Source organism: Pseudomonas sp. RL_5y_Pfl2_69 (genome assembly GCF_963970465.1).
Taxonomy (GTDB): Bacteria; Pseudomonadota; Gammaproteobacteria; order Pseudomonadales; family Pseudomonadaceae; genus Aquipseudomonas.
The window spans coordinates 57,672-113,787 of record NZ_CAXAOU010000001.1; the positions used below are offsets into that span (position 1 = coordinate 57,672).

A 56,116-nucleotide genomic window follows, 5' to 3' on the forward strand; every position below is an offset into this window, starting at 1 on the left:
CCAGCCACTTCGTCATCGGCTGGCGGAAAGTAGGCTCTGGCCCTGAGCATCAGCCAATATCGACCCAGGGTTTGCAGTGCCTGGCCACGCACAAGCACCAGCAGCAGGCCGCATGCCCCCCCTGCAATCAGGCTGAAAAAAGCAGCCCAAAGGGCGTCATGCGGGGTGAGAAAGGCGCCGGCCATCGCCATCAGCTTTACATCCCCGGCGGCCATCCCCCCGACCATATACATGGGCAAAAAAATTGCGAAACCGACCAGCAGCCCCAGCAGTGCATGGCCCAGACCGATCAAGCCAAAGGCATAGGTCTGGCCGATAACCCCCAGCACCAACCCCAGCAAAACAAGAAGGTTGGGAATGCGGTGATTGCGCAGATCGCTAACCACCGCAATTCCCAGCAGCCCTGACAGCAACGCAACAGCAACACTCTGTAACTCGCTCATGGCTGCACCCTCACAGGGATCATCGTGCTAGCAGGTTTTGCCCTGTACGGCGCATCCCAGGCTGGTAATGGCGGTTTTCACATTGGTGCCCAAGGTGATAAACGCCGCGACAGCGCCCAGGGTTATCAGACCACCGGCCACTGCATATTCGACAATGGTCAGGCCATCTTCATCGTTGATGAACTTCAGCACTGAAGTCTTAACTGATTGCAGTTTCATTTTGCCCACCTCACTCAATGTTTAATATTCACCAGCAGGGCTATATGCACTGCTTAATTAAAACCTTAGTCAGCGCACATACTGATGGGTTAGGAGTTTTTTGCTGACTGCTAGGACTTTATTGCCAAGACGCCAAACATATTAATTACAAAGCCCCTGACCAAAACAAATCGACCGCGTGCAATAGTTCATATGCTGACCGTACTACTACCACACCAGTTGCAACCGGAATTGTTCCGCCACTGGCAGCACTCAATACAATAAAAAAACCGGCTCAGAACAGTTGGCTAGAGGGGACGTATAGCGCAACTGACTAAGCCGGATGATTCATATCAGGATTTAATCTTCACGCCGCCAAGCCACCCACAACACGGGTATACAGGTCGCCCTGACAGGCACCGCACAATGCTGAATCAACAGGTTTTACCCTGTACCGCGCACCCCAGACTGGTAATGGCCGTGCTGACGTTACCTCCCAAGGTTATAAAAGCTGCAACCGCCCCCAGGGTAATCAACCCACCGGCCACGGCATACTCGACAATCGTCAGGCCGTCTTCATCCTTGATAAAGGCATGTATATAAATCCTGATTGACTGCACGTTCATTTTATTCACCTCACTTGAGTGGTTTACCCAAAGCGATTACTTAATAAACCGCCTGATTGAAGGCTAGTCAGTGGCCATCAGGGCCGTTAGGAGTTTATTGTCGAAGGACAGGATTTTTTTGCATTTTTTTTCACAAAACAACCACACTTACAGGCGCACCCTAAAGAACACTGAAGCGCAGCAGGCACTGATAAAGACTCGAAAAAGCAGACAGCACAAGGCACAAGACAGGATTAATCAAATGACATCCGACGCTGTCATAAAGCCTCATCTCTTATGGTTCGATCTGACGTGCAATCAATCGACTGAAGAACTGCTCCTGCTCTTTCGCCCGGCCTGCACCTGCCAGCTGGAACAACCCCGGGCATGGCTGCAAAGACGTTGCGAACCGGTGCCGGACATGATTTGCATGCACTTTGACTGCCCCGACCTGCCCGGGCTGAGTTTGTTGCAGGAGATCAAACTCAAGTCTCCCTCCACGCCCGTCACCATGTTTACTGTCCAGCACAGTGAAGAACTGGCCGTCTGGGCCATGCGCTCACGGGTCTGGGAATATGTGGTGTTGCCCTTGTGCGCCAGCGAGGTCAGCCGCTACCTGCACGCCCTTGAACAGCTCTGTGAGCTGCGCCACAACAGAATCGGCGCCAGCAAGGCACAGGCAATCGAACATGGCCCCACCCTGCCGGACAGCATTCGGCTGACGACCGACCATCAAAAGCACAAGGCACTGCACAATGCGTTGCAGTACATCGATCAGCATTACCACGAAAGCATCGACCAAAAGGCCCTGGCCAAGCGTTGCGGCATGACCGCCTTTCGCTTCAGCCGCCTGTTCAAGGAAGTCTACGGACTGGGTTTTATGGACTACGTATTGGGCAAACGTATGGACAACGCCAAAGACCTGCTCGACAACAGCCAGATGCCCATCACCAGCATCGGCTATGAAGTGGGATTCAAGGACCCCTCCTACTTCGCCCGTGCATTCAAGCATTACGCCGGCTGCACACCCAGCGAGTATCGCCAGGCACGACGCAATAAAGTGCCGGTGCCCAATGACGTACTCACGCAAGTAATCGAGAGCCTGGCCCACAGTGCCGAGGGTTGAAGGAAGGACTATTGGTCGGCCAAGCGTGCAAGTTGCTCACGGGCATCTTTGAGTGCTGCTGCCACTGCCGCCTCGCCAAACACAAGGCCCTGCAAATAGACAAAGTGAATGTCAAACAGCCCAAGCGTGTTCAGGGCATAACGCAGGTAGTCCGTCAGAAAATCCGGTTGCCGCGCCCTTTCCCCCTGATGAAAACCACCCGAGCCCACCAGCACGTACACCGGACGATCGGCAAGTAACCCGGTTTTGCCCTCGGGGCCTGCGCTGAACGTGCGATGTATGCGCAACACGTAATCGATCCACAGCTTGAGAGCTGCCGGGACGGTGAAGTTGTGCATGGGCGTGGCGATCACCAGCATGTCGCTGGTTTCCAGCTCACGAATCAGCGCCTCGGACACATCGAACACCGGGGCCTCGAACGGTGTGGGTGTCGCCAGCGCGGCACCGTAATCGATGCCCAGCGGCGGCAACGGTTGCTCACTGAAGTCGCGCCCCACCCATGCAAGATCAGGATAGCGTTGGCGCAGGGATGCCAAAAATTCGCGAGCCAGTCGACTGGCATGGGAAAAGTGCCCGTGGGGGCTGGCGTTGATCAGCAATGCATTGTTCATGGTTGCTCCCCGGTGAGGGTCTGGGTGAAGTGCATGCCATGCGCCAGCAGGCCCTGGCGGAAATAGAAACGCTGAGCCAGCGCCATGTGCAGCCCCGTGTCCAGCACCAGATGATCGCACTGGCGCCGCACCGCTTCTTCGCGAACGCGGCTCAACAGGCGACTCCCCACACCTGAACGCTGTAAATCGGGGCTCACCACCAGATCATCGACATAAATAAAGCGCGAATAGATCAGGTTTTCCATCTCGCGGTACCCCGCCAGCCCGACCAGAGTGTGCCCCTGCCAGGCAGCGAGCAGACGGTAGCCCTGAGCCACCTGTCGCAGCAGTTGCGTTGAATAGGCTGCGGGATCTCGCAGATGTGGGCGCAAGACGCGCATCAGGTCAAAACTGACACGCAGTGCCGGCTCGCCCTCAAGATGTTGCAGTGTGAGATTCATGATGGTCAGCCATTAGGAAAGTGGCTCCACTTTAGAGCGGCAACGGCATACCACCTAGAGCCACAAAATGACTAAATGACCAGGCCATGATTATCACTGAGCGCCCTGCCCCAACGCGGATATGCCCCCCTGAAACGCTTTTCTCAATACAACTAGTACTGTTCGTCGGACTCGGAAATTTCCGCCAATATGCGTAGGAATTTTCCCGTTTCTGCGTAGTACTGACGAATTTAGACTTCAAGTACCCCCATCAAACAGAAGGTTACTTGTGTCCAGATTCATCTCTTTGTTCTTGTTTTTTACATTCGCCGGCTCCAGCATTGCGTCCGCCACCGATCTTTACAAAACGTATTCCTGGGCCATTCAACAATCGGTTAAAAAAGAAACTTCTTCACCACTGCACGTCAAAAAGGTCATCGACAGCGCCCACTCCTTGCTGGGCATCCCCTACCTGTGGGGCGGCATGTCGCGGGAAAAGGGCTTCGATTGCAGCGGCATGCTGGTCTACCTGTTCAAAAACGAAGCCAATATCCATCTACCAAGAACCACTTCGGCCATGCTGAATGCTGACTTGCAAAAGGTCGCCCGACATCAACTCAAACCTGGCGATGCCGTTTTTTTCCGTACCCAAGGGGGGACGCGAAGCAATCACGTCGGCCTGTACATCGGCGATAACCGTTTTATCCATGCACCGCGCACGGGCAAGACGATTCGTATCGACTCGATGGACAATTCGTACTGGAAGAAAAACTACACCACCGCTCGCCGCTTCTAAGGCCGCACACAAGGATTCAACCGCTCACAGAAGCGGACGTATTGATGGCTCTACCGAGTAGTAAGTTGTCTGCGAGGGGTTTAGGGGTAAGCCCCTCGCTTTGTGATCTCAGCCAAAATTCTTCAAGCCCAGATGACCGCGCAACGTCGGGTGTTCATACGCCGTGCGCAGATAACCGCGACGTTGCAGGATCGGCACCACCGACTCGGTGAATTCCGTGAAGGTGCCTGGCAGGTAGGCAGGCGATACCACATAGCCGTCGCAAGCACCCTGCTCCAACCAGTCAATCAGTTGCTGCGCCACGCTTTCGGCGGTGCCCGCCAATTGCGGTACGCGAATACTGGCGGCCATGATGGCACCGTACTCGCCAAGGGTGATGTCGCGCTCCAGACGCAGTTTTTGCGCAATCACGTCCGGTGTCGCCGAGTGCCTGGCGATGTCCAGCAGGCGGGTGTCCAGCGGGAACCGGGTGAAGTCGAAATTGGACTGGGTCGACAGGGTGATCACCCCCAGTTCAGGGTTGGCCAGTGCATTGTGTTCATCGCGCTTTTTGATCGCTTCGGCTTCAGTGCCGCCAATGAATGGCATGACCGCCGTGAGGATTTTGCAGTCATCGGGGTTGCGGCCAATGGCGCGCATTTGCTGGTGGATGTCCTGACGGAATTCGAGCATGCGCTCTACCCGGCTGTTGATGCTGAAAATGACCTCTGCCCAGCGCGAACCAAACTGCCGACCACGGCCCGACGCCCCGGCCTGAATCAATACGGGCTGGCCCTGGGGTACACGCGGGATATTCAGCGGCCCCTCACACTCAAAGAAAGTACCGCGGTGCTTGAAGGCATCGATTTTGTCCGGGTCCGCGAGAATGCCGCGAACCTTGTCCAGCACCAGCGCATCAGGCTGCCAGCTGTTCCACAACTTGAGCACCACTTCGACAAACTCATCGGCACGGGCGTAACGCTGGTCATGGGCCAGATGCTGCGCATGACCAAACAGACGCGCTTCGCTGTCGTTCATGGACGTGACGATGTTCCACGCACTTCGCCCTTTGGAAATGTGATCGAGGGAGGCAATCGCCCGCGCTACATGGGGTGGTTGGTAATAGGTGGTGGAACGCGTCAGCCCCAGGCCGATATGCCTGGTGTGACCGGCCAGCAGGCTAAGAATCGGCAACGGGTCCAGCCGCGCAGCATCCTGGGCACCCAGCTCAAAAGAGCGCGCACGTGATTGCCCGGCCTGGTCGCCAACCGCCAGGCGATCGGCAAAAAACAACAGGTCAAAGCAGCCGTCTTCGAGGGTTTTGGCAATTTCGATGTAGTAGTCGGGGTCGAGAAAGTGGCTATGGGTCTGCGGGTGACGCCACACCGCGTGACTATGTACCACGGGGCCCGAAAGCATGAACCCCGCCAATGCCATTTGCTTGGCCATAAGGTTTTCCTCGGTGATCAGAGTGCGCGGTCAAACATGGGAGTGACGTCGTAGGGCTTTTTCAGCAGCTTGGCGTCGTAGAGAAAATCAGAGGTGGCCTGGGCTTCGCTGACGATGGTGGGCGAGATGGGCAATACGGTAATGGCATCACGCTTGAACCAGGCCTTGGCGATTTCCGGGGAAGACTGGTTGGCCTTGGACCAGGCAGCCGCGTATTCGTCGACATGGCTCTGGCTCCATACCCGGGCTCGGGTCAGACGCTCAACAAAATCCTTGATGATCTCGCCCTTTTGCGCCAGCACCGGCTCATACGCAACTACATAGGTCGGTGCGCTCATCAGCCCCTTGGCATTGCGGATCAGTGTGCTGCCCTCTTTCTCCTGCAAAGAAACATAGGGTTCCCAGGTACCAAAGGCGTCAATGTCACCCTGGCTCAAGGCCATGCTCGCTTCAGCGGGCAACAGGAACTTGTAATTCACGCTGTCACGCGGGACTCCGGCTTCATCCAGCGCCTTGAACATCATCTGCTGGCTCCACGAGCCGTTCCAGATCGCGACGGTTTTGCCTTTGAGGTCCGCCACCGACTTAATACCCGGGCGGGCCACGATGCCTACGCCGTTGAGGCTGGTCTGGGTACTGGCCACCACTTTGACCGGGGCTCCGTTGGCCGCCAGGCTGATCACCGGGGTGTCGCCCACCACGCCAATATCCAGCGCGCCGCTGGCGACTGCCGAAGCCACGGGAGAGCCGGTATTGAAGCGTTTGAAGTCGATGGTGTAAGGCAAGTCTTTGAGCTCACCCGAGAGCTCCAGAACAATGCGATTGGAGAAGAACTGATCCCCCACGACCAGGGTCTGCGGTGCAGCGGCATAAGTGGGTGCGCCCTGCAGCGCCAGCGAGGCCAGACCCAACAGGGTTAGCAGTTTTCGACGTGTTGTCATTAAAGATTCCTACAGAGTTAACGGATAACTCAACCATCTGTAGGCATGCAGTCTGGCATTGAGAAAAGAGGCTTTATGGATCGCCAAGCGTGGCGTTTTTAGAAGCTAGCGCAATAAAGACATAAGCATCTAATACTTTTAAGGCATATACATAGAACCCTGTCCGGGTATTTGGTTAGCTGTTTTTGGTATTAAGCATTTAACCCATCCAGGATTAAGGTGACCTCACCAGACCACTGGGCCTAATCGCATTTACTTCACTCATTCCAGCGCCAGCGCGCCTTTGAGCGCAGGCCCGGCAAGGTCAGATTGCATGCCTAATCCTGAATTGAACCTATGGGGCACCGCCCCGACCGATCGTTACGAACAATTGGCAGCCCCCTTTCGCCCGCTGTTTGAACACATCAGTGCGCAAGCCGCAGAGGCTGACGGGTCACGCAGCAGCCTTGCCACTGTGATCCAGCAATTGAATGCACTGGGCTTGCCGCGCTGGCGCTTGCCCGCCACTTATGGCGGGCAGGACGCCACGCTGGTTGAGCTGCTCACCCTGTTGACCGAACTGTCTGCAGCAGACTCGAACATCACCCAGGCCCTGCGCGGGCATTTTGGTTTTTGCGAGGAAGTGCTGGTTTCAAAGAGTCCCGAGTGGCAGGCAAAGTGGCTCGACACACTCAGCCAAGGCGCGCTGCTCTCGCCAGGCAGTACCGAAGTGGGCACACAGACCCGTGGCGAGTTTGAAACACGCATCCATCGCTCTGACGACGGCTCGCTGCGTATCAGCGGGAAAAAGTTCTACACCACCGGGGCGCTTTACAGCGACCTGATCAACACGATCGGCACCGGAGACGACGGGACGCTGTACAGCGTAGTGGTCAACCTTAAAGCGCCCGGAGTACAGGTCATTGACGACTGGAACGGTTTTGGCCAACGCCTGACGGCCAGCGGCACCTGCATCTTTGATAACGTGCGACTGGATGATGAACCGCGCCCCACTGACCAGCGTTTTGCCTATGGGCAATCGTTCTTTCAGATTTATCACCTGAGCACACTCGCGGGCATCGCCCGCCGCGCAACCTTGAGTGGCGCCGACGAGCTGAGCAAACGATCCCGAACCTTTTCCACCGGCAATGCCGATGTCGCCGCGCAAGATGTGCAACTGCTGCAAGTGATCGGCGAAGTGGCAAGCCAGGCCTACGCGGCACATGCCATTACACGGCAGGCTGCGCAGCGTCTGGAACAAACCGCGCAGTACACGATAGCCAGTGACCAGCCGCTGGCCCACGACGACCCGCAGGTCGCACTGGCCGAGCTTGAAGTGTGCCTGGCAGTCAATCCCGTGGTGGATGCCACGCTCGCAGCCACCACAGCGCTGTTCGATGCCCTGGGTGCCAGCGCTACCGCCAGCAACAAGGCGCTGGATCGCCTCTGGCGCAACGCACGCACCCTGGCCAACCACAACCCCCGCGTGTACAAGTCGCGCATTGTGGGTAACTATCTGGTCAACGGCCTGGTGCCGCCCTCGCAGTGGCGGGTGGGTGTAGCCAAGGGCTGATTACCCGGCTACCCGCTCAGCCTGCCCTACAGACAGGCTGAGCGGGTAGCCGGTGAAGGTTCAACTGGAAAGATCAAGCATTGGCAATGCTTGCCAGCGCCGCCTTGAGCTCCCTTCCTCCTTTCGCCACAACGATCTGATCATTGCCGGCTACCTGGAACTCCTTGGGGGTCGAGTACACGCAGGTCACAGTGATCGCTGCACTACGCCCATTGGTGAAAACCACTTGCACATCTTCGTAGTTGGCGATGGCACTCTGAACCGAAAATGTCTCCGTGATGATGCTCGGCAGCGTCATGAGCAGGGACGAAACATCACGGGCCATTTCGTTCAGGAATTTGGCTTCCTGGTGCTCCTGATGTCGTTTCGCCTCTGGGGTTACCCCCCTCGAACCACAGGTACAACTGTAAGAAGCAAACATGCCGCTGGTATGGTCACAATACATTTTGTCACACCAGCAATTCGTAACCGTGCCGAACGCACTGGCCTCATTCCCGCAGTCCGGGCAAGTAATCGTACTCATCTGTGCTCCCTGGTTTCTGGTTGGGCCGCGACAAAGTTGCCGGACCTTCACCTTTAGTTACATCGCAACAACACCTGAAGCTCTTTCGAACTCGGTGAATTCAAGGAACATAGTGTGCAAGCCATAAATGCGCGCTGTATTGACAGTTAATTCCCACATTAACGTAGGACGTTGCCCTATCGAATTTTCCCTGCGATGAAGGATGAGTTCCGACGGGTAAGATGGAGCTGCGTGGCAAGTTGTTTAGAGCACTCTTAGCGTACGACTTTTCTCCAATTCTGCTGGCTCGCGACCAGTACAGCGACCAGCGTAACTAGTGGCAAACGGCCCCTACTGGTGCCAGTAAAAAACAAGAGTCACACTCCCCTCCCCACGCCCCAGGCGCACTATCTTCGACAGGGAAACGTCACTTCTTATGATCTCCATCTACCAGCTCAAACCGCGCTTCCAGGATCTGCTACGGCCTTTGGTCCAACGTCTTTATGACAACGGCACCACCGCTAACCAGATCACAGTGTTAGCCGGCGTTATCTCCCTGTTGGTGGGTCTGTTGATTGCCGGTTTTGCCCACCACCTGTGGATGTTTGCGCTGATCCCGTTGTGGATGATCGTACGCATGGCCCTCAACGCTATCGACGGTATGTTGGCCCGCGAATTCGGTCAGCAATCCAGGCTCGGCGCCTATCTCAATGAACTGTGCGATGTAATCGCTGACAGTGCCCTGATCCTGCCCTTCGCGCTCATCCCCGACGCAAGCCTGGTCCCGGTGCTGCTGGTGACGCTATTGGCGGTATTCAGCGAATATGCTGGCGTGCTCGGGCCAATGGTCGGGGCCTCACGCCGTTACGACGGCCCCATGGGCAAAAGTGATCGAGCCTTCGCCCTGGGCGTGCTGGCCACCGGGGTTGCCTTGGACTGGCTCAGTGCAGCGTGGGTCGATGGGGTGATGTGGCTGCTCGTTGCATTGTTGGCCTGCACCTTGGTCAACCGGGTGCGTCAGGGCCTTAAAGAACAACAAAATATTTCACCTTCTGCATAAGGATATGGCCATGCGTGACCCGCGAGAGCAGACCTTCAGTACTCACGACGACGTCGAGTTGTTCTACCGTCACTGGCCTGCCGCCACAGCCGTGACCGGCGAGCGCAAAGCCATTCTGTTGTTCCATCGAGGCCACGAACACTCGGGACGTATTGCCCATCTGGTCGATGAGCTGGATCTGCCTGATTTCGAGTTTTTTGCTTGGGACGCTCGCGGCCATGGCCAATCCCCCGGCGAGCGTGGTGACAGCCCCAGCTTCGCCACCAGCGTCCGGGATGTACAGACCTTCTGCGACCACATCGCCATAGCACACGGCATCCAGACACAGAACATCGCCGTCATCGCACAAAGTGTCGGCGCAGTGATTGCCGCCACCTGGGTTCACGATTACGCGCCGCGCATCCGCGCTTTGGTACTCGCTTCACCGGCGTTCAAGGTCAAGCTCTACGTACCTTTCGCCCGTACGGGTCTGGCACTGATGCGCACGTTTCGCGGCAACTTTTTCGTCAACAGTTACGTCAAGGCAAAATTCCTCAGCCACGACCCCGAGCGCGTGGCCTCCTACGACACCGACCCGCTGATCACCAAGGCTATTTCGGTGAATGTGTTGCTCGGTTTGTACGAGGCCGCAGACCGGGTAGTGGCCGACGCCAATGCGATCCAGGTACCGACGCAACTTCTGATTTCCGGCTCCGATTTTGTGGTCCATCGCAAACCCCAAGAGCAATTCTTCGAGCGCTTGGGCAGCCTGAAAAAAGAGAAACACATCCTCCCGGGTTTCTTCCACGACACCCTTGGCGAGGGTGATCGTGCCGCGGCAGTGACCAGCGCAAAACGCTTCATCCTGCAAAACTTTGAATACCCGCTGGACCGCGCCAACCTGCTGGATGCCGACAAGATCGGCATGACCTGTGCCGAGTCCGAAGCTCTCGCCGCCCCTCTGCCACGTAACTCGCTGCGTGACCTGTACTGGCGTATGACTCGCGCCAGCATGCGCCTGGGCAGCCAACTGTCAGCAGGGGTGAAGTTGGGCTTCGACACCGGTTTCGACTCCGGTAGTACCCTCGATTACGTGTATCGCAATAAGCCCACAGGTAAAGGCAAGCTGGGTCGGATGATTGATGAGAACTACCTGAACTCCATCGGCTGGCGCGGTATTCGCCAACGCAAACTCAACGTCGAAGAACTGCTGCGCCTGGCCATGACCAAGCTGCGCGACGAAAGCCGCGAGGTGCGCATCGTCGACATCGCCGCTGGCCATGGCCGCTACATCCTGGAAGCTTTGCAAGGCGTCAGCCCTTTGCCGGAATCGATCCTGCTGCGCGACTACAGCGATATCAACGTGCGCGACGGTGGCAACCTGATCCGCGAAAAAGGTTTGGCAGACATCGCCCAATTCGTCAAAGGCGACGCCTTCGACCGCGCCGACCTTGCGGCGCTGACGCCCAAACCGACGTTGGCGGTCGTGTCCGGGCTGTATGAATTGTTTGCCGACAACAGCATGGTCGGCGACTCCCTCGCAGGTCTGGCCGACGCGGTCGAGCCGGGTGGTTACTTGGTCTACACCGGCCAGCCATGGCACCCGCAACTGGAATTAATTGCCCGTGCCCTTACCAGCCACCGCCAGGGTCAGGCATGGGTGATGCGTCGACGCAGCCAGGCAGAAATGGATCAACTGGTAGAAGCGGCGGGTTTCCGCAAGATCACCCAGAGGGTGGACGAATGGGGGATTTTTACCGTGTCCCTCGCGCAGCGTATTCAGTAATGCACGGCACGGCACGCGAGCCGGGCTTACTCAAGTCCGCCATACTCTGGCTTCTAGTGCTGGCGCCGCTATTTTTCGCCAGCTATGGCTTTGCCACCTGGGTCACAACCCAGCGCAGTGATGTCGGCACCTTTGTGTTCGACTGGGAAACCGCAATGCCCTTTTGGGCGTGGACCATCGTGCCCTACTGGTCGATTGACCTGCTTTACGGTTTCTCCCTGCTGTTGCCCAACAGTCGCCATGAACTCAAACGCCATGGCTTGCGCCTGCTCAGTGCGCAGTTGATTGCGGTCAGTTGCTTCCTGCTGTGGCCCCTGCGCTTTACCTTCGACCGGCCTGAGCTGGACGGGGTGTTCGGCTGGTTGTTTGCAGTGCTGGCGGGGTTCGACAAGCCGTTCAACCAGGCGCCGTCGCTGCACATCGCCCTGCTGGTAATTCTGTGGGTGATGTACCAGCGTCACACCCAAGGCCTATGGCGCTGGCTGGTCCACGGCTGGTTCGCGCTGATCGGGATTTCGGTGCTGACCACTTATCAACATCACTTTATCGACTTGCCCACAGGCGCCCTAGCCGGTTGGCTGTGCGTGTGGTTGTGGCCGCTGGACCGGCCCAGCCCGCTAAGCCACCCGCGCCTGGCCACAGATCGCAAACGCTGGCGGCTGGCCCTGCGTTATGGCGCAGGGGCATTGGCCTTGGCTCTCGTGGCCTTCAACCTGGGCGGCGCGTGGCTGTGGCTGATCTGGCCAACGGTGTCGTTGCTACTCGTGGCACTCAATTACGCGGTGCTGGGTGCCGACGGCTTTCAGAAGCGCACAGACGGGCGCCTCAGCCCCGCCGCCCGCTGGCTGTTTGCGCCCTATACGGCGGCGGCGTGGATGAATTCGCGGCTGTGGACAAAAAACCACCCCCAGCCCGATCAGGTTGTAGATAACGTTTGGCTCGGGCGCTTGCCCAGTGGCGAGCAATTGACACCGTTCAAAGCAGTGGTGGATCTGTGTGCCGAGTTGCCCCTTGACCCACAAGGTCGCGCCTACCAAAGCCTACCAGTGCTCGACCTCATCGCTCCGACTGCCGAACAATGCCGTATCGCCGCCCAAGCCATCGAACACTTGCGCCAGCAAGGGCCGTTGCTGGTCTGCTGCGCCTTGGGCTATTCGCGTAGCGCCACCGCCGTTGCCGCATGGCTGCTACAGACGGGGCGCGCTGCCCATGTCGACGAGGCCGTGGCGCTGATTCAAACCGCCCGCCCACACGTGGTGCTGCACCCCGCCCATCGTCATGCACTGGAGAGCGCCTATGCCGGTTGATATGGAGCTGCATGTAACCGCCAGCCTGTTGCGTCAGGGTCGCTCCCTGGATCAGCTATCCACAGGGTTGACCTTATTGGGCGTGTTGTTTGGCCTGGCGCAGCTGCTGATGACCAGCATCATCCCGCTGTGCCTGATTCTCAGCACTGGGCTGATCATCCTGGGCTTACTGCAAAAATACTGGGCATTGCGGGTGGCCTTCGACGCCGATCTGTTTGCCTTGGTCGCCCGTAACGCCGAGCCCCTGCCCGAACGCACCCGGTCGCTTGACCTTGCCCTGCAAAACCTCGGACTGCAATCGGCCACGCGTGCGGGCCGACCGTGGGCCGAGCGTCAGCGCGGGGCACTGAAATTGCTGCGCAAACAAGCCATCCTGCTGGCCGCGCAGGTGCTGCTGACGCTGGCGGCGCTTCTCGCCAGCCCCTGGCTACCTTTCGCTGGATAAGGAATCCTGTATGTTCGAACCCGTAGTAGCCACCCTCATCACCTCCATGGCCCGTACTGTCACAGGCGCCCGCAGCCTGTGGATGGGCTGCGCGCCGGTGCCGGTGCAGCGCATTTATTTCGCTAACCACAGCAGCCATGGCGACTTCGTGCTGCTGTGGGCATCCCTGCCGCCCAACCTGCGTAAGCTCACACGCCCGGTGGCAGGCAGTGATTACTGGAACACAAGCTCGGTGCGCCGGTACATCATCAACCGGGTGTTTAACGGCGTGTTGATCGACCGCGAGCGCAAAGACCCTGCAGATAACCCCTTGCAGCCCATGCTAGATGCCTTGGGCCAAGGTGACTCCCTGATCCTGTTCCCGGAAGGCACACGCAATCTTGAAGACGGCTTGCTGCCATTCAAAAGCGGCCTGTATCACTTGGCAAAAAGCTACCCGCAGGTCGAGGTGATTCCTGTGTGGATCGCCAACCTCAACCGCGTCATGCCCAAAGGCCGAGTGTTGCCGCTACCGTTGCTGTGTACCACCAGTTTCGGTGCGCCGTTGCAGGTAGCCGAAGACGAAAGCAAAGAGCAGTTCCTTTCTCGCAGCCGCGACGCGTTGCTGTCCCTCGCCCCGGAGCATTCCTGAGATGGATAAACAAACCCTGATGCTGTTCGGCGGCATTGGCATGATTCTGGTGCTGGCATCGCTGATTGGCCTGATTCTCAAGCTGCGCACCCGAGGCACTCCCAATGCGGTAATCGACAACCTCAATGCCCGAATCAACGCCTGGTGGGTGATGGTGGTAGTGATCGGTATTGCCTTCTGGCTCGGTACCGGCGCGGTGATCCTGCTGTTTTATGCAGTGTCTTTCTATGCGTTGCGGGAGTTCTTGACCCTCACTCCGACCCGACGCAGTGACTACCCGGCACTGGTGGCTGCGTTTTACCTGGCATTGCCACTGCAATATTTGCTGATCTATTTCGATTGGTACGGGCTATTTTCGATTTTCATCCCGGTGTACGTGTTCCTGCTGCTGCCTATCCTTGCGTCCCTGGGTGGTGACAGCAACCACTTCCTCGAACGGGCGTCGAAGGTCCAGTGGGGGTTGATGATCGCGGTGTTCTGCGTATCGTTCGTGCCAGCACTGCTTACCCTGGACATCGTCGGCTATGAAGGCCGTAACCTGCTGCTCATCGCCTACCTGGTGATCGTGGTGCAACTGTCGGACGTATTGCAGTACGTGTGCGGCAAGTTGTTTGGCAAACATAAAATCGCCCCCAACCTGTCACCCTCGAAAACCGTCGAAGGCTTTGTGGGCGGAGTTCTGTTGTCGTCGCTGATCGGTGCAGCGCTGTGGTGGACCACACCGTTCAACCCCTGGCAGTCATTTTTGATCGCGCTGCTGATCAACCTGCTGGGTTTTGCCGGCGGGATTGTGATGTCGGCAATCAAGCGCGACCGGGGCGTGAAGGATTGGGGCCACATGATCGAAGGCCACGGCGGAATGCTCGACCGGCTGGATTCAGTCTGTTTTGCGGCGCCGATTTTCTTTCATCTCGTGCGTTATTGGTGGACCTGAGCCCAAACGGGAGAGAGTTTGCTCGCGAAAAACCCGAAGATGGTCGTATGGGATTCGAACCTGCGACCAATTGGCTAACACGAAACCCGCCACAACTGATCCAGCCTCGTCGTAAAGCTTTGACTCATCATCTCCCGACGCATGCTCCAATCCGGCTTGCTCGGCACACTGGCGGCACGTAACGTCCCCCTGCCCCAACGCCCGTTGATCTGATCCAGAACCGCCATCACCCTGGATGCTTCTGCGGGCTGATTCATCGCAAACAGATCATCGGAAAACTCCCCGGGCTGGCGAAGATCCAGCAGCAGCACCTCGGCCTTGCTGTACTTGAAGCCGGGCTGAAAAACATGCTCCAACGCATCAACGGCCGCCTTGGTCAGCAACCGCACATCATCCGTCGGATATGGCAGGGTCACGACGACGCCTTTCGCGTATTTCGCTTCGTCCGGGTTAAACATGCCTGTGCGGATGCTGACCCGGACTTTCTTGCAGTAGGATTTTTGCGCTCGCAGTTTTTCCGAGGCACGCATCATGTACGTGGCAACGGCCTCTTTGATCGGTGCCAGTTCGGTCAGCCGTTTGCCAAACATTCGACTGCAACAGATCTCCTGCTTCGGAGGATCAGGCTCGTCCAACTCCAGGCATGACGTACCCGACAGCTCACGTGCCGTTTTCTCGATCACAACGCTGAACTTTTTACGAAGTGACCAGGGGTCAGCCTTGGCCAGGTCCATCGCAGTCTTGATACCCATGCTTTCAAGGTGAGCGGTCATACGGCGTCCTACCCCCCACACTTCAGACACGACCGTATTACGCAGCACCCAGTCGCGTTCAAGATCACCGCACAGATTCACCACACCACCGGTGCGTGTCTGGAGGCGCTTGGCCGTATGGTTGGCGAGCTTGGCCAGGGTTTTGGTGTGGCCAATACCAACACCCACGGGTATGCCGGTGCACTTGAGGATTCTGGCTCGCAACTGCCTGCCCAGGGCGCTGACGTCTGCGATACCGGTCAGGTCAGCAAACGACTCATCAATGCTGTAGACCTCCACTGCCGGCACTATGGATTCGATCAGGCTCATGACCCGCTCGCTCATGTCCCCGTACAGCGCATAGTTCGATGAGAACGCAACGATCCCCTCCTGCTGGAGGCGCTGCTTGATCTGGAAATATGGCTCACCCATTTTCACAAAGGGCTTGGCGTCGTAACTGCGAGCGATGACGCAGCCATCATTGTTGCTCAGCACCACAATGGGAACTTTCGCCAGGTCCGGTCGGAATACCCGCTCGCAACTGGCATAAAAGCTGTTGCAGTCAATCAGTGCAAAAACCGGCCTGGGCTTAGTGACCATGGCGGCGCACGCGGTGAGTAACCACCCCCCCGTTCGAGCAAGCGTCAGTAGCCGGTAACGGGAAAACTGCAGACATCTTGAGCGCGTGAAGGGGTAAACGGACGCCGCCTTCAGCCTGAAGACCCAAGAGTGCAAAGCTCATGACGCACGCCTTTAATTAACTGTATGAATATACAGTTAACGCTGTAGGACGTGTCTGGTCAATATTTCTGTCAGGGTTTTCTGACGGGAGGAGCCCGGGGTTTGTCGCAGGTGAGCACTCTCAATCTTCGTCACAGATAAGTGCCGAGGATATCCAGGCCCGAGTTGACGCTCATGTCACCGGCCGGGTGACAGCGTCTACAGGGGCCAGTAAATCAAGCAACGGCTCACCGCAATCGATGGTGGCCGATTAATCTTCTGCGCCACGAAACGTGACAGCGCGGTTGGTAAAAATCGTCTGCAAACTGGCTGGCTCATTACCTAAATCTGTCTTTCGCCTTATCTCTTCAAGCCCTAACTCAATACGGTAATCACAGAGGTGATCGAACAGCTTGTCTTGTGAGACCGTGATGGCCTCGCCTCCACTCTTGGAGCACAAGATATGCAGTACGGCGGCGAACGGGAGAGACAGCGCCTCCTCGACATCGCGCTCAAAATACGCCTCCAACTGCGCAGCCAACAGCCCCAGCCACTTGTCATTCAGATTGCAGGGCAAAGTGGACTCAAATCCTTTGCGAAGCACCTCGTCACGAAACGAAACCATCAAATCCTTAGCCATGACATAACCCTCAGTAGTGAGGCTGCTATTAAACTACTGTCAAAAGACCATGGCTCTGGCTGCGATCGCGGGAAATTTCCTAATTTCAGGTGAATCAATTCCTACTTCGCTTTCCCTACCTAGTTTGCATTGATGTGCCGTCGAGAGAGGATGAAATGCCACGATTGGGGATGATATTTGCGAGCTTGGCTGGCTAACACCCGCTCACCGAATGTCAAAAGTACGAGACGGCCTGGGCAACCTATTGAGCAAGAAAAGCCAGGACTAACGCCTCGCCAAATCGCAGGCACAAAAAAGCCGGTTAATCCTGAGGATTAGACCGGCTGTTTTGGTGTTGCATATGGTGGGTCGTGTGGGATTCGAACCTACGACCAATTGGTTAAAAGCCAACTGCTCTACCAACTGAGCTAACGACCCGCTTCGTTGTGGGACGTATAATACTGATTTCTAACGAGAATTCAACACCTTGTTCGAAATAAATTCGAAATAATTCAAAAATAGCGGGTTGGGTCAATAATTCCGGCTGCTGCGAAGCCTTCCGCACGCAGGCGGCAGCTATCACACTTGCCACAAGCTTGGCCTTGGGCGTCCGCCTGGTAGCAAGAAACTGTCAACGCGTAGTCCACACCCAGCTTTGTACCCGCTTGTACGATTTGAGCCTTGCTCATGTTTTGCAAAGGCGCCTGGATTCGAAAACCCTGCCCCTCTACACCGGCCTTTGTTGCCAGGTTTGCCATGACTTCAAATGCTTCAACAAACTCCGGGCGGCAATCCGGGTAGCCGGAGTAATCCACAGCATTGACGCCGATAAAGATATCTCGCGCCTGAAGCACTTCAGCCCAACCCAACGCCAAAGAAAGGAACACTGTGTTGCGTGCGGGTACGTAGGTAACCGGAATGCCTTCACTTGGAGCTTCTGGCACGTCAATCGAAGTGTCGGTCAGTGCCGAGCCGCCAATGCCGTCCAGGTTCAGGCCAATGACTTTATGCTCAACCGCCCCCAGATCCCGCGCAACACGCGCTGCGGCATCGAGTTCGGCACGGTGACGCTGGCCGTAATCAAAGCTCATGGTGTAGCAGCTATAGCCTTCAGCACGAGCCATGGCCACGACCGTTGCTGAGTCGAGGCCGCCAGACAGCAAGATCACGGCTCTTTTTTCGGTGACAACAGTTTGTTCGGTCATTTCAGCGCCCCGGCTCGTCATTCCACAGATATTTGTGCAGCTGCATTTGCAAACGTACAGGCAGGTTATCCGCCACGATCCAGTCAGCCAGATCACGGGCCGGCAAGTCATGGTGACTCGGCGAAAACAGCACTTCGCCCGCCCGTCGATCCAGACCATACTCAATCAGCTTGGATACCGCCCAGTCGTAGTCTTCCCGCGAACAGATCACGAACTTGACCTGATCATTAGGCGTCAACAAAGCGATGTTTTCGTAGAGGTTGCGATGGGACTCTTTGGAGCCCGGCGTTTTCAAGTCAAGAACGCGGCTAACGCGCGGGTCGACTGCCGAGATGTCCAGCGCACCGCTGGTCTCGATCGAGACTTCGTAGCCAGCATCACAGAGTTGCTTGAGCAGAGGAATGGCATTGGGCTGAGCCAGCGGCTCGCCACCTGTCACACATACGTAACGCGGACGAAAGTCGGCAACTTGCTGGAGGATGTCGTCCAGAGGGCGCACAGTCCCGCCACTGAAGGCGTAAGCGCTGTCACAGTAACCGCAGCGCAAAGGGCAACCGGTCAGGCGTACAAAAACGGTGGGCAGGCCAGCCGTTCGCGTTTCACCCTGCAACGAGTAAAAAACTTCGGTAATTCTCAATGTGTCTTGCATATTCGCCACGGGCGTAACAGCTAAACAGGCTGTCCGCCTCCGTCAGGCACTCCAAAGAATCTGCTCACGCAGGATTAAGAGGAGCGTATTTCATAAAAGGGCGTGGATTCTAACGAAAAAACCCGCGATAGGCGCGGGTTTCTCGATTTAAGCCGGTTAATGCTTACATGCGCTGCAAATCGCGCTGAGCCAGCTGAGCAGCCGAAGTACCCGGATACTGGGCCACTACCTGCTGCAAGATGCCTTTAACCTTGTCTGTGTGACCCAGGCGGCGCTCTACATCAGCAAGCTTATAGAGTGAATCCGGTACTTTCGCATGCTTGGGATACAGCTGACTGACTTTGGCAAATGCCTGGCCAGCGGCCTGCAAATCGCCTTTGGCCAAGTTCACTTCACCCAGCCAGTATTGGGCATTGCCCGCATATTGGCTGTTTGGGTATTTGCGCAGAAAGGCCGTAAATGCCTGGCTGGCCTTGTCGAAATCCTTGGCTTTGATCAAGTCGAAAGCAGCATCGTAATAGAGCTTTTCTTTCGCAGGATCACCTGGTTCCGAACTGGCAGCAGCCTGAGTAGCAGGCGCTGCTGTATTACCGGCGGCGTTAGCACCACCGGCAGAAGAATTATCAGGAGTGGCAGCAGGAGCAATGCCAGCACCAATGCGCCGATCAAGTTCCTGGTATCGCTCCAGGCTTTCTTGTTTCATGCGCGAAACATCATTTTGCAGAACTTCAATCACACCTTGTTGGCGTGCAATCTGCTCCTGCATTTGTTGCAACTGGTTGAACAGCTCGCCCTGTGCCGAGACAGGGGCCGAAACCCCTCCCCCGGCATAGGCGCCGCTCGCACCATAACCCGGTGATGGATAACTCCCCCCGCTATTGTTATAGCCAGAGTTGTCATCGACCACAGGAACCGCAGCCCATGCCGCTAGCGGCATGAGGCTGAGAGTCAGAATAGTTACAGCACGGCGGCACGTTCGCATGACGAATTACTTACGCAGTTCGACGCGACGGTTTTGAGCCCACGACTGTTCGTCGTTGCCAGTAGCGATTGGACGCTCTTTACCGTAGGACACCAGCTCCAGCTGTGCTGGAGAAACGCCTTGCAGTACCAGGTAGCGTTGAACGGCTTTCGCACGACGCTCGCCCAGTGCCATGTTGTACTCACGAGTACCACGGGCGTCAGTGTTACCTTCCAGAACAACGCGAGCGCCGTTAGCTTTCAGGTCTTTAGCATGAACGTCCAGAGCGCGCATTGCTTCTGGTTTCAGGTCCGAAGAATCGTATTCGAAGTAGAAAACAGTGATAGCGCGCAGAGCAGCTTCTTCGCTCAGGGAACCATCAACAGCGCCAGTGTTTGCGCCGTAACCAGCGTTTGGATCAACAGCAGCGCCTTCACCGGCATTGTCGCCGCCTTTGGACGAGCAACCTACAGCTACAGCCATGGCCAGTGCCAGCGCAGCAAATTTACCAAACTTCAGCATTTCCATCGTAAAACTCCTAATGAACCCCAAGTGTTATGTGAAACGTACAGCACCACGTCAGTTCAGGTAAGGGGACCAGGAAGGTTCTCTGACTTCGCCTTGAGCGGTAGGAAGAGGGAGCCTTACGCGTCCATTGATAGACACGAGCATCAAGACTCCCCGGCCCTGCTGGCGGGTGGCGTAGATTACCATGGTGCCGTTGGGTGCAACAGTAGCAGACTCATCAAGGTTGGTATCTGTGAGGATTTTCACGCTTCCACGCTGCAAATCTTGCGCCGCAACACGGAAATTGGTGAAACCGTCCTGACGATGGATCATTACCAGGGTCTTTTCGTCAGCCGAAAGCTTGGGACTGGCGTTGTAGTTCCCGATAAACGTCACGCGCTCTGCGTTACCGCTGCCTACATTGGTTTTGTAAATCTGCGGTTTGCCGCCACGGTCAGAGGTGAAGTAGATGGTAGAACCATCTTTACCCCAGAACGGTTCAGTATCGATTGCCGGGTTGTTGGTGACGCGAGTCAACCCACGGGAAGCCAGATCCATCACGTAGATCTCGGCATTGCCGTCTTTGGACAATACGAACGCCAGCTTGGAGCCATCCGGCGACCATGCAGGCGCACCGTTCAAACCTTCAAAGTTGGTGATTTGCTCGCGGCGACCGGTATCAATGTTCTGCACAAAGATACGAGGACGTTTCTGCTCGAACGATACATAAGCGATGCGCTTGCCATCCGGTGCAAAACGCGGCGACAGGATCGGCTCGCGCGACTGCAGCAAAGTAACGGCACGGGCGCCATCGTAGTCCGAGCGCTGCAAGGTATAACGGGTGTTGGTTGCACTTGCACGTTCTGCTGTTACATAAAGCAGGCGAGTTGAGAATGCACCTTTGATGCCCGTCAGCTTTTCAAACGACTGATCAGAGATGTAATGCGCCATGTCACGCAATTGCTCAGCCGTTCCCGACACACTGCCAGTCAATACTGGCTGCTCGGTGGCAACGTTGAACAAAGCATATTGCACCTGCAGGCGACCGCCCGCTGGCACGATATTACCGACCATTACGTATTGGGCACCCAGGGCTTTCCAGTCGCGAAAAATGACTTCGCTGGCCTGAGTCGGCAAGCCGATCATGTTCTGCTTTGGAATCGGCGCGTAATAACCCGAGTTACGCAGGTCATTGCCGATGATTTCAGCCATGTCATCCGGCAATACGGTGCCGCCCTGCCAGCCAAAAGGCACTACGGCAATAGGCGTCGCCCGGTCGCTACCGCTGGTGACCAGAATGTTCTTTTCATCTGCTACAGCCATCCCTGCCAAGCAGCAGACGACGACCAGCAGTCCTCGAAAAAGTTTAATCACAAGGCTAGATCCTCAGGTGTGAATGTCATCTTGAATGATCGATAAGGATTAAAATCGCTGGGTTTCATACCCTGCATTTCCGTTAAACGGCCAATGTTCTTGACCGCTGCCACAGCCGAGCTATCGAACGGCCCGTCACCACTGGATTTGGCAACCGTCACAGACGTCACCGTGCCATCTGGCAACATGCCAATTTGCAGCACCACTGTCATGTTCTTGCGCGCCGACGGCGGACGAGCCCACCCTTCTGCTGCACGAGCACGAATCAGGTCATCGAAACTGCCGGCGACCTCATCACCTTGCTCATCTGCCAGAGCTTGCTGGCGTTGCGGCGTGTCGGAAAGCAAATCAGCCAAGGCTTGCGCCTTTTTCTCTTCGGTCGATTTACGTGCTGCTTCTACGGCCTTTTTCTTGGCTGCATCGGCAGCGGCCTTTTTCTTCGCATCTTCGGCGGTTTTCTTCTTCGCCTCGTCTGCTACGGCCTTTTTCTTGGCGTCTTCAGCTGCTTTTTTCTTCGCATCTTCAGCCGCTTTTTTCTTGGCGTCTTCAGCGGCCTTTTTCTTGGCCTCTTCTTCCGCGGCCTTCTTGGCCTCTTCCTCGGATTTTTTCTTGGCTATGTCAGCCAGTTTTTTCTCTTCGGCTTTCTTAGCTTCCGTAGCCTTTTTAGCATCGTCGGCTTTCTTGGCTTCATCAGCCTTCTTGGCCTCGTCTGCCTTTTTAGCTTCGCTCGCCTTGGCTTCGTCAGCTTTCTTGGCTTCTGCAGCTTTTTCGGCAGCCTCTTCTTTCTTTTGTTCCGCGGCTTTTACAGCTTCCTGCTCAACCTTCTTCTGTTCCATCTGCTCGACTTCGGTCTGACGCGCGGCGGATTTCTTCGCCTCACCCGCAATCTTTTGATTGGTCTGAGTGGTCGCCTGACTTTTTGACTTCAGTTGATACAAGGTTGCCTGAACAATCGGTTTTGAAGGCGGCAGATCCGGGGTCATGGCAAAACTGACAAACAGCATGCCAAAAATCAGAACGTGCAGCCCTATCGCCCAGACTGTAGGCCAAAAATAATTTTCAGAGGCGGACGGCTCCCGCTGTTCGCGCATCAGGGAGCCTCGGTTATCAAGCCAACGTTACCGACCCCGGCCTTCTGAAGGCCACCCATAGCACCCATTACCGCGCCGTAATCAACGGTTTTGTCACCGCGAATGAAGACCTGGGTGTGTTTGCCACCTTCATTGCCTGCGCGAATGATCTTAGTCACAGCGTCAGTCATCTGAGGCAAGGTCATTGCCTTGTCCATCTGCTTATCGGTATCAACTTCACTGCCAAGATTCCAGAAATAGGTCTTGTCAGCCTTGATCGAAATAGTCAGAACCTGAGTGTTGTTGTCTTGCGGCAAAGCCTCGCTGGAGACCTTGGGCAAATCAACCTTCACACCCTGATTGAGCATCGGAGCGGTCACCATGAAGATAACCAGCAGTACCAGCATCACGTCGATGTAAGGCACCACGTTCATCTCGGCAACCGGCTTGCGCTTCTTGCGAGCTCGAGCGATTAAAGCCATTGGAAATTACCTGCTTATTCTTCGCTGGTGTGCACTTTGCGGTGCAGGATCGCCTGGAATTCGTCGGCGAAGGTGTAGTAGCGGCTGATCAGGGTTTCACTGCGAGCTGCAAAACGGTTGTAAGCGATAACCGCCGGGATAGCAGCGAACAAGCCGATGGCCGTTGCAATCAGTGCTTCAGCAATACCTGGCGCTACGGTCGCCAGTGTTGCTTGCTGGGCAGTTGCCAGGCCACGGAAGGAGTTCATGATGCCCCATACGGTACCGAACAGACCGATATACGGGCTCACGGAACCTACAGTGGCCAGGAACGGCAAGCTCTGCTCAAGCTTTTCTTCTTCGCGGGAGATGGCGACTCGCATGGCACGTGCAACACCTTCCATCACCGCTTCAGGATCAACGCCCGGCTGCTGACGCAGACGCGAGAACTCTTTGAAACCGGCACGGAAGATTTGTTCAACGCCAGAGTCCGGATCAGGATTGCTGCCTGCCTGACGATACAGCTTCGACAGGTCGATACCCGACCAGAAACGCTCTTCAAAGCTTTCCAGGGCACGTCGACCGGCGCGCAGCATGGTGCTGCGCTGAAAAATCATGACCCACGAGGTAACCGATGCGGCCAGCAGGGTCAACATTACCAACTGCACAACAATGCTGGCATTGCTAACCAAGCTCCACATGGAGGAATGGTCGACGACGTTAGCTTCCACGCTTTATCTCCTGCTCTAAATGTTTACCCGCGCCGCTCACGTCGGCAAAGGCCGTACGTAAAGCTTCGGGAATGGCCCGGGGTTTGAAACTATCGGCGCGCACACAGGCCACCAAAAATTGCCCTTCACAGAGCAACGTTGCATCTGCAGCCCGCCAGACCTGTTGCTTGAAACGCAGACTGGCACGGTTGAGCTCTGTTACTTGCGCACTTACCAACAGTTCGTCGTCCAGTCGCGCCGGTGCGTGGTAACGCGCCTCGCTGGAATGCACGACAAATAACAGGTTCTCACCCACAAGCTCGGACTGGGCAAAGCCCATCTCCCGTAGCCTTTCGGTTCGAGCCCGCTCCATAAATTTTAGATAATTTACGTAATACACGACGCCACCCGCATCGGTGTCCTCGTAATAAACGCGACAGCGATGTGCGAATGGCTCTAGCCTGTTTTGCGCGCGCATACTCTAGTGCTTACTCCTCAGGTTGCCAATCCGCCAGACGACTGTTTTTTACGCTTCTTGAGCTTTATGACCCAAGATTTTCAACGCCAGCCCTTGAGACAGCAAAAACCTTAAAAAAATCGGCCGCCAAGGGCTTATTAATCGTCCAGGGCATTCAAAAATTCGTCTACCACAGGCATGTCACCCAGACGGGACGGAATATTCAAACCGAAGTGCAGATACGCATGACGGGTCACAACGCGCCCACGCGGCGTGCGCATGATGTAGCCCTGCTGGATCAGATACGGCTCCAGCACATCTTCAATTGTATGACGCTCTTCGCTGATCGCAGCGGCCAGACTGTCTACACCTACCGGCCCACCATCGAACTTCTCGATCATGGTCAGCAGCAAACGCCGGTCTTGATGATCAAAACCATGCTCATCAACGTCCAACAGGTTCAACGCCAGGTCTGCCACCGGCTTGGTGATATGCCCCTTGGCCCGTACCTCGGCAAAATCTCGCACACGACGCAACAAACGGTTGGCAATCCGCGGTGTACCGCGAGCCCGACGGGCAATTTCGTAAGCCCCCTCAGGATCGAGTGGCAGACCAAAAATCCCCGCGGAGCGACTGACAATCGTCGCCAGGTCGTCAGTACTATAGAACTCCAGTCGCTGAACAATCCCGAAACGATCGCGCAAAGGGTTAGTCAGCATCCCTGCGCGGGTCGTCGCACCCACCAGGGTAAAAGGCGGCAGGTCTAGCTTGATGGAGCGCGCAGCTGGCCCTTCGCCAATCATGATATCGAGCTGAAAGTCTTCCATTGCCGGGTAGAGTACTTCCTCGACGATGGGTGACAGACGATGGATTTCATCGATAAACAGCACGTCATGGGGCTCAAGATTGGTCAGCAAGGCCGCCAAATCGCCCGGGCGCTCCAACACAGGACCTGACGTGCTTTTAATGGACACCCCCATTTCCTGGGCAATGATATTGGCCAGCGTGGTCTTGCCCAGTCCCGGTGGCCCGAAAATCAGCGTGTGGTCCAACGACTCCGAACGCCCGCGTGCAGCCTGGATAAACAGCTCCATTTGCTCACGTACGGTTGGCTGACCAATATAGTCGGCCAGGCTCAAAGGACGAATTGCCCGGTCCTGAACCTCTTCCCGGTCTCGTCCGCCTGAGGCCGTTATCAAACGATCAGCTTCAATCACTTAAATCATCCCCTTAAGGGCGCGACGAATCATATCTTCACTGCTCAACGTTTTATCCTTGATTGCCGAAACAGCCTTGCTCGCTTCCTGGGGCTTGTAACCCAGGGAAATCAAGGCACTGACCGCATCACTTTCAGCACTGGCCACCTGTATCGGGGCATCAGGCTGGTTGGGCACCAGGGCGAACATGCTTGGCACCTGCTCCCATGCCTTGAAGCGATCCTTCAATTCGACCAGCAATCGCTCGGCTGTCTTTTTCCCTACCCCCGGAACCTTGGTCAAGGCGGACGTATCCTGAGCCTGCACACAACGAACAAGCTCATCGACTTCAAGGCTGGACATTAAAGCCAGGGCCAGCTTTGGACCGACACCGTTGAGCCGGATCAGCTCACGAAAGAAATCGCGCTCGCGCTTGCCTATGAAACCATAGAGCAACTGGGCGTCTTCGCGAACTACCAGATGGGTATGCAGGGTCAGAGGCTCGCCGATGGACGGCAATCGATAGAGCGTGGTCATGGGCACTTCCAGCTCGTAACCCAGGCCATTTACATCAAGAATCAGGTGCGGCGGCTGTTTTTCAGCCAGAGTGCCGCGCAAGCGTCCAATCACGTTTCAGATCCTTTTCTCTGGCCAGATCAATGGCTGACAAGTAGAACGACAGGGCCGCATCATTACAGATGACACCCTGCCAGCAAGCAAAATCAGGTTACAAATCACGTCTCAGAGCCGCAAACGTCCACCACGGCTTCGCGCCGCACCCAAACCGTGGGGCAACAGACTCGAGCGAGTGTGGGCATGACACAAGGCAATTGCCAGCGCATCGGATGCATCCACTTGCGGCTTGGTGGTCAGCTTGAGCAGGTGCATGACCATCATCATCACTTGCTCCTTATTGGCACCACCAGTGCCAGCCACAGCCTGCTTGACCTGAGTTGCCGAATATTCGGCGATCTCCAGGCTTTCCTCGGCCCCGGCAACAATCGCCGCACCCCTGGCCTGACCCAGCTTGAGTGCCGAGTCGGCATTGCGCGCCATGAACACCTTTTCGATGCCCATAGTAACGGGGCCATACGTCTGAATAACTTCACGCACCCCACGATAGACAATCAGCAACCGCTCATGCAGCTCGCCGCTACCCGTACGAATGCACCCTGAAGCCACGTACACACAGCCGCGCCCAGTGTCTCGCACTACGCCATAACCGGTGATTCGCGAACCAGGATCGATACCAAGAATAAGAGTCATAACGCCTACAGCTTATGAAGTGACGCCTACCGGCCTATACCCGGACAGCTTAAAGGCAGAAGCCGGAGGTGCCCAGCGCCGCTATCGTCGCGACGGAGCACCTCCGGCCTCTTGATTGACGCAGCCAGTGTGTCAGGCAAGCTGTTCCAGGACAGCGTCAGGGATCTCGGCATTGGAATACACGTTCTGCACATCATCCAGATCTTCAAGCATGTCGATCAGCTTGAGCACCTTTTCAGCACCCTCCAGGTCCAGTTCGGCACTGGTGGTGGGTAGCATCACGATTTCTGCGTCAGTCGGAGCAAAGCCTGCGGCTTCCAGAGCGTTGCGAACCGCGTAAAAGCTTGAGAACGAAGTGAACACGTCAATGGAGCCATCTTCGTTGGTGACCACGTCGTCGGCATCAGCCTCCATCGCCGCTTCCATCAGCGCATCTTCATCAACGCCAGCCACATAGGAAATCTGCCCCTTGCGCTCAAACAGGTACGCAACCGAACCGTCAGTGCCCAGGTTTCCGCCGCATTTGCTGAACGCATGCCTTACAGCTGCAGCGGTGCGATTGCGGTTGTCGGTCATGCACTCGACCATCACTGCAACGCCGCCAGGCCCGTAGCCTTCGTAGCTCAGCTCGACCATATCGTCGGTATCAGCTGCGCCAGCACCACGGGCAACCGCACGATCAATGATGTCGCGGCTCATGTTCGCACCAAGTGCCTTGTCCAGCGCCAGACGCAGGCGCGGGTTGGAGCCCGGATCACCGCCACCCTGACGGGCAGCAACGGTCAGCTCACGTATCCACTTGGTGAAAATCTTGCCTTTTTTGGCATCCTGACGCTCTTTGCGGTGCTTGATATTCGCCCACTTAGAATGACCTGCCATAACGCACTCCGAATCCTTTATGAAACATTGCCCGGTCTTGGCCCGGCAATAAAAATTCTCGACCCAAATGACAAAGGCGCATCCGGAGATGCGCCTTTGAGGGCCAGCTTTACTCAGCCTTTGGCTGTTCGCGCAAACGAATATGCAGCTCGCTCAACGCCTTGTTATCAACGACGCCAGGAGCCTGAGTCATGACACAGGCGGCACTCTGGGTTTTCGGGAAGGCAATCACTTCACGAATCGACTGAGCACCGGTCATCAGCATCACCAGACGGTCCAGGCCGAAGGCCAAACCACCGTGGGGCGGCGCGCCGTATTTCAGAGCATCGAGCAGGAAGCCAAATTTCTCTTCCTGTTCTGCTTCATTGATACCCAACAGGCGGAAGACCGCTTGTTGCATTTCCTTGCGGTGGATACGGATCGAACCACCACCCAACTCAGTACCGTTCAACACCATGTCATAGGCACGGGACAACGCGGTAGCCGGGTTGGCCTCGAGCTCTTCAGGCGAGCACTTAGGCGCCGTGAACGGGTGATGCAAGGCGCTGAAGCTGCCGTCCGTGTTCTCTTCGAACATAGGGAAGTCAACAACCCACATCGGTGCCCACTCGCACGTCAGCAGGTTCAGATCGTTACCGACCTTGATACGCAGCGCACCCAGGGCTTCGCTAACGATCTTGGCCTTGTCGGCACCGAAGAACACGATGTCGCCATCAACGGCGCCAACGCGATCCAGGATCACATTGAGGTTGGCTTCAGGGATGTTCTTGACGATCGGCGACTGCAGACCCTCAACACCCTTGGCACGCTCGTTGACCTTGATGTAAGCCAGGCCACGGGCACCGTAGATGCCAACAAACTTGGTGTATTCGTCGATCTTGCTACGCGGCATGCTCGCGCCGCCTGGAACGCGCAAGGCAGCAACGCGACTTTTCGGGTCATTGGCCGGGCCGCTGAACACCTTGAATTCCACTTCCTTGAGCTGATCGGCAACATCAACCAGTTCCAGCGGGTTACGCAGGTCAGGTTTGTCGGAGCCGTAACGGCGCATGGCCTCTTCCCAGGTCATGTGCGGGAACTCACCGAATTCCAGACCCAGCACTTCCTTGAACAGGTTGCGGATCATTTCTTCGGTCAGGCCCATGATCTCGGCTTCGTTCATGAAGCTGGTCTCGATGTCGATCTGAGTGAACTCAGGCTGACGGTCGGCACGCAGGTCTTCGTCACGGAAGCACTTGGCGATCTGGTAGTAACGGTCAAAACCGGCAACCATCAACAACTGCTTGAACAGCTGTGGCGATTGCGGCAAGGCAAAGAAGGAACCTGCGTGAGTACGGCTTGGCACCAGATAGTCACGTGCGCCTTCTGGCGTGGCACGGGTCAGAATTGGCGTTTCGACGTCCAGGAAGCCGTTCTCGTCCAGGAAGCGACGGATGCTGGTGGTCATGCGCGAACGCAGACGCAGCTTCTCGAGCATTTCAGGGCGACGCAGGTCGATGAAGCGATAGCGCAGACGAGTTTCTTCGCCAACATCGGAGAATTCGTTGAGCGGGAACGGCGGGGTTTCGGCTTCGTTCAGAACTTCCAGCTCGTATCCCAATACTTCGATCATGCCCGACGCCATGTTGGCGTTGCCGGCACCGGCAGGACGCAGGCGCACCTTGCCAGTGACCTTGACCACATACTCGCTGCGCACACGATCGGCGGCAGCAAAGGTCTCGGCGCGGTCCGGGTCAAACACCACCTGGGCCAGACCATCACGATCACGGATATCGAGGAAAATCACCCCACCGTGGTCACGGCGACGATGGACCCATCCGCAAAGGGTAATTTCCTGGCCTTCCAGGCTTTCGTTCAGTTGGCCGCAATAATGGCTGCGCATCATGGTAGTGGTTTCACTTCTCGTAATTCGAAATTCGGTGGAGGTCTTGCGCACCGTCGGTGCTGGTAACCATGCAAGAGCCCGCTTGTGTTCTGACTGCTTTCGCTCAGCCTCAGTCGGATTTATCGCCGCCTGCCAGATTCTTTTTCGAGCCTGTCTTGAAGTCTGTTTCATACCAGCCTGTACCGCTAAGGCGAAAACCTGGCATGGACAGCATTTTTTTCAATTCAGGGGCCTGACAGGCTGGACAATCAACCAGCGGCGAGGCGCTGATCTTTTGAATGGCTTCCAGCTGATGACCACAGGAAGCGCACTGGTAATCGTACATGGGCATTGGCGTGTCTCGACAATCCGTTAGCGGCAACCCTTAAAGAGGGCCACACAGCAAAGGGCGAGATTATATCTGGTAAATCGAGCCATTGCAGCCGCATGAGCAGCCAGAAGCCCCTAAATGCATCATAAATATCGAGCGATTACAAGACGCCGAACGCCCTCCTCCAGCCAACCACCCCGCCTCACCCCATGACCACCTGGTTTTGCACTCCCTCACGGGAGTCGCGCCCCCTCTTCAATAAATGCATCACACAGACAACTCGAATGAGCCCGCTGAAATTTCTTACCCCCCCGTAACGCAAATGCACTTCGCGGTCGATATACGACAACAACGTATTGACCGAGCAGTCATTAAGTCGCGAAATATCAGATAGCACCTCCCAATATACTTCCTCAAGTCGCAAACAGGTGGCAAAACCATTTAACCTGACCGACCGTGAAAGTGGCTGAGCCAACGTCATGCCAAAATCAAGTATCACGGGATCAACCCCAACTCTCTGCAGTAGTTTTCCCCTGACGCTTTCTTGCCGAATCAATCGCCTCATATCCAGAGCACTCCATTGCGAAACACTAGAATTAATGAAAGATTTTGTGCAAAACACACTCCATCAAACGATATGTAAAAATCCTTATCCAGCGGACCAGACCCTCAAGCCTGTAGGAGCGCTCTCGGTCCGAGCGGCGAATACGAGCAGCCTCAAGCCTTGAGCCCACGACGCGGGTGTCGTGATTACACAGAGATGTACACTTGAAACCAAAAAGCAGAACCCGGACAGAGCACACAACTTCCAAACCCACTAATATTCTTGGCTACTCCCCTCTGTGCATACTCGCCAACAGACATGGGAATATGCCTAAAGCCTGATCAGGTATCACACCAACTTGCACTTCCATTAGTGTGTCAACCACGGAGATTTCCACTTCCACCTCGACTTACAAATACACCTGCATATAACCGTACACATCCAGTCCACCTAAACCGCACGTAAACAGAAACACCCGCACCATGAACATCAGCGACTGCAAAAAGCACAAAAAAATTAACGACCAACGGTCACCAACACAACGCCCCGGACAATAGCGGTCTCAACAACCTTCAGAGAGCACCACTGCGGCCACACGCAGAAAGAGGACTACATGCGTCTAGGACAAGGTTTTCGCTAAAAGCAGATTTTGCCTAGGCATCCTCCAGCAACCTCGCTCACAGATAGCTCCATACGCTTAATTTGAGTAGGCCCAAGCTTTACTGTTAAATTGGCAGCGTGTCGCCCTCTTCTAGCCTCTATCGAGGGCGCATAGGCTGATGTGTACACGTGTCCGGCGCCTCCACTTTTTTTGAAGCGAACCGTGTGCAATCAGCTCTTCCTTGCGATCCATCTTAATGTGAGTCATTGAAATGTTGAAAATCGTCCACCTGCTAACGGGTGCAGCGGCTTTGCTGCTGTCCTTTATTCCCAGCCTGCAATCCGAAGCACTACCTTACCTCCAACACCCTGATGCCCTTTACCTGGCTTTTCTTGGCCTGCTTAACCTGACACTGGCTCCAGTCATTCCATTCTGGAACAAAGGCCCGCGTCACCAACTGCAGAATCTGGTCAGCGCCCTGCTGGTGCTGTCCGTTGTCCTGCAAACACTGACTCTGTTCGGCCTTCTGCTGCCGATCGGTGATCAACCTGCAGTATTGCTTGGCCTGACGCCTGCAGTCATTGCCGTGCTGCTTCATCTGACCGTCAGCTTCTATAAATCATCACCGTCATCCTCCTCACAAAGCTACGACATGACCAACCGTGATACAGGGACGGTCAAGTGGTTCAATACCTCGAAAGGTTTTGGCTTTATCTCCCGAGATTCCGGGGATGATATTTTTGTGCACTTTCGCGCCATCCGCGGCGAAGGCCACCGTGTTCTGGTGGAAGGGCAGCGCGTTGAGTTCTCTGTCATGAACCGCGACAAGGGCCTGCAAGCTGAAGATGTGATCGCAGCACTGCCGCGACGTTGATTCAAGCGTAAAAAAACCGCGATCAGCCAAGCTGTATCGCGGTTTTTTTTGCCTGCACAAAATGACTTAATAGTGCGGCGGCGGGGCTTCCTCTTCGAACGACTCGAACTGCCCGCCCATTTCTTCCTGGCGCTTGAGCAAGGCAGCCATTTGCATTTGCAAACGATCTACCGCGTTTTGCTGCATTACCAGTACATCATTCAATGCCTGAATGGTGTCATCCTGAAAAGCCAAACGACTCTCAAGGTCCATCACTCGCGCTTCAAGCGTCATAATCAACCCTCCGAAAAAATAAAGCCTGCATCAAGAACCGACGCCAGCCTGCCCCGGACAGCATTTACATCAGCCTGTGTATAGGGCTTGGCAGGATGCTTGCCCCACACCGGCCCCGGCCATGCCACGTCAGTCTGATAACGAACAATCACGTGCATGTGCAATTGACTCACCACGTTACCCAGCGTGGCGACATTCATTTTGTCCGCACCAAACAACCCTTTCAGTACTCGCGCCAGAGCGGTCGTCTCAGCCCACATCATCTGCTGCTCAGAGTCATCCAGTTGAAACAATTCGGTTATACCCTCGCGCCGTGGCACCAGAATAAACCAGGGGTAATTCGAATCGTTGGACAGCAGCAAGCGGCACAAGGGGAAATCCCCTATGAGCCAGGTATCCTCTTGAAGGCGTGTATCCAAAGCGAACACTGGGAGCTCTCCTCTTTACCGTTCTTTTAAACTCAGCGTGCGATGAGACTCAGCGCCAGCCAGGTGACAGGCGCGAAGGATACCCTTGATCGACTCCTGCATCACGCCGACATCCGCGGATGCGCACACGAAAAGAGAGCAATGGACGCTCAATCAACAGCACACGGACACTTGTGCACCAAAACTGCACAAAACGAATGCTTTTAGTGCGCCAAAACGTCACTTACCACCCCATTAGGTGTTAACCGGTAACGTTTTAAGCGCGTTTTTTTAGCAGGAAAGTCTTCTTGCGACGAAAAAGAACACGCCAAGGGCGCTCTTATCGCCGTTCGACCCAAGCAAGATCAGGCCTCATAGCTCGAAAACGGACAAAATTATTTATTTTTCATCACCACTGCTTTTTGAGCATGCTTGTTGCATAGAGCATTTACATAGTCGATAGGCTTCAGCCGGAATGCAGTAGCCTGACGATAAATAACAATAGCTGGTCCGTAGGAAATTGGAGTTTTCATTGTAGGCAGCTTGGACTCACCCATATGCCAAACGCTGAAAACAACACTGATTTAGATGCTGAAACACGGCATAACGCTGCGCGCTTGCGACATGTAGGGTGCTATTTGCGACAAGCCTGTAAAGAAGCTGAAAGCTTATGAGAGCAAGTATCGCCAACATTGTCGGCGTGATATAAGTTTGCGCCGACACAAAAAGAAAGAGCCGCCCAGATAATAATTTCAGGTGGGACGGCAGTACTCTTCCTAAAAACCAAAGGAGCAAATCACGATGCGCGTGATGAAGTGGAGCATAATCGCCCTGGCTGTTTCAGCCGGTACTACTCAGTTCGCAATGGCCTCCTCCCAGGACGACGCCAAAGGTTTCATCGAAGACAGCACTCTGACTTCTAAAACCCGCATGCTGTACATGAACCGTGATTTCCGTAACGGCGCTGGCAACATCGCCAAGCCAACCGGCGGCTTCAAAAGCGGCTACCGCGAAGATTGGGGCCTGAGCGAACTGCTTAACTACCAGTCCGGCTTCACCCAAGGCACCATCGGTGTCGGTGTTGACGCTTTCGCCATGGGCACAGCACGCCTGGACGGCGGCGCTGGCCGTCAAGGCAACGGCCTGTTCGCCACCAAGAGCGACGGTTCTCCGGAAGATACCCAGTCGAAAATCGGCGGGGCTGTCAAATTCCGTGTTTCCGATACTGAACTGAAATACGGCAACCAATTCGTAGCCAGCCCGGTTTTCTCCACCGACGATAGCCGTCTGCTGCCAGAGGTTGCTACCGGCACCCTGATCACCAGCAAGGAAATCAAAGGCCTGGAGCTGAGCGCAGGTCGCTTCACCGCACTGAGCTCGCAGACTGGCATGGCACGCGACAGCATCAATGGCAAAGGCCAGCCAGGCCTGACCGCTGCCAACATTGCCGGTGCAACCTACCAATTCACTGACAACTTTGTTGGTGGCGTGGCAGCATCCGACGTTGAAGACTACTTCAAGAAGCAGTACATCAACCTGAACTACACCCTGCCTATCGCAGAGTCTCAGGCCCTGAACTTCGACTTCAACGGCTATAAAACAACCAGCGATGGCAAGGAACTGCTGGGCAACGTGGACAACAAGATCTGGAGCTTGGCGGCTGCTTACAGCCTCGGCGCTCACAAGTTCACCATTGCTCACCAGCGCTCCACCGGTGACAGCGCTTACAACTACGGCATCGACGGCGGCGGCAGTATCTTCCTCGCCAACTCCGTACAGTACTCCGACTTCAACCAGCGCGACGAACGCTCCTGGCAGGGTCGCTACGACCTGAACATGACCAGCTACGGCGTTCCAGGCCTGAGCTTCATGGCTCGCTACGTTAAAGGCGATAACATCTCCACGACTGACGGCGAAGGCAAAGAGCACGAATTTGACTTCGAAACCAAGTACGTATTGCAAGAAGGCCCGGCCAAAGACTTGTCTTTCCGTCTGCGTAGCGCGATCTATCGCACTACCAGCAACAACGGCAACGACGTCAACGACTTCCGCCTGATTGCTGAGTACCCGCTGAACATCTTGTAATCATGGCCTTCGGGCGATAGTTACATATACCGTGTTTAGTGAAAGCCACGCTCCTGTCTCAGGGCGTGGCTTTTTATTTGCCTGAATAAAAGATCAGTTATATAGCAAGCTAACTAATAAATATAAATGCAATTAATTATCAATCGCCAAGTTGACCGCCGAACATCTGCAACTACCTTCACAAGGTACAAAAACAATTAAAGGGGCATTTAGCCCCTTTAATGTTTACTCACACCCAACTCAATTGTCAGGTGCCATCTTTGACCTTACTGCGCAGCGACTTCCTGAACCACACGAACCACTCGCTGCGGAAAAGGAATATCCACGCCCTGCGCCTTCAAGCGATCGCGGGAATGTTCGTTGAGCATAAACAGGACATCCCAATAATCCGGGGTATTGACCCATACACGCAACGACATGGTGATCGCACTATCACCCAAGGCCGTGACCACTACAACTGGAGCCGGTTCTTTCAGGACGCGAGGGTCATCGGCCAGCGCCAGCAACACTTCACGGACCTTTTGAAGATCCGCCTCGTAGTCCACACCCACATCAAATACCACCTTGCGCGTCGGTTGACGGTTGTAGTTGGTGATGATGCCGTTGGACAGGTTGCCGTTTGGCACGATGACCGTTTTGTTGTCACCGGTGCGCAACACGGTGTGGAAGATCTGAATACTGTCCACAGTACCGCTTACGCCTTGCGCTTCGATCCAGTCACCGATCTTGAACGGACGGAACAGCAGAATCAGTACCCCACCCGCAAAGTTCGCCAGACTGCCCTGCAACGCCAGACCAATGGCCAGACCTGCCGCACCAATGGCCGCGACAAACGACGTGGTCTGGATACCGATCATTGACGCGACACTGACAACCAGCAGTATCTTGAGAATGATATTGGCGAGGTTGCTGATAAAGCCCTGCAACGCCAGGTCTGCCTTTCTCAGCGCCAGCAACTGGCCAATCTTGGTAGTCAAGCGGTTGATCAGCCACCAGCCCACCGCCAGCGTAACCACTGCCAGCAGCACACGGCTGCCGTATTCCATGATCATGGGGATCCAGGCCTGGGAGGCCTTGATCAACTGATCCACTTCAGTGTTCAAATCCATTTACATCTCCTCGCGACAAAACTCGACGCCGTCATTTATTCAGCAAAACGATAAGGCAACCGTGGTCGCCAAACCGCTTGCGCAGCGCCCAGGAAATTTCGGACGGCAATGCGCGTCATTGGTTCCCTGGGCCCGTGATCAGTCGCGAAAATTGTTGAACTGCAGTGGCATGTCGAACGTCTTGGCACGCAGCGCTGCAATCGCATCCTGCAAGTCATCGCGTTTCTTACCGGTGATGCGTACTTGCTCGCCCTGAATGGCAGCCTGAACCTTGAGCTTGGCATCCTTGACGTGAGCAACGATTTTCTTCGCCAGCTCTTTATCAATGCCTTCCTTGAGCACCGCTTCCTGCTTCATCAATTTGCCCGAAGCATAGGCATCCTTGACCTCAAGGCATTGAACGTCGATCTTGCGCTTGACCAGTGCCAGCTTGAGGATCTCGATCATTGCTTCCAGCTGGAAGTCGGCTTCAGCGGTCAGATTGACCGTCAGATCCTTCTCCTTGAACTCAAAAGTGCCTTTACCCTTGAGGTCATAACGACGATCCAGTTCCTTGACGGCGTTCTCGACGGCGTTGGTGACTTCGTGCTTGTCCAGTTCGGATACCACGTCGAACGACGGCATGTAATTTTCTCCAATAATAAAGGGCGCGCTCAACACAGATGGAGCACGCCTGACCTGACAGTTAAAATGCGCGGGCATTATAGCGGTTCTTCGACTTCATTCACTTGCGAGCTCACATGCGAAATTCGGCCCTGCCACACACCCACTCCGACGTGCCTGCCCGGGCGAGTACCACCTGGCACGTTCTCGGCGCAGGAAGCATGGGCATGCTGTGGGCTACTCGACTGGCACGGGCCGGCTTGCCAGTGAAACTCATCGTGCGCAACTGCGACCGCCTGCAAGCGTACAAAGCAGCCCGGGGTTTGACTCTGATTGAAGGCGAAGAGTCGCAAAAATGGAACATCCGCGCGCAAATTCCTGAAAACGGCGAGCCGATTCAACGCCTGCTGGTCACCTGCAAAGCCTATGACGCGCAACAGGCCGTCGCGCAAATTGCCGCCCGGCTTACCCCGGACGCAGAAATAATCCTGCTGCAAAACGGCCTCGGCAGCCAACAGGCCGTCGCGGCCCTTGTGCCACACATTCGCTGCATCTTCGCCTCCAGCACCGAAGGCGCCTTTCGTGATGATGATTGGCGCGTGGTATTTGCCGGCCGGGGTCAAACATGGCTGGGTGATGCCGATCAAGGCTCCATCGCGCAATGGCTTGATGAGCTTCAGCGCAGCGGCATTGATCACGAATGGAGCCCGAACATCCTGAGCCGCTTGTGGCGCAAGCTGGCACTTAACTGCGCAATCAATCCCCTGACGGTTCTCTACGACTGCCGTAATGGCGGGCTGCAAGCACACAGCGCCGAAGTGCACACCCTCTGCGCAGAGCTCAGCGCACTGCTTGAGCACTGCGGTCAAGCCAGTGCCGCGGTCGGTTTGGCCACTGAGGTGGAACGCGTTATCCAGGCCACTGCCAACAACTACTCCTCCATGCACCAGGATGTTGCCAACGGCCGCCGTACCGAAATCAGCTACCTGCTCGGATATGCCTGCGAAGCAGCCCGCAGCCGCCAGTTCGCCGTCCCACACCTGCAGCACCTGCACCAGCGATTGACTGAACACCTGCAGCAGCGCGGATTGCCCTGTAACTGAGGGGCGCGCTACCCTGCCAGCATCTTCTTATCTAAGCGGCCACCCCATGCCCTTGCGCCAGCGCCTTGAAAACCTACCGGTAGGCCAGAAGTTGCTGGCCGCCCTGCTCGTCTTGCTGGCTGCCGTCATGCTGGTTGCCAATTTGACGTTCATCAGTGTCGCGTACTGGATTTCCCACGAAAGTACCGCCCCGCAAGCCCTGCAAACACTGGGGCAACTGACTTCAAATCCTGACCTGATCGCTCATGCGCTGGATTCACCGCAGAGCGCAAAATCCCTGCTCAATGAAATCGGCAGCTACGCCCCCCTTCGCGCTGCCGCGATTTATGACAGTTCAGGAAACCTGCTGGTGCAGTTGCAACACGGTGAACACCTCCCGCTCCCCGAGCACTATCGCCAGATTGAAGCCTGGAGCCTCACCGAACTGCGCAGCCATCAAGTCACACGCCTGCACCACGGTGACCAACCACCCGGGCACCTGCTGTTGATCGCCAGCAGCGAGCTGCCCATGGCCTTCTACACCGGCACGCTGACGGCCAGCCTGGGCATTCTGGTGTTCAGCATTTTGCTGTGGTTCGTGGTGGCACGCCAGATCAAGCGCCTGATCACCCAGCCCATCCACCGCCTTGAAGAGCTTTCGCGCCAGGTCAGCCGCGAAGAAAACTACGCATTGCGCGCAGCGCCAGGCAACAACGACGAAATCGGCAGCCTGGCCAGAGCATTCAACACCATGCTCTCGCGCATTGAAGTGCGTGACCAGGAACTCAAGCGCGCCCGAGACGAAGCCCGTGAAGCCTACGACCAAGCTCAGGCACTGGCCGAAGAAACCCGCCACGCCAATCGCAAGCTGGAGCTCGAAGTACAAGTTCGTAGCAAAATAGAGAAAAAACTCACCGGATTTCAGAACTACCTCAATTGCATCATCGACTCCATGCCTTCGGCCCTGATCGCGCTGGACGAAGAACTCTATGTCACCCAATGGAATCAGGAAGCCAGCGCCCTGTCCGGCACGCCATTGGACGATGCCATGAGCAAGCCCATTTACCTGGCCTTCGAACCCTTGAAACCCTTCCTGCCACAGCTCAAGGACACCATTGAGCACCACCAGGTAACAAAAATTGAACGCGTCACCTGGGGACAGGGCGAAGACGCTCGCCACTACGCCCTGACCTTTTACCCGCTCATGGGCGGTGCCGGACGCGGCGTCGTGATCCGCATCGATGACATTACCCAGCGACTGTCACTGGAAGACATGATGGTGCAGTCGGAGAAGATGCTCTCCGTAGGCGGACTCGCTGCCGGCATGGCCCATGAGATCAACAACCCCTTGGGCGCCATCCTGCATAACGTGCAGAACATTCGCAGACGCCTGTCGAGTGACCTGCCTAGGAATATCGAGCAAGCCGAGCAGACCGGCATTGACCTGGACGTGGTCAATCACTACCTGCAGGCACGAGAGATCCCGCAGTTGCTTGACGGCATCCAGCAAGCCGGGGCCCGCGCAGCCAAAATCGTGACCCACATGCTCAGCTTCAGCCGCCGCAGCAACCGGCAAATGAGCCCCTGCGATTTATCGGCACTCATTGATCAAGCCCTGGACATTGCCAGCAATGATTTTGACCTGGCCATTGGCTTTGACTTCAAGGGCCAGGCCATCATCCGCCAGTTCGACCCGCAGCTCGGCCCGGTACCCGGCATCCCCAACGAGCTGGAGCAGGTGCTGCTCAATTTGTTGAAAAATGCCGCCCAGGCCATTCATCAACGTACCGACAAGAGCGAGCCAGGGCGTATCATTCTGCGCACCAGGCTAAATCCGCCATGGGCCGAGATCCAGATTGAAGACAATGGCATCGGGATGCCGGAGCCTGTGCGCAAACGAATTTTCGAGCCGTTTTTCACCACCAAGGAAGTTGGCCAGGGCACGGGGCTGGGCCTGTCCGTGTCGTACTTCATCATTACCAACAACCACAAGGGCCAAATGGAAGTGCACTCAACCCAGGGGCAAGGCACCTGCTTTACCCTGCGACTGCCTTTAACCGGCAACCCGATGACCTACCCCGAATCAACCAAGGTGGAACTGTAAACATGGGCTTTCGCTTATCGAAAATTTACACCCGCACCGGCGACAAGGGCGAAACAGGGCTCGGCGATGGCCGCCGCGTACCCAAGGATCACCCCCGCATAGAAGCCATCGGCGAGGTCGACACGCTGAACAGTCAGGTGGGCCTGCTCCTGGCCGGGCTCATCGAGCACAGCGAACAGACCCCTGGCCTCATCGAGTTGATCGAAGTACTTGAACCCTGCCAGCATCGATTGTTTGACCTGGGAGGGGAATTGGCGATGCCCGAGTATCAGGCTCTCGACAAGGTCGAAATCGAGCGGCTTGAAGCCGCGATTGATCGCTGGAACGAAGAGCTGGGCCCGCTTGAGAACTTCATTTTGCCCGGTGGTTCGAGTCTGATCGCCCAAGCCCATGTTTGCCGCAGCCTGGCACGCAGCGCCGAACGCCGCTGCCAACAGCTCAATGCGCTGGAGCCCCTGGCGGGCGTTGGATTGGCTTATATCAATCGTTTGTCTGACGTGCTGTTTGTTGCGGCACGCTTGATTGCCAAGCGTCAGGGAATTGCAGAGATCCTCTGGCAAGCGGCAGCAAAGCCGGGGGTTTGACAGTCGAGTTCAGCACGTGTGGGAGCGGCGGTACGCCGCTCCCACAACAGCTTGCGCAATTATTTATACCTGTGGCCAGAACGCCCGAATTCCGGCAACGCCCTGTGCACCGATAGTCCACACCTGCTGACGATCATCAGGCCCCAGACCGCCCAGCAAAAATACCGGCTTACTGAAATTGGCGATCAATTGTTGCGCCTGCTCCCAGCCCAGCGGTGGCGTATCAGGGTGAGTCTGCGTCGGCAGAACCGGCGACAGGGTCACGAAGTCCACATCCATCTGCTCGGCCAGCATCAACTCTTCAGCGTTATGGCATGAGGCTGCCAACCAGCGGTCTTTAGGCAACGGCCTACCCTTGGCGGCGTACTTGCGCAATTGCGCAGCGGTCAGATGCCAGCCCGCCGAAGGAAAGTCTCCCAACCATTCCAGAGGCCCCTTGAGCATCAGTTGCGCCTTGCCTGCACACAAACCGGTCGCATCTACCGCCAAATCCCGGTACTTGGGGTCATAGCCATTGGGCGCACGCAGCGAAACCAATTTAATGCCACCGGCAATTGCCTTCTGGATACCGCGCAACAGCTCAGGGGTTTCAAGACCATCCGGAGTGATCAGGTATTGATCGGGCAAACGGGCAGCCGTCACAATCGGCTGGTTAGCCTCAGGGAACTCGTATTGCGCCAACTCGCGCGGGCTTACCCAAGCCAATGGCTGGCCTTCTGCGCCATGAGGTTCGCCGGTGAAAGCCGAAACCTCCCACACATCCAGCAGAACATGCTTATCCGGGTAATCATGTTGAACCTTGATCAAAGGCCGAGCAGCCTGAACCACAATGCCCAACTCTTCCTTCAACTCACGACCCAGTGCAGCCTCGACCGACTCCCCAGCCTCAACCTTGCCGCCTGGAAACTCCCACAGGCCGCCTTGATGCTGAGAATCAGCGCGACGAGCGATCAGAATCTTCCCGTCAGTGCCCCGGATAACGGCCGCAGCCACATGAACTCGTTTCACCCTTGTACTTCCTCTAATCCGGCCTGTTGCCAGGCTTTGAACGCGGGCCATTGGTAAATGGCGTCGATATAAGCTTGATCTTCAGCTGACAGCGCAACGCGGTAAGTTCGCAGGCGAACAGCCACCGGCGCAAAAAAAGCATCGGCCACACTGGATCGACCGAACAGATAAGGCCCGCTTTCGGTCGCCACTGCGCGGCACTCTGCCCACAGCGCGCTCATCCTGTCGATATCGGCCTGGGCCTCGTCAGGCATGGAGAGCAGCGCCTGATCACGACTCAAATCAAATGGCAGATTGCTCCGCAAACCAAAAAAGCCGCTGTGCATTTGCGCGCACGCCGATCGGGCCTGAGCACGCGCAGCGACATCTTCCGGCCACAGTCGAGCGGCCGGAAAACACTCATTCAGGTATTCCGCGATAGCCAGCGAATCAGCGATGGTGCCGTGTACGGTCTTCAGCAGCGGTACTTTTCCCGTTGCCGAGTGTTGGAGAATAAGTGCCCGGGTATCAGGCTGGCCCAGCTTGATCAGCGTCTCGGTGTACGGGGCACCCGCCAGATCCAGCGCCAGCGCGGCGCGCAGGGACCACGATGAATGCAACTTGTCGCCAATGATCAGGTGAAAGCTCATAGATAGGCACCTTGAGAAAAGGGAGAGCTGATAAAGCGGGGGTATTACGGGCCCATCAGCGCCGAGGCGACTGACAGGCCCGCAATGTCGAGACGACTCAGGTACGGTATTCGGCGTTGATTTTCACGTATTCGTGGGACAAGTCCGTCGTCCAGATGGTCTCGCTGCAAGCACCACGACCCAATTCGATACGGATGGTGATTTCTTCACGGGCCATCACTGCAGAACCCTGCTCTTCAGTGTAAGTGGCCGAACGTGCGCCACCACTGGCAATGCACACCTCACCCAGGAACACATCAATCTTGCTCACGTCCAGATCCGGCACGCCAGCACGGCCCACAGCGGCCAGGATGCGGCCCCAGTTAGGATCGGAAGCAAACAACGCGGTCTTGATCAGCGGCGAATGGGCAACGGTGTAGCCTACGTCCAGGCATTCCTGATGATTACCGCCGCCATTCACTTCAACAGTGACAAACTTGGTTGCACCTTCGCCATCGCGCACGATGGCCTGCGCCACGTCCATGCAGACTTCCAGCACTGCCTGTTTCAACGCAGCAAACAGTGGGCCGCTGGCCTCGGTGATTTCAGGCAAAGCCGCTTTACCCGTAGCAATCAACATGCAGCAGTCGTTGGTCGATGTATCACCATCGATCGTAATGCGGTTGAACGACTTGTTCGCGCCGTCGAGCAGCAGGTTTTGCAGCACATCGCGGGCAACCTTGGCGTCGGTTGCGATGTAGCCCAGCATGGTGGCCATATTGGGACGAATCATCCCTGCACCCTTGCTGATGCCCGTAACGGTGATGGTTACGCCTTCGTGTTCGAACTGACGGCTGGCACCTTTGGGCAAGGTGTCAGTGGTCATGATGCCGGTTGCAGCCTGCGCCCAATTATTTTCGGACAGATCGTCCAGAGCGGCTTGCAATGCACCTTCGATTTTCTCAACCGGCAGCGGCTCACCGATCACACCGGTGGAGTACGGAAGCACGGCACTGGCGGGCACGCCCGTCAGCTCGGCCAGTTTGTCGCAGGTACGGGTTGCCGCAATCAGCCCCGGCTCACCTGTGCCCGCATTGGCATTGCCCGTGTTGGTCAGCAAGTACCGCACCGGGCCTTGCACACGCTGCTTGGCCAGGATGACAGGCGCGGCGCAGAACGCATTCAGGGTGAATACACCCGCCACGCTTGAGCCTTCAGCGCAGCGCATAACCACCACATCCTTGCGCCCTGGACGCTTGATACCGGCAGAAGCTATGCCCAGTTCAAAACCGGCCACCGGGTGCAAAGTAGGCAAAGGACCAAGACCAACAGCCATGACGCGCTCCTAAAAAAGTGTTGTGCGCCGCCGCAAAGGGACGGGAATTCAATGGTAAAACGCCGCGACGGCTAATGCCGGTCGCGGCGCAGGTGTTTCAGCAGTTGAAGCGGGCTTTAGTTGATTTGCCCGTGACAGTGCTTGTATTTCTTGCCCGAGCCGCAGTAGCAGAGCTCGTTGCGACCCAGCTTAGGCTCGTTACGAGCAGGCTCGGCGACCACGTCAGCCACGTCAGCGCCTTCCAGCACCTTGGCCAATGCGTCTGGCTGATCAAGGCCTGGCGCTTCGGCATGCTGGAACTGCAAACGCGAAGCCAGGTCTTCAGCTTCCTGACGCAGGCGTGCTTCTTCGGCTTCAGGGTCTTCACGACGAACCTGTACATGTGACAACACACGAATCGAATCGCGCTTGATCGAATCAAGCAGCTCGGAAAACAGGTTGAACGACTCGCGCTTGTACTCCTGCTTCGGGTTCTTCTGTGCATAACCGCGCAAGTGGATACCGTGACGCAGGTGATCCATGGTCGACAGGTGGTCTTTCCACAGGTCATCCAGTACGCGCAGAACAATTTGTTTCTCGAACGTGCGCAGCGCTTCAGCACCGGCCTGATCTTCTTTTTCGCTGTAGGCAGCAATCAGCTCGTTCAGCAGCTTCTCGCGCAGGGTTTCTTCGTACAGGTGATCATCTTCGTCGAGCCATTGCTGGATCGGCAACTTCACGCCAAAGCCGCTTTCGATGGCAGCTTCCAGGCCTTTGACGTCCCACTGCTCCGGCAACGATTGCGGCGGAATGTGAGCGCTGATGGTGCTGTCGAGAACGTCCTTGCGGAAGTCTGCGATCGTTTCACCGATGTTGTCGGCTGCCAGCAGCGTGTTACGCATGTGATAAATCACTTTACGCTGTTCGTTGTTGACGTCATCGAACTCCAGCAATTGCTTACGAATGTCGAAGTTGCGACCTTCAACCTTGCGCTGCGCCTTTTCGATCGCGTTGGTCACCATGCGGTGCTCAATCGCTTCGCCAGACTGCATGCCCAGGGCTTTCATGAAGTTCTTAACCCGATCAGAGGCAAAGATGCGCATCAGGCTGTCTTCAAGCGACAGGTAGAAACGACTGGAACCTGCGTCACCCTGACGACCGGCGCGACCACGCAACTGGTTGTCGATACGGCGCGATTCGTGACGCTCGGAAGCGATCACATGCAGGCCACCCGACTCCAGCACTTGCTGGTGACGCTTTTGCCAGTCGGCCTTGATCTGTGCGATCTGCTCAGGCGTCGGATCTTCCAGGGAGGCGACTTCCACTTCCCAGTTGCCGCCCAACAGGATGTCAGTACCACGACCCGCCATGTTGGTAGCGATGGTCAGCGCACCCGGACGACCGGCCTGGGCAATGATCTCGGCTTCTTTTTCGTGGAACTTGGCGTTCAGAACCTTGTGCTCAATACCTTCCTTGTTCAGAAGATTGGACATGTGCTCGGAGGTTTCGATGGTCGCTGTACCCACCAGCACTGGACGGCCTTTGGCCATGCAGTCCTTGATGTCAGCCACAATCGCCGCGTACTTCTCATCGGCGGTGAGGAACACCAGGTCGTTGAAGTCCTTGCGCGCCAGTGGCTTGTTCGGCGGGATAACCATCACCGACAGACCATAGATCTGGTGGAATTCAAACGCTTCGGTGTCCGCAGTACCGGTCATGCCCGACAGCTTGTTGTACAGACGGAAGTAGTTCTGGAAGGTGGTCGTAGCCAGGGTCTGGCTCTCTGCCTGAATATTCAGGCCTTCCTTCGCTTCGATAGCCTGGTGCAGGCCTTCGGACAAACGACGACCCGGCATGGTACGGCCAGTGTGTTCGTCGACCAGCAATACCTGACCGTCTTCAACGATGTATTCAATGTTGCGGTTGAACAGCTTGTGAGCACGAAGCGCGGCGTACACATGGGTCAACAGGCCCAGGTTGTGTGCCGAATACAGGCTCTCGCCTTCTGCGAGCAAGCCGATCTGGGTCAGCATGTCTTCAACAAACTGGTGACCGGCTTCGTTCAGTTCTACCTGGCGAGTCTTTTCATCAATGGTGAAATGACCTGCCTTGGTAACTTCACCTTCGACTTCCTCGACGTGCATCTCAAGGCGCGGGATCAGTTTGTTGATTTCGGTGTACAGCTTGGAACTGTCTTCGGCCTGACCGGAGATGATCAGCGGAGTACGGGCTTCATCGATCAGGATGGAGTCGACTTCGTCGATCACGGCGAAATTAAGCTCGCGCTGGAATTTTTCTTCCATGCTGAAAGCCATGTTGTCGCGCAGGTAATCGAAGCCAAACTCGTTGTTGGTACCGTACGTGATGTCGGCGGCGTAGGCTTCACGCTTCTCTTGAGGCGGCTGGAACGGCGTTACAACACCGACTGTCAGGCCCAGGAATTCGTAAAGAGGACGCATCCAGTTGGCATCGCGGCGAGCCAGATAGTCGTTCACGGTGATGACGTGAACGCCTTTACCCGACAGCGCGTTGAGGTAAACCCCAAGGGTCGCTACCAAGGTCTTGCCTTCACCAGTACGCATTTCAGCGATCTTGCCTTCGTGCAAGGTCATGCCGCCGATCAACTGAACGTCGAAGTGGCGCATGCCCATGACACGCTTGCCTGCCTCACGGCATACCGCGAAAGCTTCCGGCAACAGTTGGTCGAGGGTCTCACCTTTGGCTATGCGGGCCTTGAACTCTTGGGTCTTGGCGCGCAATTGCTCATCGGTCAGGGCAACCATCTGCTCTTCGAAGGAATTGACGACCTGTACTGTCTTGAGCATGCGTTTAACTTCGCGCTCGTTCTTGCTTCCAAAAAGTTTCTTTAACAAAGGCGCAAACATATCGGCAGGATCTTCCACACATAGGGATGGAGGGCGGCCCCGAGAGTCGCCCGAGCAGCCCTGATGGCCGCATGCGAACGAGCATTCTACCCGGAAACGGCGGTGAGGAAAGTGGCGTTATTCCACGATACTGGTACTGCGTTGTGAAGGGGCTTTCCTAAAATAAGGGCTTTTTGCTGAACTTCAAGGCATAAGCACAAGAAGTTACTCATTGATTTCATGAATAAATGTACATGAAACTTGATCTGAGAGAGTGAAACCGGCGGTTTCTGCTAAGATTGCTGCTCTGCTTTCTCAGGTGTTTGAACATGGCATTTCGCCCACATCCAGCACGGGCACCCTCCGTTCTGCTCCGCGAGGCCAAGCCCCTAAAAGCCATTTTTGGTCATGCAAAGCGTCTGGCGCACCTGCAGCGCTTGCTTGAAAGCCAGCTCCAGCCAGCCGCACGCGAGCATTGCCATGTCGCTTCGTGGCGTGAAGGCAACCTGTTGCTAATCGTGACTGACGGCCACTGGGCCACTCGCCTGCGCTATCAGCAAAAACGCCTGCTGCGCCAACTGCAGGCGTTTGACGAGTTCGCCAGCCTGACCCGCATTCTCTTCAAAGTGCAGCCGCCCACAGTGCAGGCCAAGGTCGCGGGGCATACGCTGGATTTGTCCGAGGATGCCGCCCAAACCATCCAGGCAACGGCCGACGGCATTACCGACCCGGCCTTGCGCGCCGCCCTTGAGCGCCTGGCGAGTCACGCACGACCTAAACCCTGACCCGCTCCCACCATTTACTTGCGCTTGCTGCTGCCCAACAACGACCCCAGCAGCCCCCGAACCAACTGGCGCCCCATCTGGCTGGCCGCCTGGCGCGCCATCGACTGCAGCGCCTTGCCTGCGGTCGAACCCAGAAAGTCTCCCGCCTGATCCAGAAACCCAGGCTCGTGCGGCGCAGCCTGTGTCTGCGCCTGGTCTTGCGGCGCCACGCCCTTGCGGGCCATGAGAATCTCGTACGCGGACTCCCGATCCACAGGTTTGTCGTATCGCCCCTGCAGCGCAGAACCGCGAATCAAGGCCTTGCGCTCGGCTTCAGTCAACGGACCAATACGCGATTGCGGTGGCGCAATCAGTACGCGCTGGACCATGGCTGGCGTGCCTTTTTCTTCAAGCATGCCCACCAGCGCCTCTCCTGTACCCAGCTCTGTCAGTACCGCCAACGCATTAAACGCCGGATTCGGACGAAATCCGTCAGCCACGGCCTTCAGGGACTTCTGCTCCTTGGCCGTAAAGGCCCGCAGGCCATGCTGGATACGCAGCCCCAACTGCGCGAGCACCGTATCCGGCAAGTCCGCAGGGGATTGAGTGACAAAATACACACCGACGCCTTTGGAACGGATCAGGCGTACGACTTGTTCCAAGCGATCCTGCAACGCTTTTGGCGTCCCGGCAAACAGCAGGTGCGCCTCGTCAAAAAATAGCGCCAGCAGGGGTTTGTCCGCGTCGCCGCGCTCGGGCAGTTGCTCGAAGAGCTCCGCCAACAGCCACAGCAGAAAGGTTGCGTACACCTTTGGCGCTTCATGAACCAAGCGACTGGCATCAAGCAGATGAATCTGCCCGCGACCGTCACTGGCTGGCTGCAAAATATCTTCGAGTTGCAGTGCCGGCTCTCCGAACAGGGCTTCAGCACCCTGCTGTTCGAGGGTTGCCAGGCGCCGCAACAGGGCCTGACTTGAGCCGGTGGTCATCAGGGCGGCGTCATCGCCCAGTATTTGAGGGTTGTCACGCAGATGATTGAGGAGCGCCTTCAGGTCTTTGAGGTCGAGCAACAACAACCCTTCACGATCCGCCACCTTGAAGGCTGCATAGAGCGCCGACTGCTGGCTATCGGTCAGCTCCAGCAGGCTGCCTAACAGCAACGGTCCCATTTCGCTCAAGGTGGTACGCAACGGATGACCGGTCTTGCCCTGGATATCCCACAAAGTCACCGGATACGCCTTGGGCTGGTAATTGAGCCACGGCATTCCCGCAATCCGCTCCGCGATTTTCCCCTGGGGGTTGCCGGCCGCGCCCAAACCGCACAGATCGCCCTTGATGTCAGCGGCAAAGACTGCAACGCCGGCATCGCTGAACTGTTCGGCCAAACGTTGGAGAGTCACGGTTTTACCCGTCCCCGTGGCACCCGCCACCAGCCCGTGCCGGTTGGCAAGGCGCAAGGACTGAGCGATGGGCTGACCCGAAAGGTCGGCACCGAGTACTAGAGCAGAAGAGTCAGGCATTTTGCCACCTTTGATTAATCTTTCGCGATCGCGGGTCGATACACCTTGAATGCTAGACCAGAAAAAACCGGATTTAGCGTCGTAAAGCGCCTTGATGAACACTCAACCTGCCCGGTTAAGGCGGTGATATGTAGCACGCGCGTTTTACCAGAGTGTATGCCTCACACTTTTAGACCTTAGCGGACCCTTCAAGCCATGAATAAAAACCTGCGTTTCAGCCATAAAATCCTGCTTGCCGCGTCCCTGATCGTAATAGCCGCCTTTTCGCTATTTACGCTGTACAACGACTACTTGCAACGCAATGCCATCCGCCACAACCTGGACAGCTACCTGCACGAAATGGGCAGCGTCACGGCCAACAACATACAGACATGGCTGGGAGGCCGGATTCTGCTGGCGCAAAACCTCGCCGAATCCATCGCCCTCACTCCAGAGCCCGCCCAGGTGGCGAACCTGCTGGAGCAAAAAACCCTGAGCAGTACGTTTATGGCCGTTTATTTTGGTGACAGCCAAGGCGGTTTTACCATTCGCCCTGACAGCAAAATGCCTGACGGCTACGACCCGCGTACCCGCCCCTGGTACAAGGATGCGCTGAACAGCGCATCCTCAAGCCTGACTGAACCCTATATAGATGCAGCCACCGGCCAGATGGTTATTTCCATCGGTGCCCCGGTTAGAAAATCCGGGCAAACCCTGGGCGTCGTCGGCGCCGACCTGACGCTGCAAACCATTACCGACAGCATCAATGCCCTGAACTTCAATGGCATGGGCTACGCCTTTCTGATCAGTGCCGACGGCAAGATCCTGGTCCACCCGGACAAAACCCTGGTGACGAAAAACCTGAAGGATGTCTATCCCCAGGACACGCCTTCGATCAACGCCGGGTTCAGCGAGATCCAGGTCGACGGCAAAACCCGTATCGTGACCTTTGCGCCGGTCAAAGGCCTGGGTTCGGTCAACTGGTACATCGGCCTGTCCGTTGACAAGGAACAAGCGTTCGCAGCGCTCAGCGAGTTCCGCACGTCGGCCATCATTGCCACAGTGATTGCAGTGGTTTCGATCATTGCCCTCCTCGGCCTGCTGATTCGCCTGCTGATGCAGCCACTGCACGTCATGACCCGTGCCATGCAGAACATTGCCGAAGGTGAAGGCGACCTGACGCGCCGCCTGGTGGTTGAGTCCCAGGATGAGTTCGGCATGCTGGGCAGTGCGTTCAACCGTTTTGTCGAACGCATTCACTCGTCGATCAGCGAAGTGGCCTCGGCGACTGAGCAGGTCAACGAAGTGGCCCTGCGCGTCGTCAGCGCATCCAACTCATCGATGCTCAACTCGGACGAGCAAGCAAGTCGCACCAACAGCGTTGCAGCTGCGATCAACGAATTGGGTGCCGCCGCGCAAGAGATCGCGCGCAATGCGGCCCAGGCATCACACCAGGCCAGCGATGCACGCGGCCTGGCCGAAGAAGGCCAGCAAGTGGTGGAACGCAGCATCAACTCGATGCAAAAACTGTCGCAAATGCTCGGCACATCCAGCGGTCATATCGAGTCGTTGAACGACAAGACCGTGAACATCGGACAGATCCTTGAAGTGATCACCAGTATTTCTCAGCAAACCAACCTGCTGGCACTTAACGCGGCCATTGAAGCGGCTCGTGCTGGCGAGGCCGGGCGCGGTTTTGCCGTGGTGGCCGATGAAGTTCGCAACCTGGCACACCGTACCCAGGAGTCGGCGCAGCAAGTACAAAAGATGATCGAGGAGTTGCAGGTCAGCGCCCGCGGTTCAGTGAGCACCATGGAAGAAAGTCAGCGTCACAGCCAGGACAGCGTAGAAATCGCCAACCGCGCAGGCGAGCGCCTGATCAGCGTGACCGAACGCATTGGCGAGATCGACGGGATGAACCAGTCCGTCGCCACGGCAACCGAAGAGCAAACCTCGGTGGTCGAGTCGATCAACATGGACATTACCGAAATCAATACGCTCAACCAGGAAGGGGTTGAAAACCTTCAGTCAACGCTTCGGGCCTGTTCCGACCTTGAACAGCAGGCTGCCCGCTTGAAGCAACTGGTGGGTAGTTTCCGCATCTGAGTGACAGTCAGCCGCTTCAAGCCTGTCGCTTGAAGCTTGCTGCAACTGCTCCCAAAGCCTGGCGGCATCGGCAAAATCGGTGCCGTCCTCCGGGCTCAGCGCATCCGGGTCATAACGACTCAAACAGCCTTCACCCACAGTGGCGGGTGCACGGGATGTCGCGTTGTCGAGTGGATCACTCATGTCACCTCCCCTGCACTGCTGCAAACCTGCGGGAGCTGGCTGCCTGCACTACAGGCAACCCGGCTCGTCTGAAACACCGAGGCGATACCATCGCGAGCAAGCCCGCTCCCACACGCGTTGTGCAGTGAATACTTAGAACACAACCGTCTTGTTGCCATGAACCAGCACGCGGTCTTCAAGGTGATAACGCAGGCCACGGGCCAGCACCATCTTCTCGACGTCACGACCGAAACGAACCATGTCTTCAATACTGTCGCTGTGGCTGACACGCACCACGTCCTGCTCGATGATCGGGCCGGCGTCCAGTTCTTCAGTCACGTAATGGCACGTTGCGCCGATCAGTTTCACGCCACGCATTGATGCCTGGTGATAAGGCTTGGCGCCAACAAACGATGGCAGGAAGCTGTGGTGAATGTTGATGACCTGGCCTGCATATTCACGGCACAGATCAGGTGGCAGGATTTGCATGTAGCGCGCCAGCACCACCACTTCAGCATCATGATGCTTGACCAGACGCGAGACCTCGGCAAATGCCGGCTCTTTGTTCTTCGGGTCAACCGGGACGTGATAGAACGGGATGCCATGCCACTCGACCATGCTGCGCAAGTCATCGTGGTTGGAAATCACGCACGAAATATCGCAGTCCAGTTCATCGCTATGCCAGCGGTGCAGCAGATCTGCCAGACAGTGGGATTCGCGGCTCGCCATCAACACCACGCGTTTTTTCTGCGCCGTATCGGTAATGCGCCACTCCATCGAGAACTCTTCGGCGATCGGGGCAAATGCCTCACGAAATGCCTCGAGACCGAAAGGCAGAGAATCGGCACGAATCTCGTGACGCATAAAGAACCAACCGCTCTGGTCGTCCGAGTGATGGCTCGCTTCAGTGATCCAGCCATTGTGGGAGGCAAGGAAATTGCTGACCTTGGCGACAATGCCGACGCCGTCGGGGCACGCAATCACCAACCGAAAAGTGCGCATGAGGGAAAAACTCCAAAACTTTACTAAGGCCGCCATTCTAGCGAGTGCGCGGCAAAACTACAGTATTCGTTACGCCCTGCTGCCTGCGCCACGGCGTCGCGCCGCCTGTTCCACACGCCAGCACCGACGTGGCCTGCACTGTAATTGGCGTGTAACTGGCAGGCCTTATTAATCACCGTTATTAAGGCTGCTGTACCGCTCATTACTTAATGAGCGCGCATATAGAGACGGTGAAGTTAATGAATAAAATTTTAAATTAATCACCTGTTACAGGTTTACTTGCAGTTACTGTCTGACTACTATTGCGCCACTGTCTCCCTGTTACCCCTTTTCAACATAAGGTTATCCTCATGTCCTTGATCAACGAATACCGTGCAACAGAAGAAGCTATCAAAGAACTGCAAGCTCGCCTGAAGAACCTGTCCGAAGACGACAAACTTCAAACCGAGCTGGAATTTGAAGGTAAACTGCGCACGCTGATGGGCGAATACCAGAAATCGCTACGCGATATCATCGCGCTTCTGGACCCAGAGTCCAAAGTAAGCAAAGCACCACGCGGTGTTGTTAAAACCACCGGCACCAAACGTGCCCGCAAGGTTAAACAATACAAAAACCCGCACAACGGTGAAGTGATTGAAACCAAAGGTGGCAACCACAAAACTCTGAAAGAGTGGAAAGCCAAGTGGGGCAGCGACGAGGTTGAAGGTTGGGCTACTTTGCTCGACTAAGTGACACCCCGCGCGCACACTTTTTGCGCCGCTAATAAAAAACGCCAGCTTGCTGGCGTTTTTTATTGCCTGTTTTTTAATCCGTACTCTCCGTGCACGCATCCAGCCCAACGCGACGGCTCAACTCCCGTGCATAACGCTGCCATTCGCCCAGCAGCTTTAGCTGGGCCGCCGTGGCGCTGCGGGACAGCTCGTCCGCTGCCTGCATGAAGTTATCCAGGGTCATGGGGGCTCCCATGGCAGGATCAGTCAAACGTTGTTGGCAGAACAGATGCCAGCGTTCAACTTCTTCAGCACTCAAGGTATGAGGAAAGTTTCGGGCCCGGTAGCGGAATAATAATTCGGGTAACCGTTCATCATCAAAAGCCCATGTATCGTTGGCCAACTGCTCCGGGTCACTGAGTCTGACTTGCTCACACAAGCGACGATCGCGATCACCGAAAAAGCCGTCATACAATTGCTGCTCCGGATCTTCACTGGGGGCAAAGTCTTCGCGGGTATAAATGGCCGACAACTTATCCTTCCAAACTTCCTGTGCCTCGCTCAGGCGAGCAGCTCGTGCTTGATAGAGCGGCATATCCAATTGCAAGCGCTCTTGATCCTGTGCACGCACTACATTCAAGGGCGCCACCACCGGACAACGATTAATCTGAATCAGCTTTAGCGGAACCGGCAATTGACCTTCGGGCAAATCTTCACGACGGGTGTAAAGCATTGTGCGCAAAGTGTCGGCATCCATGTCCAGTAATGGCTGAGGATCAAAGTGCAGATCGCACACAATCAGCGCATTGCGATTCTTCGGATGCCAGGCCAGCGGCAATACCACGCCCACATAATGTCTGGCCGCAGAAAAGCGTCCCGAAATATGCACCATCGGTTGCAACAGACGAACTTGATCAAGCACGCGCTGCTTACTGCGCAACTGGAATAACCAGTCATATAACTTGGGTTGTTTGTCACGGATCAGCCGGGCCAGTGCGATGGTTGCCCGCACATCGGACAACGCATCGTGGGCCTGACCATGATCAATCCCGTTGGCGGCCGTCAAACGCTCCAGCTTGAGCGTCACCCGCCCGTCTTCCTGAGGCCAGACGATCCCTTCAGGACGCAGGGCGTAGGCTGTACGCACGACATCGATCAAGTCCCAGCGACTGTTGCCGCCCTGCCATTCACGGGCATAAGGATCGAAAAAGTTTCGATACAGACTGTAGCGCGTCACCTCGTCATCAAAGCGCAGCGAGTTGTAGCCGGCGCCACAGGTACCGGGTTGCGCCAGCTGGGCATGCGTGCGGGTCATGAACTCCGCCTCGCCCAAGCCTTTGTCTTCAAGGCGGCTTGGGGTGATGCCCGTGATCAGGCAGGCCATCGGATGAGGAAGAATGTCGTCGCTGGGCTGGCAGTAGAGATTGACCGGCTGATCAATCTCGTTGAGTTCCAGGTCGGTGCGGATACCGGCCACTTGCACGGCTCGATCGCAGCGCGGATTAATGCCGGTCGTTTCGTAGTCGTACCAAAAAATAGAGGTCACGGGGTGTTCCTGAGCAGTAGACCTAAACAGTCTAGGCGCTCAAACCCGGGCAAGACCAGCCTTGGAGCTAGGCAGAGGCCTGCAAGGGCTGAAAACTGAAGTAGCGCTGCAGGGCTGTAATCAATGCCACGTATTCGGCAGGCGGCTGATACAGGATAAAGCCGGAGTCGTAATATTGAGGCGTTACATCCTCATGACACCACATGCAACGCGCCGTCAGATCAATAAACTGCGGGCATCCGTCGGTATCGGGAAGCTTGAGCCGAAACTCGAAGTTGGCGTCCACCAGCATCGGTAGCTGACTGATCAGCATCAGGCCACCCTCGGACACATTACCCAAAAAACCAATGGGCTTGTCCGTGAACCGATTGAACACTTTGAGGAAAAACGTCAGTTGATGCCGCTGGATAAGCCGCTCGATAACCATGATCACTATCACTTTAAAAGGCCATTCAGCATGGCCGCGCTAGCGCCTCGAAATACCCTGCCCGCCTGAGACCCAGACCCCAGGCACTACACCTTATTGGATACGCACAAACACATGACAAGCACAAACGAGTTGAATTTTAGTCAACCGACTCCAAATGACCAGTTTAAATTTCGTACATCATGGAATGACTGCAGGTAGCGCCTGAGCCGTTGTCCCGGGCCCCGGGATGAATTTGAGAATGCGCAGGGTCTCAATCCGCGCCTTGGCCCGATAGGCGTACTCGCTCTTGGGAAATTCATTGATGATGTACTGATAGGTCTGGGCCGCATCCAGGTAAAACTTCGTACGCTCCAGACACAATCCACGGAGCATAGCTGTTTGTGGCCAGATATACGGACGACTGCGACTGTCGCGGTCAACCTCGGACAACTCAAGCATCACCGCTTCGCAGTTGCCGCGGTCATAAGCACGGTAGGCATTGTTCAAATGGTGATTCATCGACCAACGGGTACAGCCGGCCACACTGGCAACCAACACTAAAATGAGCACAATTCGCATGGGGATCTCCTGTTCACCACAGTGTATCGACCCCACGGTCAAATTCTTCAGGCAACAGATCCGATGCACCACAACTTAAGCAGAAAGTAGTGCAGAGGAACAATGACTACAGCTAAAGACCATAGTAGCCTTTGGCAGCGCTTGAACTCAGGAGTCTTTGCATGTCTGTTCGTCGAACCAAAATTGTTGCCACACTTGGCCCTGCCAGCAATTCACCAGAAATGCTGGAGCAGCTGATCCTCGCTGGCCTGGACGTTGCCCGTCTGAACTTCTCCCACGGCACTCCCGATGAGCACAAGGCTCGCGCCAAGCTGGTCCGTGAGATCGCGGCCAAGCATGGTCGTTTCGTCGCCCTGCTGGGTGACCTGCAAGGCCCGAAAATCCGTATCGCCAAATTCGCCAACAAAAAGATCGAGCTGAAGATCGGTGACAAGTTCACCTTCTCCACCAGCCATCCGTTGACCGAAGGCAACCAGCAAGTAGTCGGTATCGACTACCCCGACCTGGTTAAAGACTGCGGCGTGGGCGACGAGCTGCTGCTCGACGACGGCCGTGTCGTCATGCGTGTAGACACTGCCACCGACGACGCCCTGCACTGCTCCGTGCTGATCGGCGGCCCGCTGTCCGACCATAAAGGCATCAACCGTCGCGGCGGCGGTCTGACCGCTCCAGCCCTGACTGAAAAAGACAAGGCTGACATCAAGCTGGCTGCCGAAATGGAAGTCGACTACCTGGCCGTATCCTTCCCTCGGGACGCTGCGGACATGGAATACGCCCGTCAACTGCGTGACGAGGCTGGCGGTACTGCCTGGCTGGTCGCGAAGATTGAACGCGCTGAAGCCGTGGCTGACGACGAAACCCTCGACGGCCTGATCAAGGCCAGCGACGCGGTAATGGTTGCCCGTGGCGACCTGGGCGTTGAAATCGGTGATGCAGAGCTGGTGGGCATCCAGAAGAAAATCATTCTGCACGCACGTCGCCACAATAAAGCGGTGATCGTAGCGACCCAGATGATGGAGTCGATGATCCAGAACCCGATGCCAACTCGCGCCGAAGTGTCCGACGTTGCCAACGCTGTTCTCGACTACACCGACGCCGTAATGCTCTCGGCCGAAAGTGCTGCCGGTGCCTATCCACTGGAAGCCGTACAAGCTATGGCACGTATTTGCGTCGGCGCTGAAAAGCATCCGACCAGCAAGACCTCCAGCCACCGCATCGGTAAAACCTTCGAAAGCTGCGATCAAAGCATTGCACTGGCGGCCATGTACACCGCCAACCACTTCCCGGGTGTCAAAGCGATCATCGCCCTGACCGAAAGCGGGTACACGCCGTTGATCATGTCGCGCATCCGTTCTTCGGTGCCGATCTACGCGTTCTCCCCGCACCGTGAAACCCAGGCCCGCGCCGCGATGTTCCGTGGCGTATACACCGTACCGTTCGACCCGGCTTCACTGCCGCCAGAACAGGTCAGCCAGGCTGCCATCGACGAGCTGA

58 protein-coding genes, 1 tRNA gene and 1 pseudogene (2 of these 60 only partly in view) are annotated in these 56,116 nt (G+C 56.2%); 19 read left to right on the forward strand and 41 right to left on the reverse strand.

Features of this window, described 5'->3' with window-relative positions; genetic code table 11:
* The 3 genes from AACY07_RS00275 to AACY07_RS00285 all read right to left on the reverse strand — a co-directional run.
* A protein-coding gene (locus tag AACY07_RS00275) for an A24 family peptidase (protein ID WP_339473012.1) crosses the window boundary here: on the reverse strand, positions 1-443 show its 5' portion. It extends 76 nt beyond the left edge of the window; only the first 443 of its 519 coding nucleotides appear in the window; its start codon is at positions 441-443; the stop codon falls past the left edge of the window.
* A 27-nt stretch (positions 444-470) separates the two neighbouring features.
* A complete protein-coding gene (locus AACY07_RS00280) occupies positions 471-662 on the reverse strand; it encodes a Flp family type IVb pilin (RefSeq protein ID WP_133077979.1) in 192 nt (63 codons plus the stop codon).
* A gap of 413 nt (positions 663-1,075) precedes the next feature.
* The gene (locus AACY07_RS00285; RefSeq protein WP_339473013.1) at positions 1,076-1,267 is read right to left on the reverse strand and encodes a Flp family type IVb pilin; all 192 of its coding nucleotides are present in this window, start codon (positions 1,265-1,267) and stop codon (positions 1,076-1,078) included.
* Between the two features lie 241 nt (positions 1,268-1,508).
* Between AACY07_RS00285 and AACY07_RS00290 the strand changes: the two genes are divergently transcribed.
* Entirely contained in the window at positions 1,509-2,372 is an 864-nt protein-coding gene (locus AACY07_RS00290) for a response regulator transcription factor (RefSeq protein ID WP_339473014.1), read from the forward strand.
* An 8-nt stretch (positions 2,373-2,380) separates the two neighbouring features.
* Here the strand turns inward: AACY07_RS00290 and AACY07_RS00295 are convergent, their stop codons facing one another.
* Positions 2,381-2,983 carry an FMN-dependent NADH-azoreductase gene (locus AACY07_RS00295; protein WP_219262073.1) on the reverse strand — a complete coding sequence of 201 codons (603 nt, stop codon included), beginning with the start codon at positions 2,981-2,983 and terminating at the stop codon, positions 2,381-2,383.
* The gene (locus AACY07_RS00300; RefSeq protein WP_339473015.1) at positions 2,980-3,423 is read right to left on the reverse strand and encodes a GNAT family N-acetyltransferase; all 444 of its coding nucleotides are present in this window, start codon (positions 3,421-3,423) and stop codon (positions 2,980-2,982) included. Before AACY07_RS00300 ends, AACY07_RS00295 begins: the two co-directional genes overlap by 4 nt.
* A 268-nt stretch (positions 3,424-3,691) precedes the next feature.
* Between AACY07_RS00300 and AACY07_RS00305 the strand changes: the two genes are divergently transcribed.
* Positions 3,692-4,198 (forward strand): C40 family peptidase, encoded by a 507-nt coding sequence (locus AACY07_RS00305; protein WP_445261341.1) that lies wholly within the window; start codon positions 3,692-3,694, stop codon positions 4,196-4,198.
* Between the two features lie 108 nt (positions 4,199-4,306).
* Here AACY07_RS00305 and AACY07_RS00310 read toward each other — a convergent pair whose 3' ends face one another.
* Positions 4,307-5,626, reverse strand: coding sequence for an LLM class flavin-dependent oxidoreductase (locus AACY07_RS00310; protein ID WP_339473016.1), 1,320 nt, complete (start codon positions 5,624-5,626; stop codon positions 4,307-4,309).
* A 17-nt stretch (positions 5,627-5,643) separates the two neighbouring features.
* On the reverse strand, positions 5,644-6,567 hold the full coding sequence (locus tag AACY07_RS00315; RefSeq protein WP_219262072.1) for an ABC transporter substrate-binding protein: 924 nt from the start codon (positions 6,565-6,567) through the stop codon (positions 5,644-5,646).
* A 313-nt stretch (positions 6,568-6,880) separates the two neighbouring features.
* Between AACY07_RS00315 and AACY07_RS00320 the strand changes: the two genes are divergently transcribed.
* On the forward strand, positions 6,881-8,119 hold the full coding sequence (locus tag AACY07_RS00320) for an acyl-CoA dehydrogenase family protein (protein WP_133077987.1): 1,239 nt from the start codon (positions 6,881-6,883) through the stop codon (positions 8,117-8,119).
* A gap of 73 nt (positions 8,120-8,192) precedes the next feature.
* Here AACY07_RS00320 and AACY07_RS00325 read toward each other — a convergent pair whose 3' ends face one another.
* A complete protein-coding gene (locus tag AACY07_RS00325) occupies positions 8,193-8,642 on the reverse strand; it encodes a hypothetical protein (RefSeq protein ID WP_339473017.1) in 450 nt (149 codons plus the stop codon).
* Between the two features lie 415 nt (positions 8,643-9,057).
* On the opposite strand from AACY07_RS00325, the gene AACY07_RS00330 reads away from it, so the two are divergent.
* From AACY07_RS00330 to AACY07_RS00355, 6 genes are read left to right on the forward strand one after another with little or no spacing between them, the layout of a single operon-like run.
* Positions 9,058-9,681, forward strand: a complete 624-nt coding sequence (locus tag AACY07_RS00330) for a CDP-alcohol phosphatidyltransferase family protein (protein ID WP_339473018.1) — start codon at positions 9,058-9,060, stop codon at positions 9,679-9,681.
* Positions 9,682-9,691: 10 nt separating this feature from the next.
* Positions 9,692-11,446: a bifunctional alpha/beta hydrolase/class I SAM-dependent methyltransferase gene (locus tag AACY07_RS00335; RefSeq protein WP_339473019.1), complete on the forward strand. Its 1,755-nt coding sequence runs from the start codon at positions 9,692-9,694 to the stop codon at positions 11,444-11,446.
* Positions 11,446-12,753 carry a phosphatase PAP2/dual specificity phosphatase family protein gene (locus tag AACY07_RS00340; RefSeq protein ID WP_339473020.1) on the forward strand — a complete coding sequence of 436 codons (1,308 nt, stop codon included), beginning with the start codon at positions 11,446-11,448 and terminating at the stop codon, positions 12,751-12,753. The genes AACY07_RS00335 and AACY07_RS00340 overlap by 1 nt, the downstream gene beginning before the upstream one ends.
* The gene (locus AACY07_RS00345) at positions 12,743-13,198 is read left to right on the forward strand and encodes a hypothetical protein (protein ID WP_339473021.1); all 456 of its coding nucleotides are present in this window, start codon (positions 12,743-12,745) and stop codon (positions 13,196-13,198) included. The genes AACY07_RS00340 and AACY07_RS00345 overlap by 11 nt, the downstream gene beginning before the upstream one ends.
* A 10-nt stretch (positions 13,199-13,208) precedes the next feature.
* Positions 13,209-13,829 carry a lysophospholipid acyltransferase family protein gene (locus AACY07_RS00350; RefSeq protein ID WP_339473022.1) on the forward strand — a complete coding sequence of 207 codons (621 nt, stop codon included), beginning with the start codon at positions 13,209-13,211 and terminating at the stop codon, positions 13,827-13,829.
* Between the two features lies 1 nt (position 13,830).
* Positions 13,831-14,763 carry a phosphatidate cytidylyltransferase gene (locus tag AACY07_RS00355; protein WP_339473023.1) on the forward strand — a complete coding sequence of 311 codons (933 nt, stop codon included), beginning with the start codon at positions 13,831-13,833 and terminating at the stop codon, positions 14,761-14,763.
* 74 nt (positions 14,764-14,837) lie between these two features.
* Here the strand turns inward: AACY07_RS00355 and umuC are convergent, their stop codons facing one another.
* The 19 genes from umuC to AACY07_RS00450 form a co-directional block, all read right to left on the reverse strand.
* Positions 14,838-16,115, reverse strand: coding sequence for a translesion error-prone DNA polymerase V subunit UmuC (gene umuC / locus AACY07_RS00360; protein ID WP_339473024.1), 1,278 nt, complete (start codon positions 16,113-16,115; stop codon positions 14,838-14,840).
* 391 nt (positions 16,116-16,506) lie between these two features.
* Positions 16,507-16,875 (reverse strand): hypothetical protein, encoded by a 369-nt coding sequence (locus AACY07_RS00365; protein WP_339473025.1) that lies wholly within the window; start codon positions 16,873-16,875, stop codon positions 16,507-16,509.
* A 341-nt stretch (positions 16,876-17,216) separates the two neighbouring features.
* Positions 17,217-17,292 (reverse strand) — tRNA-Lys (locus AACY07_RS00370).
* Positions 17,293-17,366: 74 nt separating this feature from the next.
* Complete coding sequence (gene queC, locus AACY07_RS00375; RefSeq protein ID WP_133077402.1) at positions 17,367-18,059, reverse strand: 7-cyano-7-deazaguanine synthase QueC; 693 nt, start codon at positions 18,057-18,059, stop codon at positions 17,367-17,369.
* A gap of 1 nt (position 18,060) precedes the next feature.
* Positions 18,061-18,708 carry a 7-carboxy-7-deazaguanine synthase QueE gene (gene queE, locus AACY07_RS00380; RefSeq protein WP_133077401.1) on the reverse strand — a complete coding sequence of 216 codons (648 nt, stop codon included), beginning with the start codon at positions 18,706-18,708 and terminating at the stop codon, positions 18,061-18,063.
* A gap of 163 nt (positions 18,709-18,871) precedes the next feature.
* Positions 18,872-19,690: a tol-pal system protein YbgF gene (ybgF, locus tag AACY07_RS00385; protein ID WP_133077400.1), complete on the reverse strand. Its 819-nt coding sequence runs from the start codon at positions 19,688-19,690 to the stop codon at positions 18,872-18,874.
* 6 nt (positions 19,691-19,696) lie between these two features.
* Positions 19,697-20,197, reverse strand: coding sequence for a peptidoglycan-associated lipoprotein Pal (pal, locus tag AACY07_RS00390; protein ID WP_003441254.1), 501 nt, complete (start codon positions 20,195-20,197; stop codon positions 19,697-19,699).
* A 51-nt stretch (positions 20,198-20,248) separates the two neighbouring features.
* Positions 20,249-21,499, reverse strand: coding sequence for a Tol-Pal system beta propeller repeat protein TolB (gene tolB, locus AACY07_RS00395; protein ID WP_016782234.1), 1,251 nt, complete (start codon positions 21,497-21,499; stop codon positions 20,249-20,251).
* Positions 21,500-21,546: 47 nt separating this feature from the next.
* A complete protein-coding gene (gene tolA / locus AACY07_RS00400; protein ID WP_133077399.1) occupies positions 21,547-22,641 on the reverse strand; it encodes a cell envelope integrity protein TolA in 1,095 nt (364 codons plus the stop codon).
* Entirely contained in the window at positions 22,641-23,093 is a 453-nt protein-coding gene (gene tolR / locus AACY07_RS00405; protein WP_162200692.1) for a protein TolR, read from the reverse strand. Before tolR ends, tolA begins: the two co-directional genes overlap by 1 nt.
* Positions 23,094-23,116: 23 nt before the next feature.
* On the reverse strand, positions 23,117-23,812 hold the full coding sequence (gene tolQ / locus AACY07_RS00410) for a protein TolQ (protein WP_016782231.1): 696 nt from the start codon (positions 23,810-23,812) through the stop codon (positions 23,117-23,119).
* The gene (gene ybgC, locus AACY07_RS00415) at positions 23,802-24,269 is read right to left on the reverse strand and encodes a tol-pal system-associated acyl-CoA thioesterase (RefSeq protein WP_133077398.1); all 468 of its coding nucleotides are present in this window, start codon (positions 24,267-24,269) and stop codon (positions 23,802-23,804) included. The genes tolQ and ybgC overlap by 11 nt, the downstream gene beginning before the upstream one ends.
* 137 nt (positions 24,270-24,406) lie before the next feature.
* Positions 24,407-25,465, reverse strand: a complete 1,059-nt coding sequence (gene ruvB, locus AACY07_RS00420) for a Holliday junction branch migration DNA helicase RuvB (protein WP_019823257.1) — start codon at positions 25,463-25,465, stop codon at positions 24,407-24,409.
* Positions 25,466-26,074 (reverse strand): Holliday junction branch migration protein RuvA, encoded by a 609-nt coding sequence (gene ruvA, locus AACY07_RS00425; protein ID WP_133077397.1) that lies wholly within the window; start codon positions 26,072-26,074, stop codon positions 25,466-25,468.
* Positions 26,075-26,185: 111 nt separating this feature from the next.
* Positions 26,186-26,710: a crossover junction endodeoxyribonuclease RuvC gene (gene ruvC, locus AACY07_RS00430; protein ID WP_133077396.1), complete on the reverse strand. Its 525-nt coding sequence runs from the start codon at positions 26,708-26,710 to the stop codon at positions 26,186-26,188.
* Between the two features lie 132 nt (positions 26,711-26,842).
* Positions 26,843-27,589, reverse strand: a complete 747-nt coding sequence (locus tag AACY07_RS00435) for a YebC/PmpR family DNA-binding transcriptional regulator (protein ID WP_019823260.1) — start codon at positions 27,587-27,589, stop codon at positions 26,843-26,845.
* Between the two features lie 109 nt (positions 27,590-27,698).
* On the reverse strand, positions 27,699-29,474 hold the full coding sequence (gene aspS, locus AACY07_RS00440) for an aspartate--tRNA ligase (protein ID WP_019823262.1): 1,776 nt from the start codon (positions 29,472-29,474) through the stop codon (positions 27,699-27,701).
* A 109-nt stretch (positions 29,475-29,583) separates the two neighbouring features.
* A complete protein-coding gene (locus tag AACY07_RS00445) occupies positions 29,584-29,805 on the reverse strand; it encodes an FmdB family zinc ribbon protein (RefSeq protein ID WP_019823263.1) in 222 nt (73 codons plus the stop codon).
* 181 nt (positions 29,806-29,986) lie between these two features.
* A complete protein-coding gene (locus AACY07_RS00450) occupies positions 29,987-30,349 on the reverse strand; it encodes a ribbon-helix-helix domain-containing protein (protein WP_339473026.1) in 363 nt (120 codons plus the stop codon).
* Positions 30,350-31,200: 851 nt separating this feature from the next.
* On the opposite strand from AACY07_RS00450, the gene AACY07_RS00455 reads away from it, so the two are divergent.
* Positions 31,201-31,803 carry a cold-shock protein gene (locus AACY07_RS00455; RefSeq protein ID WP_133077394.1) on the forward strand — a complete coding sequence of 201 codons (603 nt, stop codon included), beginning with the start codon at positions 31,201-31,203 and terminating at the stop codon, positions 31,801-31,803.
* Positions 31,804-31,869: 66 nt separating this feature from the next.
* Here the strand turns inward: AACY07_RS00455 and AACY07_RS00460 are convergent, their stop codons facing one another.
* Together AACY07_RS00460 and AACY07_RS00465 are read right to left on the reverse strand one after the other, a co-directional pair.
* Positions 31,870-32,076 carry a SlyX family protein gene (locus AACY07_RS00460; RefSeq protein ID WP_003441212.1) on the reverse strand — a complete coding sequence of 69 codons (207 nt, stop codon included), beginning with the start codon at positions 32,074-32,076 and terminating at the stop codon, positions 31,870-31,872.
* A 2-nt stretch (positions 32,077-32,078) separates the two neighbouring features.
* Entirely contained in the window at positions 32,079-32,504 is a 426-nt protein-coding gene (locus AACY07_RS00465) for an HIT family protein (protein ID WP_339473027.1), read from the reverse strand.
* A gap of 780 nt (positions 32,505-33,284) precedes the next feature.
* Here AACY07_RS00465 and AACY07_RS00470 point away from each other — a divergent pair.
* Positions 33,285-34,568, forward strand: a complete 1,284-nt coding sequence (locus AACY07_RS00470; RefSeq protein ID WP_133077391.1) for an OprD family porin — start codon at positions 33,285-33,287, stop codon at positions 34,566-34,568.
* A gap of 266 nt (positions 34,569-34,834) precedes the next feature.
* On the opposite strand, the gene AACY07_RS00475 is transcribed toward AACY07_RS00470, so the two are convergent.
* Positions 34,835-35,677 (reverse strand): mechanosensitive ion channel family protein, encoded by an 843-nt coding sequence (locus AACY07_RS00475; protein WP_019823275.1) that lies wholly within the window; start codon positions 35,675-35,677, stop codon positions 34,835-34,837.
* Positions 35,678-35,815: 138 nt separating this feature from the next.
* Entirely contained in the window at positions 35,816-36,301 is a 486-nt protein-coding gene (locus tag AACY07_RS00480) for a YajQ family cyclic di-GMP-binding protein (protein WP_019823277.1), read from the reverse strand.
* A gap of 116 nt (positions 36,302-36,417) precedes the next feature.
* Between AACY07_RS00480 and AACY07_RS00485 the strand changes: the two genes are divergently transcribed.
* The 3 genes from AACY07_RS00485 to AACY07_RS00495 are packed head-to-tail and all read left to right on the forward strand — an operon-like array spanning position 36,418 to position 40,050.
* Positions 36,418-37,383 carry a putative 2-dehydropantoate 2-reductase gene (locus AACY07_RS00485; RefSeq protein WP_339473028.1) on the forward strand — a complete coding sequence of 322 codons (966 nt, stop codon included), beginning with the start codon at positions 36,418-36,420 and terminating at the stop codon, positions 37,381-37,383.
* 46 nt (positions 37,384-37,429) lie between these two features.
* Positions 37,430-39,466, forward strand: a complete 2,037-nt coding sequence (locus tag AACY07_RS00490) for a sensor histidine kinase (RefSeq protein ID WP_339473029.1) — start codon at positions 37,430-37,432, stop codon at positions 39,464-39,466.
* 2 nt (positions 39,467-39,468) lie between these two features.
* On the forward strand, positions 39,469-40,050 hold the full coding sequence (locus AACY07_RS00495) for a cob(I)yrinic acid a,c-diamide adenosyltransferase (protein ID WP_133077388.1): 582 nt from the start codon (positions 39,469-39,471) through the stop codon (positions 40,048-40,050).
* A 63-nt stretch (positions 40,051-40,113) separates the two neighbouring features.
* Here AACY07_RS00495 and AACY07_RS00500 read toward each other — a convergent pair whose 3' ends face one another.
* The 4 genes from AACY07_RS00500 to secA form a co-directional block, all read right to left on the reverse strand.
* Positions 40,114-41,058, reverse strand: a complete 945-nt coding sequence (locus AACY07_RS00500; RefSeq protein ID WP_339473030.1) for a Nudix family hydrolase — start codon at positions 41,056-41,058, stop codon at positions 40,114-40,116.
* Positions 41,055-41,687, reverse strand: a complete 633-nt coding sequence (locus AACY07_RS00505; protein ID WP_339473032.1) for a glutathione S-transferase — start codon at positions 41,685-41,687, stop codon at positions 41,055-41,057. Before AACY07_RS00505 ends, AACY07_RS00500 begins: the two co-directional genes overlap by 4 nt.
* 97 nt (positions 41,688-41,784) lie before the next feature.
* Positions 41,785-43,002, reverse strand: a complete 1,218-nt coding sequence (gene argJ, locus AACY07_RS00510) for a bifunctional glutamate N-acetyltransferase/amino-acid acetyltransferase ArgJ (RefSeq protein WP_133077385.1) — start codon at positions 43,000-43,002, stop codon at positions 41,785-41,787.
* 116 nt (positions 43,003-43,118) lie between these two features.
* Positions 43,119-45,866, reverse strand: a complete 2,748-nt coding sequence (gene secA / locus AACY07_RS00515; RefSeq protein WP_133077384.1) for a preprotein translocase subunit SecA — start codon at positions 45,864-45,866, stop codon at positions 43,119-43,121.
* Positions 45,867-46,174: 308 nt separating this feature from the next.
* Between secA and AACY07_RS00520 the strand changes: the two genes are divergently transcribed.
* A complete protein-coding gene (locus tag AACY07_RS00520; RefSeq protein WP_133077383.1) occupies positions 46,175-46,630 on the forward strand; it encodes a DUF721 domain-containing protein in 456 nt (151 codons plus the stop codon).
* Positions 46,631-46,644: 14 nt separating this feature from the next.
* Here the strand turns inward: AACY07_RS00520 and AACY07_RS00525 are convergent, their stop codons facing one another.
* Positions 46,645-48,129, reverse strand: coding sequence for a helicase HerA-like domain-containing protein (locus AACY07_RS00525; RefSeq protein WP_339473036.1), 1,485 nt, complete (start codon positions 48,127-48,129; stop codon positions 46,645-46,647).
* Positions 48,130-48,324: 195 nt separating this feature from the next.
* Here AACY07_RS00525 and AACY07_RS24260 point away from each other — a divergent pair.
* Both AACY07_RS24260 and AACY07_RS24265 read left to right on the forward strand, forming a co-directional pair.
* Positions 48,325-49,356, forward strand: a pseudogene (locus AACY07_RS24260) (HAMP domain-containing protein); the annotation flags it as partial.
* A 93-nt stretch (positions 49,357-49,449) separates the two neighbouring features.
* Complete coding sequence (locus AACY07_RS24265) at positions 49,450-50,214, forward strand: methyl-accepting chemotaxis protein (protein ID WP_374105705.1); 765 nt, start codon at positions 49,450-49,452, stop codon at positions 50,212-50,214.
* Here the strand turns inward: AACY07_RS24265 and AACY07_RS00535 are convergent.
* A complete protein-coding gene (locus tag AACY07_RS00535; protein WP_133077380.1) occupies positions 50,137-50,397 on the reverse strand; it encodes a hypothetical protein in 261 nt (86 codons plus the stop codon). The genes AACY07_RS24265 and AACY07_RS00535 overlap by 78 nt on opposite strands.
* Before the next feature lie 132 nt (positions 50,398-50,529).
* Positions 50,530-51,378, reverse strand: coding sequence for a formyltetrahydrofolate deformylase (gene purU / locus AACY07_RS00540; RefSeq protein WP_016782207.1), 849 nt, complete (start codon positions 51,376-51,378; stop codon positions 50,530-50,532).
* Positions 51,379-51,728: 350 nt separating this feature from the next.
* Here purU and mvaT point away from each other — a divergent pair, with 350 nt between their 5' ends.
* Positions 51,729-52,106: a histone-like nucleoid-structuring protein MvaT gene (mvaT, locus tag AACY07_RS00545; protein ID WP_133077379.1), complete on the forward strand. Its 378-nt coding sequence runs from the start codon at positions 51,729-51,731 to the stop codon at positions 52,104-52,106.
* 76 nt (positions 52,107-52,182) lie between these two features.
* Here the strand turns inward: mvaT and sbcB are convergent, their stop codons facing one another.
* The 3 genes from sbcB to AACY07_RS00560 form a co-directional block, all read right to left on the reverse strand.
* A complete protein-coding gene (gene sbcB / locus AACY07_RS00550; RefSeq protein ID WP_133077378.1) occupies positions 52,183-53,634 on the reverse strand; it encodes an exodeoxyribonuclease I in 1,452 nt (483 codons plus the stop codon).
* 67 nt (positions 53,635-53,701) lie between these two features.
* Positions 53,702-54,061 (reverse strand): PilZ domain-containing protein, encoded by a 360-nt coding sequence (locus AACY07_RS00555; RefSeq protein ID WP_339473042.1) that lies wholly within the window; start codon positions 54,059-54,061, stop codon positions 53,702-53,704.
* A gap of 180 nt (positions 54,062-54,241) precedes the next feature.
* On the reverse strand, positions 54,242-54,622 hold the full coding sequence (locus AACY07_RS00560; RefSeq protein ID WP_133077376.1) for a tetratricopeptide repeat protein: 381 nt from the start codon (positions 54,620-54,622) through the stop codon (positions 54,242-54,244).
* 161 nt (positions 54,623-54,783) lie between these two features.
* Here AACY07_RS00560 and pyk point away from each other — a divergent pair, with 161 nt between their 5' ends.
* A protein-coding gene (pyk, locus tag AACY07_RS00565) for a pyruvate kinase (RefSeq protein WP_339473044.1) crosses the window boundary here: on the forward strand, positions 54,784-56,116 show its 5' portion. 119 nt of this gene lie beyond the right edge of the window; 1,333 of the gene's 1,452 nt are visible here — the first part of the coding sequence; its start codon is at positions 54,784-54,786; its stop codon lies off the right edge, out of view.

What these genes read in the sequence shown, in the direction of transcription:
- secA (WP_133077384.1), bottom strand. Translation starts at nt 45,866, where the DNA reads ATGTTTGCGCCTTTGTTAAAGAAACTTTTTGGAAGCAAGAACGAGCGC.
- ruvC (WP_133077396.1), bottom strand. Translation starts at nt 26,710, where the DNA reads ATGACTCTTATTCTTGGTATCGATCCTGGTTCGCGAATCACCGGTTAT.
- tolB (WP_016782234.1), bottom strand. Translation starts at nt 21,499, where the DNA reads ATGGCTGTAGCAGATGAAAAGAACATTCTGGTCACCAGCGGTAGCGAC.
- aspS (WP_019823262.1), bottom strand. Translation starts at nt 29,474, where the DNA reads ATGATGCGCAGCCATTATTGCGGCCAACTGAACGAAAGCCTGGAAGGC.
- AACY07_RS00445 (WP_019823263.1), bottom strand. Translation starts at nt 29,805, where the DNA reads ATGCCCATGTACGATTACCAGTGCGCTTCCTGTGGTCATCAGCTGGAA.
- queC (WP_133077402.1), bottom strand. Translation starts at nt 18,059, where the DNA reads ATGACCGAACAAACTGTTGTCACCGAAAAAAGAGCCGTGATCTTGCTG.
- AACY07_RS00355 (WP_339473023.1), top strand. Translation starts at nt 13,831, where the DNA reads ATGGATAAACAAACCCTGATGCTGTTCGGCGGCATTGGCATGATTCTG.
- purU (WP_016782207.1), bottom strand. Translation starts at nt 51,378, where the DNA reads ATGCGCACTTTTCGGTTGGTGATTGCGTGCCCCGACGGCGTCGGCATT.
- AACY07_RS00560 (WP_133077376.1), bottom strand. Translation starts at nt 54,622, where the DNA reads ATGCGAATTGTGCTCATTTTAGTGTTGGTTGCCAGTGTGGCCGGCTGT.
- AACY07_RS00480 (WP_019823277.1), bottom strand. Translation starts at nt 36,301, where the DNA reads ATGCCGTCGTTCGACGTGGTATCCGAACTGGACAAGCACGAAGTCACC.
- umuC (WP_339473024.1), bottom strand. Translation starts at nt 16,115, where the DNA reads ATGGTCACTAAGCCCAGGCCGGTTTTTGCACTGATTGACTGCAACAGC.
- AACY07_RS00330 (WP_339473018.1), top strand. Translation starts at nt 9,058, where the DNA reads ATGATCTCCATCTACCAGCTCAAACCGCGCTTCCAGGATCTGCTACGG.
- AACY07_RS00315 (WP_219262072.1), bottom strand. Translation starts at nt 6,567, where the DNA reads ATGACAACACGTCGAAAACTGCTAACCCTGTTGGGTCTGGCCTCGCTG.
- AACY07_RS00345 (WP_339473021.1), top strand. Translation starts at nt 12,743, where the DNA reads ATGCCGGTTGATATGGAGCTGCATGTAACCGCCAGCCTGTTGCGTCAG.
- AACY07_RS24265 (WP_374105705.1), top strand. Translation starts at nt 49,450, where the DNA reads ATGCTCAACTCGGACGAGCAAGCAAGTCGCACCAACAGCGTTGCAGCT.
- tolA (WP_133077399.1), bottom strand. Translation starts at nt 22,641, where the DNA reads ATGCGCGAACAGCGGGAGCCGTCCGCCTCTGAAAATTATTTTTGGCCT.
- AACY07_RS00280 (WP_133077979.1), bottom strand. Translation starts at nt 662, where the DNA reads ATGAAACTGCAATCAGTTAAGACTTCAGTGCTGAAGTTCATCAACGAT.
- AACY07_RS00450 (WP_339473026.1), bottom strand. Translation starts at nt 30,349, where the DNA reads ATGAGGCGATTGATTCGGCAAGAAAGCGTCAGGGGAAAACTACTGCAG.
- AACY07_RS00475 (WP_019823275.1), bottom strand. Translation starts at nt 35,677, where the DNA reads ATGGATTTGAACACTGAAGTGGATCAGTTGATCAAGGCCTCCCAGGCC.
- AACY07_RS00470 (WP_133077391.1), top strand. Translation starts at nt 33,285, where the DNA reads ATGCGCGTGATGAAGTGGAGCATAATCGCCCTGGCTGTTTCAGCCGGT.
- AACY07_RS00310 (WP_339473016.1), bottom strand. Translation starts at nt 5,626, where the DNA reads ATGGCCAAGCAAATGGCATTGGCGGGGTTCATGCTTTCGGGCCCCGTG.
- AACY07_RS00555 (WP_339473042.1), bottom strand. Translation starts at nt 54,061, where the DNA reads ATGGTTATCGAGCGGCTTATCCAGCGGCATCAACTGACGTTTTTCCTC.
- AACY07_RS00365 (WP_339473025.1), bottom strand. Translation starts at nt 16,875, where the DNA reads ATGGCTAAGGATTTGATGGTTTCGTTTCGTGACGAGGTGCTTCGCAAA.
- AACY07_RS00495 (WP_133077388.1), top strand. Translation starts at nt 39,469, where the DNA reads ATGGGCTTTCGCTTATCGAAAATTTACACCCGCACCGGCGACAAGGGC.
- AACY07_RS00340 (WP_339473020.1), top strand. Translation starts at nt 11,446, where the DNA reads ATGCACGGCACGGCACGCGAGCCGGGCTTACTCAAGTCCGCCATACTC.
- AACY07_RS00325 (WP_339473017.1), bottom strand. Translation starts at nt 8,642, where the DNA reads ATGAGTACGATTACTTGCCCGGACTGCGGGAATGAGGCCAGTGCGTTC.
- AACY07_RS00295 (WP_219262073.1), bottom strand. Translation starts at nt 2,983, where the DNA reads ATGAACAATGCATTGCTGATCAACGCCAGCCCCCACGGGCACTTTTCC.
- AACY07_RS00525 (WP_339473036.1), bottom strand. Translation starts at nt 48,129, where the DNA reads ATGCCTGACTCTTCTGCTCTAGTACTCGGTGCCGACCTTTCGGGTCAG.
- ybgC (WP_133077398.1), bottom strand. Translation starts at nt 24,269, where the DNA reads ATGCGCGCGCAAAACAGGCTAGAGCCATTCGCACATCGCTGTCGCGTT.
- AACY07_RS00335 (WP_339473019.1), top strand. Translation starts at nt 9,692, where the DNA reads ATGCGTGACCCGCGAGAGCAGACCTTCAGTACTCACGACGACGTCGAG.
- AACY07_RS00300 (WP_339473015.1), bottom strand. Translation starts at nt 3,423, where the DNA reads ATGAATCTCACACTGCAACATCTTGAGGGCGAGCCGGCACTGCGTGTC.
- queE (WP_133077401.1), bottom strand. Translation starts at nt 18,708, where the DNA reads ATGCAAGACACATTGAGAATTACCGAAGTTTTTTACTCGTTGCAGGGT.
- ybgF (WP_133077400.1), bottom strand. Translation starts at nt 19,690, where the DNA reads ATGCGAACGTGCCGCCGTGCTGTAACTATTCTGACTCTCAGCCTCATG.
- AACY07_RS00460 (WP_003441212.1), bottom strand. Translation starts at nt 32,076, where the DNA reads ATGACGCTTGAAGCGCGAGTGATGGACCTTGAGAGTCGTTTGGCTTTT.
- AACY07_RS00350 (WP_339473022.1), top strand. Translation starts at nt 13,209, where the DNA reads ATGTTCGAACCCGTAGTAGCCACCCTCATCACCTCCATGGCCCGTACT.
- AACY07_RS00435 (WP_019823260.1), bottom strand. Translation starts at nt 27,589, where the DNA reads ATGGCAGGTCATTCTAAGTGGGCGAATATCAAGCACCGCAAAGAGCGT.
- AACY07_RS00490 (WP_339473029.1), top strand. Translation starts at nt 37,430, where the DNA reads ATGCCCTTGCGCCAGCGCCTTGAAAACCTACCGGTAGGCCAGAAGTTG.
- AACY07_RS00520 (WP_133077383.1), top strand. Translation starts at nt 46,175, where the DNA reads ATGGCATTTCGCCCACATCCAGCACGGGCACCCTCCGTTCTGCTCCGC.
- argJ (WP_133077385.1), bottom strand. Translation starts at nt 43,002, where the DNA reads ATGGCTGTTGGTCTTGGTCCTTTGCCTACTTTGCACCCGGTGGCCGGT.
- AACY07_RS00320 (WP_133077987.1), top strand. Translation starts at nt 6,881, where the DNA reads ATGCCTAATCCTGAATTGAACCTATGGGGCACCGCCCCGACCGATCGT.
- pal (WP_003441254.1), bottom strand. Translation starts at nt 20,197, where the DNA reads ATGGAAATGCTGAAGTTTGGTAAATTTGCTGCGCTGGCACTGGCCATG.
- AACY07_RS00455 (WP_133077394.1), top strand. Translation starts at nt 31,201, where the DNA reads ATGTTGAAAATCGTCCACCTGCTAACGGGTGCAGCGGCTTTGCTGCTG.
- AACY07_RS00505 (WP_339473032.1), bottom strand. Translation starts at nt 41,687, where the DNA reads ATGAGCTTTCACCTGATCATTGGCGACAAGTTGCATTCATCGTGGTCC.
- mvaT (WP_133077379.1), top strand. Translation starts at nt 51,729, where the DNA reads ATGTCCTTGATCAACGAATACCGTGCAACAGAAGAAGCTATCAAAGAA.
- AACY07_RS00285 (WP_339473013.1), bottom strand. Translation starts at nt 1,267, where the DNA reads ATGAACGTGCAGTCAATCAGGATTTATATACATGCCTTTATCAAGGAT.
- AACY07_RS00290 (WP_339473014.1), top strand. Translation starts at nt 1,509, where the DNA reads ATGACATCCGACGCTGTCATAAAGCCTCATCTCTTATGGTTCGATCTG.
- AACY07_RS00535 (WP_133077380.1), bottom strand. Translation starts at nt 50,397, where the DNA reads ATGAGTGATCCACTCGACAACGCGACATCCCGTGCACCCGCCACTGTG.
- AACY07_RS00485 (WP_339473028.1), top strand. Translation starts at nt 36,418, where the DNA reads ATGCGAAATTCGGCCCTGCCACACACCCACTCCGACGTGCCTGCCCGG.